The organism is Pseudomonas sp. S30 (genome assembly GCF_016518545.1).
Classification (GTDB): Bacteria; Pseudomonadota; Gammaproteobacteria; order Pseudomonadales; family Pseudomonadaceae; genus Aquipseudomonas.
Map to the genome: position 1 here is coordinate 1 of NZ_JACVTO010000027.1, position 57,002 is coordinate 57,002.

Here is a 57,002-nt window from a genome sequence, read left to right on the forward strand (position 1 = left end):
CGACCTTGCCAAGGTCGGGGTCGCGAGTTCGAGTCTCGTTTCCCGCTCCAAATCATGACTTTCGGCATTCAAGATTCGGATGTTCGTAAGTCGGCCAAAAAGGACCTCAGGGTCCTTTTTTCGTTTCAGCGAAAAGTTCCTCACCCCCCCTTTGATCCTGGATCTTTCGAGCCCGTGCCAACGGACCCTCGCCGGCTTCTGGTGAGCGATCCATGGTCGACGCCGATCGAGGCCGGCCACACGTACACGCGGGCAAACCTGCTTGCTCCCATACCCTCCACTCGACGGCTGACGTATGCTCGACTCCGTGGGGCCGGTTGCTTCCAGGCCCGGCAACTGCTGAAAGGATCCAGTCATCGACTGGCCAGCATTATCCGAAGGTATCCTTGATGCATTGATGTGAAATACAATCGATCTCATTCACGTCTTTGCAGGTGCAGATCATGCTCGAACGCGGCGATTCCGAAGCGCATGCTTTCCATCAGCTCTACCAGGGGCATCGAAGCTGGCTGGAGCAGTGGCTCAGTCGTCGCCTGGGCAGCCGGCAGGACGCCGCGGACCTCAGCCAGGACGCCTTCATGAAGGTGCTGGCCGGCTCCCAGCGCATCGCCGATCTGAAAGAGCCTCGCGCCTACCTGCTGACCATCGGCAAGCGCCTGCTGGTCAACCTGCGCAAGCGCGATAGCCTGGAGAAGGCCTATCTGGACGCCTTGGCGCAACTGCCGCCGGCCTGCGCGCCTTCGCCTGAGCACCGCTGGCAGGTGCTGCAAACCCTGCATGAACTCGACGAGCTGCTCGACGGCCTGCCTGATCGCGCTCGCCGCGCCTTCTTGCTGAGCCAGCTCGAGGGCCTGGGCTACCGCGACATCGCCGAGCGCCTGGGTGTGACCGAGCGCAGCGTCAAGCGCTACATGGCGCTGGCCTACGAGCATTGCCTGCTGGTGGAGCTGTGCTGAACCCCGCCGCGAAGGACGACGCCCGCCGAGTGGCTCGGGCGGCGGCCCGTTGGCTGGTGCGCGTGGAAGCGGGCGAGCTCAGCGAGCGCGAGCTGGCCAGTCTGCAACGCTGGCGCCAGGCGTGCGAGACCCACGAGCGCGCCTGGCACAATGCCCAGGCGCTGAGGTCGCGCTTTGCCAAGGTGCCACCGGCGCTGGCCATGGCCACCCTCGATCGCACCGGACACAGCCGGCGCCAGATGCTCAAGGGCGTGCTGGGGCTGGCCGTGGCGTTGCCGGCTGGCTGGATGGCCCTGCGCGAGATGCCCGTGGCGGCGTGGAGCGCCGACTTCTCTACCGGCACTGGCAAGCGTCGCACTCTGACACTGGCCGATGGCAGCGAACTGCAACTGAATACGGGCACCGCCGTGAACCTCGATCAGGCCGGCCGAAGGGTGAGGTTGATCCGCGGCGAAATCGCCTTGCGCCTGCACGACACCCTGCCGTTCCTGATCGACACCGCCCACGGCGTGTGCAGCTTGCGTGGCGGTGAGATCAACGTGCGCCAGGATGATAGCGCCGCCCAGTTCGCGGTGTACGCCGGCAGCGCCGACCTTACGCCGATGCGCTACAGCGCCCTGGCCTTGCGCGGTGGCCAGCAGGTGAGGGTGAGCGATCGTGGCGTGGGGCCGATCGGCCGTTTCGACCCCAGGCAGCTCGGCTGGCGCGACGGTGTGCTGGTGGCCATCGACCAGCCGCTGGGCGATGTGCTGCGCGATCTGGATCGCTACCGCCCCGGCGTGCTGCGCTGGGCGCCAGAGCTTGAAGCCCTACGGGTGACCGGCAGCTTTCGCCTCGCCGACCCCGACCAGGTTCTCGACATACTGGCGGCGACCTTGCCGGTGCAGGTGCAGTGGCGCACGCGCTACTGGGCCACGCTGATCCCTCGGCAAAAGGCTGCCTGAATTTTTTTGCAAAATTATTCGCCTGGCCTGTCCCCTTTTTCGGGTTCGCTTGTCATTGAAGGTAAACCACCTCGAAGAGAACCCGCCAATGCCTCCATCCCACCGCCAGCGAGCCCGCTCACGCGGCCGGCTGACGTCCTCGTTCTACGGCCACACCCTGTGCCTGAGCATGCTGTTCGCCACTGGCGCCTTTTCGGCATCGGCCTCGGCAGAAAGCCGCGCCTATCATGTGCCGGCGGGTGAGTTGGCCAATGCCCTGACCGGTTTCGCCAGCCAGGCAGGGGTGAGCCTGTCGGTCGACCCGGGACTGGTCAGCGGTCGGCGCAGCCCGGGGCTCGAGGGTGATTACAGCGTCGAGGGTGGGTTCGCTCAGTTGCTGGCCGGCAGCGGCCTGCAACTGCGCTCGGTCGGGGCGGGGGCCTATACCCTGGAGGTGGCGCCGGCCACCGATAGCCTGGAAATAGCCCCGGTGAACATCACCGGCACCCATACCTCGTTCGCCGATGACGAAGGCCAGGCCTACGCCGGCGGTCAGGTCGCGCGGCGCAGTTCACAAGGGCTGCTGGGTTCGCGCGATTTCATGGACACCCCGTTCAGCCTCACCACCTACACCGGCCAGGCCATCAAGAACCAGCAGGCGCGAACCCTCGGCGACATGGTTGCCAGTGACCCCGCCGTGCGCGCGACCAATCCGGCCGGCGGGCGTTTCGAGCAGTTCACGGTTCGCGGCTTCAGCCTGTTCAACACGGATGTGGCCTACAACGGTCTCTATGGCCTGCTGCCCACCTACTCGATCGACATGGAGATGGCCGACCGGGTGGACATCTTCCGCGGCCCGACCCAGTTGATCAACGGCATCTCGCCGCGCGGCAGCGTCGGCGGTGGCATCAACGTGGTACCCAAGCGCGCCACCGACAAGCCCATCACCGAATTCACCGGCAACTATGCGTCCAACAGCCAGGTGGGGGGCGCCGTGGACATCGGCCGTCGCTTCGGCCCGGATAACCAGTTCGGTCTGCGTTTCAACGGCGTCAAGCAATCGGGCGATACCGAATGGGACCACCAGAGCGTCGACCGCCAAATGGCGGTGGTGGGGCTGGATTTTCGCGGTGAGCGTCTGCGCCTGTCCACGGACATCGGCCACACCGAGCGTGACACCGATGCGCCGCAGGAGCGGGTGATCGTGGGACCCAACGCGCGGGTGCCGTCGGCCAAGGACGTGCGGCACAACTACGCCCAACCCTGGAGCAAGGCGCGCACCAAGGACACCTTCGGTGCGGTGAACGGCGAGTACGACGTCAGCGATTCGGTGATGGTCTACGGTGGGGTGGGCGCACGCAAGAGCAATCACGACTTCCTGCGCCACAACGTGACGGTCACCAACGACGCCGGCAACTTCACTGTCCAGCCGCGCGACTTCACCCGCGATGAAAACGTGCGTACCGCCACCGCTGGCGTACGCAACTGGTTCAGCACTGGCCCGGTGAGCCATGAGGTCAACCTGGCGGCCAGCTACTTCTACATGGACTACACCAACGGCGGCGGGCGCTACGCGTCGGGCAACAGCAACCTCTACGACCCGGTGGACATTCCCGACCCGACCACGCCGACGCGCCTTGACGACAAGGTGTACAACGAAAGCCGCTACACCGGTGTGGCGTTGTCCGACACCCTGGGCTTTCTCGACGACCGCCTGCTGGTCACCCTCGGCGGGCGCTGGCAGCGGGTGAAAACCAACACCTGGACCAATGGCGTCCCCGAGACCACCAACTACGACGAGGAAAAATTCTCGCCCTCCGGTGGCGTGCTCTACAAGCTCACCGACAGCCTGTCGCTGTATGCCAACTACATGGAAGGCCTGAGCCAAGGCAAGATCGCCCCGTCGACCTCCATCAACGAGGACGAGGTCTTCCCGCCGTTCATCAGCCGTCAGGTGGAGATGGGCGCCAAGTACGATTTCGGTCGCATCACGGTGACCGCGGCAGCCTTTCGCATCAAGCAGCCTGCCTATGAAACCAACACGACAACCCGAGTGTTCGGCTCCAACGGCAAGCGCGTCAACAATGGTGTGGAGCTGAGCGCCTTTGGCGAGCCGGTCGACGGTTTCCGCGTATTGGGCGGTGTGATGTTCATCGACAGCGAACTCGAAGGCACCGCGGGCGGCACCAACGATGGTAACAAGGCGCCGGCCACTCCGCGCTTGAACGCCAACCTGGGCGCCGAATGGGATGTGCCGGGCCTGCAGGGCGTGACCCTCACCGGTCGTGGCATCTATTCCAGCTCGCAGTATCTCGACCAGGCCAACACCAAGGAAATCGGCAGTTGGGAGCGCTTCGACGTGGGCGCCCGCTACGCCTTCAAGGTCGAGGGCAAGGATGTCACGCTGCGCGCCAACGTCGAGAACGTCATGAACAAACGCTTCTGGGCCTCGGCCGGTGCCTCCGACGACAGCGAAGCCGGCTTGACCCTGTCCACCCCCAGAACCTACCTGCTGTCGGCCACCGTGGGCTTCTGACCCCAGGCCCTGCGGGGCCTGCCTGATAACAAGACCCAGCGATCATGGATGACGATCAGGCACGCCCCGGCGTGCCGTGATGGCGTTGCCTCGTGCAGCGCCGCTGATGAGTGCACCACCCAAGCGAGAGAGCCCCCGACGGGCTTTCGAACAGAAAGAGGAGAGCACGATGCTAAGCGAAACCAGGGCACCGCTCGATGCGTACGAGCCGGTCGCCGCGGCCTTGAACAATGCCCATTACCTCGGGCGCCAGGGGCGCTTCGAATCCAACGTGCGCAGCTACCCGCGCAAGCTCCCGCTGGCCATCGCCAGCGCGCAGGGCGTCTGGGTGACCGACGTCGAGGGCCGGCGCTACCTGGACTGCCTGGCCGGTGCCGGCACCTTGGCACTCGGGCACAATCCACCGGCTGTGATGGAGGCGCTGACCGGGTTTCTGGCCTGCGGCGCACCGCTGCACACGCTGGACCTGACCACCCCTGCCAAGGACGCCTTCAGCGAAGCCCTGCTCGAGCTACTGCCCAATCAGGGCCGCGACTACTGCCTGCAATTCTGCGGGCCTTCCGGTGCCGACGCGGTCGAGGCCGCGCTCAAGCTGGCCAAGACCGCCACTGGGCGCAGCAACGTGGTGGCATTCAGCGGTGGATATCACGGCATGACCCACGGTGCGCTGGCCGTGACCGGCAACACCGCAGTGAAAGACGCCCTGGGCCCGCTGATGGCCGGCGTGCAGTTCATGCCCTATCCGCACCAGTATCGCTGCCCCTTCGGGCTCGGCGGTCAGGCCGGTGCCGAGGCGATGGCGCGCTATTTCAGCGACTTCATCGACGATGTCGAAAGCGGCGTGTGCCGACCCGCGGCGGTGATCCTCGAAGCGGTGCAAGGCGAGGGTGGTGCCAACCCGGCGCCCGATGCCTGGCTGCGCACGATTCGCGAGGTCACCCAGCGCCATGGCATCGTGCTGATCCTCGACGAGGTGCAGGCAGGTTTCTGCCGTACCGGACGCATGTTCGCCTACGAGCATGCCGGCATCGAGCCGGACATCATCGTGATGTCCAAGGCCGTGGGGGGCGGGCTGCCTCTGGCCGTATTGGGCCTGCGCCGCGAACTGGACGCCTGGCAACCCGGCGCCCACAGCGGCACCTTCCGTGGCAACCAGATGGCCATGGTCAGCGGCCTGGCCACGCTGCAGACGCTGCGTCGCGAACGCCTGGACGAGCAGGCCGCGCAGCGCGGTGCAGCGCTGCGACGAGACCTCCAGGCCCTGGCCAAGGACTACCCGGCCATCGGCCAGGTGCGTGGCCGTGGCCTGATGCTGGGCCTGGAAATCGTCGACGAGCGCCAGCCCGCCGATGCCTTGGGCGCGCACCCGATGGACCCTGCCCTGGCCATGCTGATCCAGAAACAGTGCTTCGAGCAGGGCCTGTTGCTCGAACGCGGGGGGCGCAATGGCAGCGTGATCCGCCTGCTGCCGCCGTTGATCATCACGCCGGCGCAGTGCGACGAGGTGGTGACGCGCTTCGAACGCGCCCTGCGGGGCGCCCTGGGTGAAGCCCGTGGCTGAGCTCGCGCGGTCGCGCACCGCCTCCCCGAACCCAGTGCCCGTGGCCGATTCCGCCGAGCCCTGCAACCGCGCCAGCGTGTCCCAGGTGGTCAGCGAGCTGGCGGCGACCCATGCCTTGCTCAACTGCCTGATCAAGGAGTTCGCCCTGCCCGAGCAGCGCCTGAGCTACGCCTGGCCGGCCCACGTGCGCGGCATGGCGCCAGGCGGCTACCTGCGGGCGCTGCGCGGTGGTGGCCTGCCGCTGGTGATCGACCTGCCCGAGGGACGCCAGCTGTTCGTACTGGTCGACCGCCAGGACCCGCTCGGCAGCCAGCGCTACCTGGGCGATGTGTACACCCGCGTGGGCGAGGGCGCGTGGGCCTGCCCGGCCTTCAGTGATCTGGCCACGCAAGTGCTCGGTGCCTGTGAACACATGGCCGGGGCGCGTAATCAGGAGCTGCACGCGCAAGTGTCGCAAAGCCAGCAGGTGACGGCGGCGATCCTCGACCACGCCCTGTCCACCCGCCATCCTGCGCCCCTGCGCGATTACCTGGCCAGTGAACAGGGACTGCATTTCGGCCACCCCAATCACCCGGCGCCCAAGGCCCGGCAATGGCCAGAGCACCTCGGCCAGCGGGCCTACGGCCCGGAGTTCGGCACCCAGGCAAGGCTGCACGCGCTGGAGGTACCTCGTGACGGCCTGGCCATCCGTGCCAACGGCCTGAGCGATGCCGAGGCCCTGAACGGCTTCGCCGACCAACGCCAGGCCGCTGCCGGTCGCGCCGTGATCTACCTGCACCCGGTGCAGGCGCAGCTGTTCCTGGCCGATGCGCGCCTGGCACCGCTGCTGGCCAGCGGGCAGGTGGTCGACCTGGGCGAGCAGGGCGCGCTGGCCAGTCCGACAGCCTCCATGCGCACCTGGTACATCGAAGGCCACCGCTACTTCCTCAAGGGTTCGTTGAACGTGCGGATCACCAATTGCGTACGCAAGAACGCCTGGTACGAGCTGGACAGCGCACTGCTGATCGATGCGTTGTTCCAGCGTCTGCAAACCGAGCAGCCCGCCAGCCTCGGGGGGGCCACATGGGTGCGCGAGCCGGCCTCCCTGAGCTGGGCCCCGGCCCAGGCCAGCGCCGAGGACGCGCTGTGGTTCCGCGAACAGACCGGTGCCATCCTGCGTGAGAACTTCTGCCTCCAGACGTCCCCGGACCGCTGCCTGATGGCCGGTACGCTGTTCGCCCGAGACCTGCAGCTGCGCCCGCTGGTGCTGGACTTCCTCCAGGGCGATACCGGCAAGCCGGTCGGTGACGCGCAGTTGCTGAGCTGGTTCGAGCGCTACCAGGCCTTGCTGCTGCGCCCGGTGCTGGCGCTGTTCTTCAACCACGGCGTGGTGATGGAGCCGCATTTGCAGAACGCGGTACTGGTGCACGAAAACGGCCAACCGGCGCAGCTGCTGCTGCGCGACTTCGAAGGCGTCAAGCTTACGGCCGAGCAAGGCGTGCACTACCTCCAGGCCGCGGTGCCGGCGCGGGTCCGCCAGTCGCTGACCTACTCGCGCGAACAAGGCTTCAAGCGCATCAGCTACTGCCTGTTCGTCAACCATCTCGCCGAGGCGGTGCTGGCCCTGAGCTGGGACCGGCCGGAACTGGCCCCGGCCATGTGGGGGTGCGTGTACCGGCAATTGGCCGAAATCCGCGACGAACTATTGCAGCCGGCGCCGGAGCTGGACGCCCTGCTGGTCGGCGGTCCGATCGCCTGCAAGACCAACCTCAAGGTGCGCCTGGCTGCCCAGGCCGACCGCCACGCGGCCTATGTTCAGTTGCCCAGTCCCTGGGCGGGGAGGGTGGTGCGATGAACCGCTTGTCTGTCGATGTGCGCCAGGCCATCGCCCAGGCCCAGGCGGCCCAGGAGGACCCGTTGGCGCTGTTCGTCTACGACCTGGATGCGCTCGCCGAGCATGCCCGCCAGGTCATGGCCGAGCTGCCGCAGGGGGTCGAGCTGTACTACGCGATCAAGGCCAACAGCGAGGCGCCGATCCTGCGCACGCTGGCACCCCTGGTGAGCGGCTTCGAGATTTCCTCGGGCGGTGAGATCGAGCGCTTGCAAGTGGCAGGAAGCCCGTTGCCCTTCGTGTTCTCCGGGCCGGGCAAGCTGGACTCCGATCTGCGCGCGGCCATCGGTCAGGGCGTGTCGGCCATCCATCTGGAGAGTCTTTCGGAAATCCCCCGCGTGCAGCTTGCCGCCGAGCAGGCCGGGCGGGTGCAGCGGGTCTTCATCCGGGTCAACCCCGAGCTGCCGGCGCAGCTGTCGAGCCGCCTGGCGATGGCCGGTACCGCGACGCCCTTCGGGCTGGACGAAAGCGAAGTGGCCGAGGCGATCAGGCGCGTGCAAGGCTGCTCTCATCTGGAGTTGCAGGGTTTTCACGTGCATGCGCTGTCCCATCAGCAGCAGGTGGAGCGCCACGAGCAGTTGCTCGATCTGTACCTGGAGCGCTGGGCGCAGTGGAAGGCCTTGGCACCCTGTGCTCAGAGCATCACCCACCTCAACGTGGGCGGCGGCATCGGCGTGGATTACCTGGGCGGCGAGCGCTTCGCCTGGGCCCGGCTGTGCCGGCACCTGGAGCGGCGCCTGGACGCGCTGGCCGACCGGCCGGTGCTGCGCTTCGAGCCGGGACGCTTCATCAGCGCCTACTGCGGCTACTACGCCATCGAGGTGCTCGACATCAAGACCAGCCATGGCAAGCGTTTCGTGGTGTGCCGCGGCGGCACGCACCAGTTCCGCCTGCCGGTGGCCCAGGGGCATGATCATCCGATCATCCACCTGCCCGCTGGCGGGCGCGAGCCCACGGGGCCGACGCAGCCCTGTACGGTGGTCGGCCAGTTGTGCACGCCCAAGGATGTGCTCAGCCGTGACTGGCCGCTGGCTGGGGTGGAGGTGGGCGATGTGCTGGTGCTGCCGATGGCAGGCGCCTACGGCTACAACATTTCTCACGCCGACTTCCTCTGCCACCCACGGCCCTTGCAGTGCTTCCTGCCGGTTCTTGGGGGGCAGGGATGAGCCCTGGGCGGGTTCCACGTGCGCTGGTGGTGGTCAACGTGCTGCTGGGTACCGTCACCGTAAGCCTGAACAACAGCTCGCTGAATCCGGCGTTGCCGGCGTTCATCGAGGCGTTCGCGATAGGCCCGGTGATGGCGACCTGGATCGTGGCGGCCTTCATGGTGAGCATGGGCATGGCCATGCCATTGACCAGCCATCTGGCCCAGCGCTGGGGACGCAAGCCGTTGTACCTGTTCGGCCTGGCCGCCTTCACCGGCGGCTCGTTGCTGGGTGCGATGGCAGGCTCCATCGAAGCGGTGATCGTGGCGCGCGCGGTACAGGGGGCGGCCAGTGGGCTGATGATTCCGTTGTCGCTGGCGATCATCTTCGCCGTTTATCCCAAGGGCGAGCGCGGCCGGGTCACCGGCCTGTGGGGGGCGGCGGTGATGCTGGCGCCAGCGCTGGGGCCACTGTGCGGCAGCCTGGTGCTGGAGGTCTTCGACTGGCACGCGCTGTTTCTGATCAACGTGCCCATCGGCGTACTGGCCATGGCCCTGGGCTGGCGCGTACTGCCGCAGAGCGACGCGGGCCAGCCCAAGCCGTTCGACACCACCGGCTACGCGCTGGTGGCGCTGGGCATCGGCGCCTTGATGCTCACCCTCGGCCAGTTGCATGGGCTGGACGCGCTGAGCGAGCCGCTGAACCTGGCGGGTCTGGCACTGGCGCTGCTGTGTCTGGCGGGCTTCGTTCGCCACGAACTGCGCCACCCGGCACCACTGCTGGAATTGCGCGTCTTCAGCCTGGAGGGCTACCGCACCAGTGTGGTGATCGCCGTGGTGCAGTCGATCGGCATGTTCCAGTGCCTGGTGCTGATTCCATTGCAGGTGCAGATGGTGATGGGGCAGAGCGCGCTGTGGACCGGTAGCGCATTGCTGCTCACAGCAGTGGCCGCCAGTGCCTTCGGGCAGTGGGGCGGGCGCCTGCTGGATCGTCACGGGCCGCGCGGCGTGGTGTCGGCGGGGCTGCTGCTCACTGGCCTGGCCACCTTCGCGCTCGGCACGCTCGGCCCCAGCGCCGGCCTGCCGCTGCTGTGCCTGCTGATGGTGATACGCGGCGCAGGCCTTGGCCTTTCTTACATGCCGGTGACCACCGCCGGACTGGACGTGCTGCCCGAACACCTGGTTACCCAGGGTGCGGCGATGAACAACATCTCCCGGCGCGTGCTGTCGTCGCTGGCCATCGTGCTGGGCTCGTTGTGGCTGCAAGCCCGCGCCGGCAGCGGTTTCGACGCTGGCCAGGGGGCCCTGGCCAGCGCCGTCGGCGAGGTGTTCAACGCCACCGGCATGCTCATTCTGCTGACCCTTCCCCTGGCTTGGCGCTTTCCGCTCACGCCCAGCCCCGACACGGCCGCCCCCGACGCGGCGGCCGCTGAACATCGTACTTGAGGGACTGAAATGACACACTTGACCCCTATCGAACAGATCACCCCTGCGACGCAGGTCGATGCCGAACTCTATGGCCGGGTGGCCGAGCGCGTGCTCGGCCAACTGCTGCAAACGCTGCTCTACGAAGACGTCTTGCCCTATCGCCACACGCGGGCCGAGGACGTCGACCTGTTCACCCTGCAGGGCCAGGCCGCCGACGCGCAGCCGGTGCAGTACCGCTGCGAAGGCCTGCTCAGTGACAGCTTCCAGATCATCCGCCTGCACGCGGCGACGCTGCAGCGTGTCGACGCCCGAGGGCAGGTCAGCAGGCCAACCTTGCACCTGGCGCTGTCGGAGCTGCTCGGCGATTTCCACGAAACCCCGCACATGGCGCGGTTCGTTCAGGAGCTCGAGCACACCCTGGCCAAGGATCTGCAGGCGCGCAGCCAGGGCTACCGTCCGCCCGTGCCGGCCCAGCAGTTGGGTGCCGACGCATTGGAACGCCACTTCATGGATGCCCACAGCTATCACCCGTGCTACAAATCGCGCATCGGCTTTTCACTGGCGGACAATCGCCAGTACGGCCCGGAGTTCGCAGCACCGCTGGCGCTGGTGTGGCTGGGCGTCGAGCGCGAGCTGGCCAGCAGTGGGCTGTCGCGACAGCTCGATGAGGCCACCTTCTGGCAGCAGGTGGTGGGCGAACAACGCTGGACCGAGTTCAGCGCCGTGCTGGCCGAGCAGGACCGCGCACTGGCCGATTACCAGCTGATACCGGTACACACCTGGCAATGGGAGCAGGTGATCCAGCCGAGCTTTCAACAGGAGCTGGCCGAGGGGCGCGTGCTGTACCTGGGCGCGTCCGCGCCGGCCTATCGCGCGCAGCAGTCGATCCGTACGCTGGCCAACGTCGATCACCCCACGGCGCCCTACGTGAAACTGGCACTGAGCATCACCAACACCTCCAGCACGCGCATCCTGGCGCGGCACACCGTGCTCAACGGGCCGCTGATCGCCGACTGGCTGCAAGGCCTGATCGCCACCGACGCCACCGCCCGCGACCTGGGGTTCGTGATCCTCGGGGAGATCGCCGGCGCCAGCTTCGACTACGCACGGCTGCCGGCCACACGCCAGGCGCAGGTGTATGGCACCCTCGGCGCGATCTGGCGGGAAAACCTGAATGTGTATCTGCAGCCAGGCGAGGAGGGCGTGCCGTTCAATGGCCTGAGCGCGCTGGAGAACCGCTACGGCGGCGGGGTGGTCAGCCCCTTCATCGCGCCGTGGATCGAACGCCATGGCCTGCACGCCTGGACCGCGCAACTGCTGCGGGTGAGTATCGCGCCCATCGTGCACATGCTGTACGCCGAGGGCATCGGCATGGAATCGCACGGCCAGAACATCGTGCTGATCCACCGTGACGGCTGGCCCGAGCGCATCGCACTGAAGGACTTCCACGACGGCGTGCGCTACAGCCCCGCCCACCTGGCGCGCCCCGAACGGGCACCGCAGCTGATGCCGTTGCCGGAGAGCCACGCGCGGATCAACCGCAACTCGTTCATCCTCACCGATGACCTGGGGGCGGTGCGCGACTTCTCCTGCGATGCTTTCTTCTTCGTCTGCCTGGGCGAAATGGCGATCTTTCTGCGCCAGCAGTACGGCCTGGACGAGGGGGCGTTCTGGGCGATGGCCGCGCAGGTGGTGCTCGACTACCAGGCCGCGCACCCGCAACACGCCGCGCGCTTCGCGGCATTCGATGTGTTCGCGCCCAGTTACGAGGTGGAAGCGCTGACCCAGCGGCGCCTGCTGGGCGACGGTGAGCGGCGATTCAAGACGGTGCCCAACCCACTCCACCCACACAGGCCTACCCCATGCTGAGGACCAATCGCCTGAAGGCGGCGCTCGCGGCAGGGCAGCCGGTGCATGGGCTGATCGCCTCGATCCCAAGCCCGGTCGCCATCGAGCTGATCGCCGAAGCCGGCTACGATTTCGCGATCATCGACCTGGAACATGTGCTGATCAATCCAGAGACCGTGGAGAACATGATCCGCACGGCCGAGAGCTACGGGCTCACACCGCTGGTGCGGGTGCCGGACCTGTGCCCCAAGCGCATGCTGCGGCTGCTGGACGGCGGTGCCCAGGGCATCGTGCTACCGCGCGTGGAACAGGTCGGCGAGCTCGAGGCGGCGGTCCGCGCCTGCAAGTACCACCCGCATGGCGAGCGCAGTCTCAACGCCGGGCGGCCCGGCTCGTTCGGCAAGCCGCGGCTTGCCGACTACGTGGACCAGGCCAACGCCCAGGTGATGGTGATCGCCATGATCGAAAGCGCCGAGGGCGTGCGCCAGGCCGAGCGCCTGGCCGCGGTAGCGGGGCTGGACATGATCCTGGAAGGCGCTGCCGACCTCTCGCAATCGCTGGGCATGCCCTGGCGAATCGACCAGCCTGCGGTGCAACAAGCGCTGCTCGACACCTGGCGCGCGGCGACGGCCGCCGGCGTGCCCTACTGCGCCATCCCGCGCGCCCCGGGCGACCATGCCCGCTGGCGTGAGCGTGGCGTGAATGCATTCGTACTGGGCGACGAACGCGGTATCGCGTTCCGCGCCCTCCAGGCCAGACTGGCCACGACCTCAGACCGAGGAACCGATTGAGATGAAACTCGACCCTACTTCCACCGGCGCCATGCTGGTGATGCAAGACTTGTTCGACTGCCTGGTGGCCGAAGACTTCTTCGGCGCGCTGGAGCCCCACCTGATCGACGCCACCCAGTGGCACAGCCGCTACCCCCAGGCGACGCTGACCCCCGACGCCTCGCAGCACCGCATCTGGCACTGGAACTACGACGCCCGCGAACAGCGCGGCCTTGCCGTGGCGGTGCGACCCGGCATCACCCAGGACTGGGAAAAAGTGCCTGGCACGCCGGTCTGGGCCACCCAGGGCGACAGTGTGCAGAGCCTCACGCCGGAAGATTTCATGACCCTGGCCGTGCAGGGCATGGCCCAGGACCCGGCGGGTCAGGAGGAGGGCGTGAAGCTGTTCCTCAAGGTGCTGGGCATCAGCGTGCGGCAGACCGAACTGTCGCTGGGGCATCGGGTACAGCCGCAGGCGGCGCTGGCCCAGCGTGGCGCAGCGTTCTTTCTGGCGATGGAGCAATGGGCATCGCTGCGCGACCGGCCATTCCATCCCCTGGCCAAGGCCAAGCAGGGGCTGGATGACGCGCAGTACCAGGCCTACCAGGCCGAGTTCGGCGAGCCGGTGGCGCTCAACTGGGTGGCGGTCGCCAAGCACAGCCTGGCGTTCGGCCAGGGCCTGGCCAGCCTTGCCAGTGACCAGCCAGCCGACTACCTGCTGACCCCAGCCGAGCGTGCGGCCTTGCACGCCGAGCTCGAGCAGGCCGGCCTTGCCGACACGCACCTGGCGCTGCCGGTTCACCCGTGGCAACTGCAGCACCGGCTGCCCGAGCTGCTCGGCGATGCCTTCGAGCAGGGGGTATGCCGGGTGCTGGCGTTCGAGCAGGGCCGTTTCCATCCCACCTCTTCGCTGCGCTCGCTCGCCTGCGGCGCCAGTGCGTCCGACCAGATCAAGCTGCCCATGGCGGTGTACTCGCTGGGTGCGTCGCGGTATCTGCCGGCGGTCAAGATGATCAATGCCGACAAGAGCGAGGCGCTGCTGCGCCAAGGCCGTGAGCGTGACGTGCAGCTGCGCGAGAGCCTGCACCTGTGCGAGGAAGGCCGCTGGTGGGCGTACATGCCGGCCGGTGCCAGCCTGTTCGACGAGGCGCCGCGGCACCTCTCGGCGCTGGTGCGGCGCTATCCACCCGCACTGCTCGAAGGCGACTACCGCCTGCTGCCGATGGCCGCGCTGGCCACGCCCTTGCCTGGTCAGGAGGGGCATTTCTTCGATCACTGGATGCATGTGCGTGGGCTGCCGGCATCGCCGGAATCAGTGCTGAAACTGTTCGGCGAGCTGTGTGAGCGCTTCTTCGACGTGAACCTGCGCATGTTCCGTTTGGGCATGCTCGGCGAGGTGCACGGGCAGAACGCCGTGCTGGTATGGCGCGACGGTCAGGCCGAGGGGCTGCTGCTGCGCGACCACGATTCGCTGCGCCTGTACGTGCCGTGGCTGGAGCGCAACGGCCTGCTCGACCCGCAGTACCGGATCAAGAAAGGCCATGCCCAGACCCTTTACCACGACCGGCCCGAAGACTTGCTGTTCTGGCTGCAGACCCTGGGTATCCAGGTGAACCTGCGGGCGATCATCGAGACCCTGGCGGCGGTCTATCGGCTGCCAGCCGTCGAGGGCTGGCGGGTGCTCAGCCAGGTGCTGCGCGCGCGCATCGAGGCGATCGGCTTCGAGGATCAAGCCCGGGCCATGCTCGTGCACGAACTGTTCGAAGTGCCGGCCTGGCCGCAGAAACTGCTGTTGCGGCCGATGATCGAGCGCGGTGGCGGCCCGGGCAGCATGCCCTTCGGCAAGGGACAGGTGGCCAATCCGCTGCGCAGGCTGGATCTTGACCGCTGAGGGGCCGCAGGGCCTGCCCAGGCGGCGGGTGTTGGGTTTTGCGCTGGGCCTGGCCGGGGCGACCTGCCTGTCGTCCCACGCCTGGGGGCAGGGGCCGGCTCGGGTGGTGACTCTGTTCCAGGGCGCCACCGACACCGCGGTCGCCCTTGGCGTGCGACCGTGCGGGGTAGTGGACTCGTGGAGCGAAAAGCCCATGTACCGCTACCTGCGCCCTGCGCTGGCCGGCGTGCCCCACGTGGGCCTGGAGACCCAACCCAGCCTGGAAGACATCGCCCTGCTGCAACCCGACCTGATCGTCGCCTCGCGATTTCGCCACGAACGCGTGGCCGGTCTGCTGTCGCGGCTGTGCCCCACGGTGATGCTCGAGGAGGTGTTCGACTTCCAGAAAACCCTGGCCGTGATGGGTCAGGCCTTGCAGCACGAGGCTCAGGCCGCCGCGCTGCAAGGCGCCTGGAACGCCCGGGTCGCGCGCCTGCGCGAGCGCTTGCAGGCGCGTTTTGGCGCGCACTGGCCGCCGACCGTTTCAGTGCTGGATATCCGTGACGATCACCTGCGTGCCTATCTGCCGACGAGCTTTGCCGGCATGGTGCTGTCGCAGCTGGGCTTCGTGTGGAACCGCTACAGTCAGACCGCCAGTGGCGTGTCGCTCAAGATCAGCAACCGTGAAAGCCTGCCGGCCGTGGACGCCGATGTGTTCTTCGTGTTCGGCCATGGCGACGGGCCGGCGGTTCAGCGCCAGTACCGCAGCGTCAGCGGGCATCCGCTGTGGCAGCATCTGGCCGCGCCGCGTGACGGTCAGGTGTGGTGGGTCGATGGCGTGGCGTGGATCCTGTCAGGCGGCATCCTCGGCGCGCAGCGGGTCCTGGACGAGGTGGAGCAAGCCTTGCTGGGAGGGCCTGGCCAATGAGAGCGGGCAGTCGATTTCTCATCGGCCTGGCGGTGTTGCTGGGCTGTGCTGCGTTGAGCCTGTCCAGCGGGCCGCGCTGGATCGCCCCGGGCACCGTGTGGGCGGCCCTGAGCGGCGCCGACCCGCTGCAATTGCAGCAGGTGCTGGTGCTCTCCACTCGCTTGCCGCGCACACTGATCGCCATGGCGGTGGGCGCGGGGCTGGCGGTAGCGGGGGCGCTGATGCAGGCGATGACGCGCAACCCCCTGGCTTCGCCGGGACTGTTCGGCATCAATGCCGGGGCGACGTGCGCGATCATTCTGAGCCTGTCGGTATTCTCCTTGAACTCGCCGCAGCATTGGCTCTGGGCGGCCTTCATCGGTGCGGCCGTGGCCGGCACGCTGGTGTGGGGCGTGGGCACCCTGGGTCGGGGGGCGTTGAGCCCGTTGCGCATGGTGCTGGCGGGCGCGGCCATCACCGCGCTGTTCAGTGCCTTCAGCCAGGCCATGCTGGTGGTCGATCAGCAGGGGCTCGACACGGTGCTGTTCTGGCTGGCGGGGGCCCTGAGCGAGCGCAGCCTGGCGAACGCGGCGCCGATGCTGGGCTGCATGGCTGTCGCCCTGGTGATCGCCGGGCTGCGTGCGGCGCAGGTGAACGTGCTCAGCGCCGGCAGCGAAATCGCCACCGGGCTGGGCCAGCGCACCGGCTGGATACGCCTGCAACTGGCGCTGCTGGTGATCGTGCTGGCAGGCAGCGCGGTCGCCTTGGCGGGGAGCATCGGTTTCGTCGGGCTGATCGTGCCGCACTTGGCCAGACGCCTGTTCGGCATCGACCATCGGGTGATGCTACCGGGCTGCGCGTTGCTGGGCGCGTGCCTGCTGTTGCTGGCGGATGTGCTGGCACGGGTGCTGATCCTGCCGCAGGAGGTGCCGGTGGGCGTGATGATGGCATTCATTGGTGGGCCGTTCTTCATCCTGCTGGCGCGTCGAGGAGTACGCAATGGATAACCTGGTGGTAGGGCGCCTCGGGGCGTTTTCCCGACGCGTGGCGCCGCTGACCGTGCGTCGCCTGGGTCTGGCGCTGCTGCTGACGCTGGCGCTGATGCTGCTCACGCTGTCGCTCGGCAAGGTGGCGTTGTCGCCCTCGGCGTTGTGGGAGGGCCTGGGCGGCCCAGGCGACACGGGCATCGGCTTCATCGTGCAGCAACTGCGCTTGCCGCGTCTGCTGCTGGGAGGGCTGATCGGTGCGGCGCTGGCCGTGAGCGGCTTGATCCTGCAAGCGCTGATCCGCAATCCGCTGGCCTCGCCCGACCTGCTGGGCCTGTCGAGCGGTGCAAGCACGGCGGCCGTGCTGTACCTGAGCACGCTGGCTGGCAGTTGGGGCCTGGGTGGCTTGCCCGCCGCAGCCATGCTCGGCGCGGGCGGGGCGGTGCTGGCGATCTACCTGCTGGCCTGGCAGCAGGGGGTCTCGCCGCTGCGGCTGGTGCTGATCGGCGTGGGCGTCTCGGCGATGCTGGCGGCGGCCACCACCTTCATGCTGGTGTTCAGCCCACAGACCACCACGCTCTCGGCCTATGTATGGCTTACCGGAAGCGTGTACGGTGCCGACTGGAGCGCCGTGGGCAGCCTGGCGCTGTGCCTGGTCGGCCTGTGGCTGCTGCTGGTACCGCTGGCGCGGCAGGTCATGGTGCAGCAGTTGGACGAGGCCCTGGCCACGGGCCTGGGAGTGCGCGTTCAGCTGATGCGTGCGGCGTTGCTGGCGGTCAGTGCGGCGTTGGCCGGTGCGGCGATCGCCTGGGGCGGCGCCATGGCCTTCGTCGGGCTGATCGCCCCGCACATCGCCCGTCGCCTGGTGCCGCCGGGCTTCGTGGGCCAGGCGATCATGGCCGCGCTGGTAGGTGCGAACCTGGTGATGCTGGGGGATCTGGCCGGGCGCGCCCTGTTGCCGCCGCTGGATTTGCCGGCGGGGATCTTCGTCGCAGCGTTCGGCGCCCCGTACTTTCTTTACCTGCTGATCAAGCAGCGACATTGAGGTGGTTGAAATGAATTCCCTTGCCAGCGAAAGCCTGTACCTGGGCTATGCCGGCCGCGCCATCATCGAGGGGTTGGACCTGACCCTGCCACGTGGGCAGGTCAGCGTGCTGATCGGCAGCAACGGCTGCGGCAAGAGCACTCTGCTCAAGAGCTTCGCGCGGCTGCTCAGGCCCACTGCCGGCAAGGTGCTGCTCAACGGCCAGGACATCCAGCGCAAGCCCACCGCCCAGGTGGCACGGGAGCTGGCGATCCTGCCACAGATGCCGGTAGCGCCGGAGGGCATCAGCGTACGCCAGTTGGTGAGCCTGGGCCGCTACCCCTACCAGAGCTGGATGCGCCAGTGGTCGGCCGATGACGAGGCTGCCGTGGCCCGCGCCCTGCAGCGTACCGATCTGCAGGCACTGGCGGCACGCCCCGTGGACGAGCTTTCCGGCGGCCAGCGCCAGCGTGCCTGGATCGCCATGGCCCTGGCTCAGGAGACCGAACTGCTGCTGCTCGACGAACCAACCACCTTTCTCGACCTGGCGCACCAGATCGAAGTGCTCGACCTGTTGCGCGAGCTCAACCGCCGCGAGGGCAAGACCGTGGTGATGGTGCTGCATGACCTCAACCTGGCCAGCCGCTACGCCGACCACATGGTCGCGGTACACGATCGTCGCGTGTGCGCCCAGGGCAGGCCGGCGCAGATTCTCGATCAGGCACTGGTCAAGCAGGTGTTCGGGCTGGAATGCCGGATCATCGCCGATCCGTTCTTCGGCACGCCGCTGTGCATTCCCTTCGGCCGTGACATCGCGCCATGAAGGGGGGCGAGACGTTCAGCACCTGCGAGTGGGACGCCTTGGCGGGCCCGCTGCGCTTGTGCAAGGCTGCTGACGCTGCCTCGGGCCTGCCGGCCGCGCACTGGCTGGAGGAAACGCGGTGTGCCCAGTGGCTGGATGGGTTGGGCCCGGTGATCGGCTCACCTACGCGGCGTATCACTGCCTCCTTGCTGGGCAAGCGCCTGTCATTCCTCATGACCGGCGCCTGTCTCTACGCGATGTCCGCCTATGACAAAGGCTTGGCGCTGACGCTGGACAATACCTTGGTCGACGCCCGCCACGATGGTCGGGTGTGGATCTCTTCACTGCCTCTGCGCGACCTGCGCACCACCACACCCGCAAGCGACCAGCGCGATGCCTGGCGTCTGGAGGTGACGACCGCACTGTTTGCGGGGCTGTTGCAGCCGCTGTGGGAGGTGTTCCATCGAGTGAGTGGCGTACCCAGGCGCATTCTCTGGGAGAACACGGCCGTGCGCGTGTACTCGCTTTACGAGCGGCGGTTGGCCACGCACGAAAGCCCTGAAGTGCGCGAGCGGGCCCAGGCCGATCTGCACTGGCTGCTGGCCGAGGCCTCGAACGAGGTGTTTGGCCTGGCCTACAACCCACTGGCGCACTTCGACCGACCGCCTACCCCCTTGCCGGGCACCGACCGCAGTGTGCGAGTGCGCCGCACCTGCTGCTTCTACTACCAGGCCAGCGACCCTGTCGAATATTGCTCCACCTGTCCTTTGACCTGCCCGAGGCCCTCCCGATGACTACCTTGCCGACTTGCTCCCCCTGCCTGGTGGAGGCTTATCGCAGCATCAGCAGCTCGACCATCGGCCATTTCGGCAGGGACGGTCATCTGGCCGGGCTGATGCCGTTGGCGCCTGATGTCCACCTGGCAGGGCCAGCCTTCTGTGTCGAAGTGCAGGCCCCCGATGGTGCGATCCTGCGCGAGGCCCTGATTGCCTGCCCGCCTGGAGCGGTGCTGGTGGTGGCCTGCAGGGGCGACCTGCAGTGCGCCTGCTGGGGTGAGCTGCGAAGCCTGGCAGCACTGGTCAAGGGCGTGGCCGGGGTAGTGATCGACGGGCCGGTGACTGATGTGCGGGCGGTGCGGCAGTTGCCGCTACCGGTGTTCTGCACCGGAGTCAGTGCCTACACCACGCGCTCGATCGGCGAGCACGGCAGCGTGGGCCAGCCCGTGCAGGTTGCAGGGGTATGGGTGCGCCCAGGCGACCTGATCGTGGGTGACGATGACGGCGTTCATGCCCTGGGACAGGCGCGAGCCGGGGAAATGCTGGCAGCGTTCGAGCACAAGCAGCGACAGGATGCCGAACGTCGTGACGGGTTGTTTCGGCGCTGGCAGCAGGGCCTTTAGCGAGTGCTGCCAGCCCGGAGGATCAGGTAGCCAGCCATGCCGGTCGCGCCAGCTTGCAGCATGGGTGAACGACCGTCCAACGGCGAGTCTTCGCCTCGATACGCAAGGCTGCTGGCGAGTCCATGAGTCAGCCGTTCGATACTGGCCAGCCCGTGCTGACGGACGTAGCGAGCTGTCAGTGCCGCTCACCTTTGTCGGGTGCGCTCAGCAACTGCTTTTCCAGGTGCCAGTCGAAGGGTTCATCGTGCTGTTCGGCTTCGTAGCGGCGCTCTTCCAGTGCCTGGTACAGGTCGAGTTCGTCGTCGGGCATGTAGTGCAGGCAATCGCCCCCGAAGAACCACAGCAGGTCTCGCGGCACCAGGTGCGCGATCTGCGGGTAGCGGGTGATGACCTGGCACATCAGGTCCTGGCCCAGGTACTGGCTTTCCAGAGGATTTTGCGGCAGCAGGCTCAGCAGTTCATCGAAGCGTTCGAGGAACAGCAGATGATTCTCTTCCGGCACCTGCTCGGCCTCGCCCAGAGCCACCAGAATGGTGCGCAAGTGTTGGAGCAGTTGCAGGTGATACTCCAGGTGGGAGTTGGCCATGGAAGGTCCTCGGTAGCTGAAACGGGGGCAGGAGTATACGCAGGTTTCGTCCGCCAGGGCAGGGCAGAGGTCGCCGCGTGCGATCGCCAACCCGTTGCGGTTGGCGATCGACTGTTCTCACCGCCTCAGCGAACCTTGCCTTCGGCAGGCCGCAGTTGGTCCTTGTCGAACGCGTCCACGTCGATCACGCGCCGACGCGCCGATTCCGCCGCGCGAAGCCGTTCACCGTCAGCGGTTTGCAACACGCCAGCCTGCACGGCAGCGTCGATCAGCGACTGGCCTGGAGCAGGTTGCAGCTTGCCCTCCTTGACGGCCTGATGCAGTGCCTTGTGCAGCGGTTCGGCCTGCTCCAGCAGATCGCTGGCCTGCTGCAGCGCTGCCACCGGGTCACCGTCGGCCTGAGGCCGGTAGCAGCCGGCGAGCAATTCCTCAAGCGCCGGATCGCCTTTGTGTCGCCCGATCAAAGCAGCTACCTCGGCATCCAGTTCGTCGCTGGGGCCGGTATGACGGCGACCGAAGGGGAACACCAGTACGCGCAGGGCGCCACCGAGCAGGCGATTGGGGAAGTTGTCGAGCAATTGGTCCAGCGCCGTTTCCGCCTGCCCCGAGCTTTCCTCCAGGGCCCAGCGCAGCAGGGGCTGCATGTGCTCGGGTGAGCCGAGGTCGTGGTAGCGCTTGAGTGCGGCAGAGGATAGGTACAGGTAGCTGAGCACGTCGCCCAGGCGTGCGCTGAGCCGTTCCCGGCGCTTGAGGGCGCCCCCGAGCAGCATCATGGACAGGTCGGCCAGCAGCGCGAAAGCTGCCGCCTGGCGGTTCAGCGCGCGGAAGTAGCCCTGGCTGAGGTCGTCACCGGGCATTTTCTCGAAGCGCCCGAAGCCCAGTCCCAGCACGAAGGTGCTGGCAGCGTTGCCGATGGCGAAGCCGATGTGCTTCATCAGCAGGCCGTCGAATTCCTTGAGGGCCTCGTCCCGATCTTCACGGCCCGCCACGGCCATTTCCTTCAATACGAAAGGATGGCACCGAATCGCACCCTGGCCGAAGATCATCAGGTTGCGCGACAGGATGTTGGCGCCCTCGACGGTGATGAAGATGGGCGCGCCCTGCCAGTTGCGGCCCAGGTAGTTGTTCGGGCCCATGATGATGCCTTTGCCGCCGTGTACGTCCATAGCATGCTGGATGCATTCGCGGCCACGCTCGGTCAGGTGGTACTTGAGAATGGCTGAAAGCACCGAGGGTTTCTCGCCCAGGTCCACCGCCTTGGCGGTGAGCAGGCGTGCGCTGTCCATCAGCCAGGCGTTGCCGCCGATCCGCGCCAGTGATTCCTGGATGCCCTCGAATGCCGAAAGAGGCACATTGAACTGCTCACGGATGCGTGCGTACTGCCCGGTCACCAGGCTGGTGTACTTGGCCGCGCCGGTGCCGACGGCAGGCAGCGAGATGGAACGCCCGACCGACAGGCAGTTCATCAGCATCATCCAGCCTTTGCCGAGCATCTCCTGACCGCCGATGAGGAAGTCCAGCGGCACGAATACATCCTTGCCGCTGTTGGGGCCGTTCATGAACGCAGCGCCCAGCGGCAGGTGTCTCTTGCCGATTTCCACGCCCGGCGTGTCGGTGGGGATCAGTGCCAGGCTGATGCCGAGCGATTCTTCGTCCCCCAGCAGGTGCTCGGGGTCGTAGGCCTTGAACGCCAGGCCGAGCAGGGTGGCGACCGGGCCAAGGGTGATGTAACGCTTCTCCCAGTTCAGGCGCAGGCCGATGACTTCTTCGCCATTCCACTGGCCCTTGCAGACAATGCCGGTGTCCGGCATGGCGCCTGCATCGGAGCCTGCCAGTGGACCGGTGAGGGCGAAGCAGGGGATGTCGTCGCCACGCGCCAGGCGCGGGAGGTAGTGGTTGCGTTGCTCATCCGTACCGTAGTGCAGCAGCAGCTCGGCCGGGCCGAGGGAGTTGGGCACCATCACCGTGGAAGCCAGGTCACCGCTGCGCGTTGCCAGCTTCATCGCCACCTGTGAATGGGCATAGGCCGAGAAGCCTTTGCCGCCATATTCCTTGGGAATGATCAGGGCGAAGAAGCCGTGCGTCTTGATATGGTCCCAGGCCGCCGGCGGCAGGTCCATGTCCTGGCCGATCTGCCAATCGCTGACCATGGCGCAGAGCGTCTCGGTCGGCCCATCGATGAAGGCCTGTTCCTCGGCGGTCAGTTCCGGCGCGGGATAGGCCAGCAGGGTGTTCCAGTCGGGCTGACCACTGAACAACTGGCCGTCCCACCACACGGTACCGGCGTCGATCGCCTCGCGCTCGGTCTGCGACATGGGCGGAAGGGTACGCTGGAACCAGCTGAAGACCGGCGCGCTGAACGCGCGGCGGCGCCAGTCGTGGAGCAGCAGTACCGCCGCGGTTGCCGCCATGACCAGCCACAGCACGGCCAGCAGCCAGCCAGGCGCATGGCTGAAGATGCCCATCAACAGCACATACCCGGCCGCTATCGCAATGATGTGCAGCGGCGCCAGGCGCCGATGGATGAGATACGCGGTACCGATCACCAGCAGCACCAACCACAACAGCAACATAGACCTTCCTCCTTGGACGCTAGGGCTCGAACCCTCTGCGCAAGGATAGACGGGCTGCACGCAGTGGCTCGCTCTGAACAGTGACAGGGTGTGGCGCCAGGAGTTTCAAAGGCCGCCAGCGGTACAGCGGTGAATACAAGGAGTAGACTGTGCAGCTCTGTCTTGCCGAGGACGCAGTGATGATCAGGATCTGGGGCCGCAAAAATTCCAGCAATGTGCGCAAGGCGCTGTGGATCGCTCACGAGTTGGGCCTAGCGTTCGAGTCGATCGATGCTGGTGGCGCGTTCGGTGTGGTCGATGAGCCTGACTATCGCGCGCGCAATCCCAACGGCCTGGTCCCGATGCTCGAGGATGGCGAGCTGGTGCTGTGGGAGTCCAACGCCATCGTGCGCTATCTGTGCGCCGAATACGGCGCCGAGCAGGGGTGGTATCAGGCAGCGCCACGCCAGCGCGCCCTTGCGGACAAATGGATGGATTGGACCACCTCGTCCCTGGCCGGACCGTTCAAACCGCTGTTCTGGGGCCTGTTGCGCACGCCCGAGGCGCAGCGCGACTGGGTGGCGATCGAGGCTGCCCGGCAGCAGTGCGCGCGACTGCTGTCGATCGCCGATCAGGCGCTGGCGCAGCAACCGTACCTGTCGGGCGAGCGCATCGGCATGGGCGACATCCCATTGGGATGCTTCGCCTACGCCTGGTTCGAAATGCCCATCGAACGCCCCGATCTGGCCCATCTCCAGGCCTGGTACGAGCGGCTCAAGGTACGTCCGGCCTATCAGGCCGGGGTCATGACAGCGCTGACCTGATCGAACACCGCGAGCCTTTCGATAGTCACTATCGATACGCATGACTGTACTTGTGCAGCCCGGCCTTGCACCATGATCACCTCTTCGACGGCGTCAGCGTCCTGCGCTGGCGCGTTTCCGACCCTTCTTTTCGGTACGTGACCTGTATGAGTTCTGCCCTGTCCATTCGACAGCTGACCAAGACCTACGGCAACGGCTTCCAGGCCCTTCAGGGTATCGACCTGGACGTTGCCGAAGGCGACTTTTTCGCCTTGCTCGGCCCCAACGGCGCCGGTAAATCCACCACCATCGGCATTCTTTCGACCCTGGTGAACAAGAGCAGTGGCTCCGTCAATGTCTTCGGCCACGACCTGGATCGCCAACCCGCCGCGCTCAAGCGCAGCCTCGGCGTGGTGCCCCAGGAGTTCAATTTCAACCAGTTCGAAAAGACCTTCGACATCGTCGTCACCCAGGCCGGCTACTACGGCATCCCACCAAAGCTGGCCAAGGACCGCGCGGAGCAGTACCTCACGCAGTTGGGTCTGTGGGACAAGCGTGACGTGCCGTCGCGCTCGCTCTCCGGCGGCATGAAGCGCCGGCTGATGATCGCCCGGGCGCTGATCCACGAGCCACGCCTGCTGATCCTGGACGAACCGACCGCTGGGGTGGACATCGAGTTGCGCCGTTCGATGTGGAGCTTCCTGACCGAGCTGAACCAGAAAGGCATCACCATCATCCTCACGACGCACTACCTGGAAGAAGCCGAACAGCTGTGCCGCAACATCGGCATCATCGACCACGGCACCATCGTCGAGAACACCAGCATGCGCCAACTGCTGGGCAAGCTGCATGTCGAGACCTTCGTCCTCGATCTGCGTCAGGACCTGGCTGCCGCCCCTGTGCTGCAAGGCTATCCGTGCCGCCTGATCACCCCGCATACGCTGGAAGTGCAAGTGGACAAGGACATTGGCATCACCGCGCTGTTCGGCCAGTTGGCCTTGCAGAACATCGAAGTGCAGAGCCTGCGCAACAAGACCAACCGTCTCGAGGAGCTGTTCGTGTCTCTGGTGGAAAAGAATCTGTCCAAGGTGGCGGTATGAGTATCGAACTGCGCACGAACTGGGTCGCCCTCAACACCATCGTCTATCGGGAAGTGCGACGCTTCCTGCGCATCTGGCCGCAGACCCTGCTGCCGCCGGCGATCACCATGGTCCTGTACTTCGTGATCTTCGGTAACCTGATCGGCCGGCAGATCGGCGACATGGGCGGCTTCACCTACATGGAATACATCGTGCCGGGGCTGATCATGATGTCGGTGATCACCAACTCCTATGGCAACGTGGTTTCGAGCTTCTTCGGCAGCAAGTTCCAGCGCTCGATCGAAGAGCTGATGGTTTCGCCGGTGTCGCCACACATCATCCTGGTGGGGTATGCCCTGGGCGGCGTGCTGAGGGGCCTGGCGGTGGGGGTGATCGTCACCCTCCTGTCGATGTTCTTCACCCACCTGCAAGTGCACCACCTGGGCGTGACCATCGTCGTGGTGCTGCTGACCGCCACGATCTTCTCCCTGCTGGGCTTCGTCAATGCGGTGTTCGCGCGCAATTTCGACGACATCTCGATCATTCCGACCTTCGTGCTGACGCCGCTCACCTACCTGGGTGGCGTGTTCTACTCGATCAACCTGCTGCCGCCGTTCTGGCAGACGGTGTCGCTGGCCAACCCGGTCCTGCACATGGTCAATTCGTTCCGCTACGGCATCCTAGGGGTGTCGGACATCAGCATCGGCACGGCCATCACCTTCATGCTGGTGGCCACCGCAGTGCTCTACGCCCTCTGTGTGCGCTTGCTGGTCAGCGGCCGCGGCATGCGTACCTGATCGACCGAACCGGCGTCGGCGCCACTGCCGCGCGACCCACCAGCGCCAGTAGAGCAGGGTGGTGAAATAGGCGGCGATGCCCAGCAGCACGCCGCACACCACCGAGCCGAGCAGGAATGGCTGCCACACCGTGGACAACTGGTCGGTGATCCACTGGAAGGTCAACTCGTCCGGCAGAGTGCGTGGCGGCACCTGCAGCAGCCAGGCGCCGGTCATGTAGGTGACGAAGAACACCGGCGGCATGGTCAGCGGATTGGTCAGCCAGACCAGGCTGACGGCAATCGGCAGATTGCCCCGCACAGGAATCGCCAGCGCAGCGGCCAGCAGCATCTGCAGGGGAATGGGAATCAGCGCTGCGAACAATCCCACGCCCATTGCCCTGGCCACCGAATGACGATTCAGGTGCCAGAGGTTGGGATCGTGCAGCAGGCGTCCGAAGAAGCGTAAGGATTTGTGTTCCCGGATGCTGGTCGGATCGGGCATGTAGCGTTTGAAAAGACGGCGCGGCATGTAGGCCCCCGGGGCTGGAATAGGGCGAGTATGCCGGGATTTCACCGCAGTCTCGTTCAGAGTTTGTGACAATTATTAAGCGAACGCTGCGCGCACCGCTGCCTAGGCTGGTCGGGTGTCGGAAATCGCGGAGCTTCGATAAATGCGCACAGGGATGTTGGCGCTGGTGCTCGGGCTATTGAGCCTGAGGTTTTTACCTGTATTGCCCTCGCTGGGAGGGCTCTTGCTCCTGTCATTGCTGGCGCTGCTGTGCTTGCGCAGCCGTGCGTGGCCCGCTGGTTGGTGGCTGCTGGGACTGTGCTGGGGATGCTGGTCGGCCCAGCAGGCGCTGGATGACCGTCTGGCGCCTGCATTGGATGGGCGAACGGTGTGGCTGGAGGCCAAGGTGGTGGGCCTGCCGTCCAACACGGGCAGCAGCGTGCGTTTCGACCTTGAAGAGGCTCGATCCCGACGTGGACAGTTGCCCAGCCGGCTCCAGGTGAGCTGGTCTGGCGGGCCCAAGGTCAGGGCTGGCGAGCGGTGGCGGCTGGCGGTCACCCTCCAGCAGCCTGGCGGTCTGCTCAATCCCCATGGGCCCGATCGCGAAGCCACCTTGCTGGCACGGCGCATCGGCGCCACGGGGACCGTCAAGGCGGGCGAAAGGCTCGAAACCGTGCAGGGCGGCTGGCGTGATCGCTTGCGGCAAAGGTTGCTCATGGTGGATGCCCACGGGCGCGAAGCGGTGCTGGCCGCGCTGGTACTAGGCGATGGTTCGGGCTTGGCCCGCGAGGACTGGCAGGCACTCCAGGCCACTGGGACCGTGCACCTGCTGGTGATATCCGGTCAGCACATCGGGCTGCTGGCCGGTCTGGTCTACGGCCTGGTCGCCGGCCTGGCGCGTTTGGGCTTCTGGCCCGGGCGCTGGCCCTGGCTGCCGTGGGCCTGTGGCCTGGCGATGGCCGCGGCCCTGGGTTACGGAGCCCTGGCGGGCTTTCAGGTGCCGGTGCAGCGGGCCTGTCTGATGCTCGCCACGGTGCTGTTGTGGCGCTTGCGCTTTCGGCACCTCGGCGCCTTTTTCCCACTGTTGCTGGCGCTGGCCGGTGTGCTGCTGATCGAACCGCTCGCCAGCCTGCTGCCTGGGTTCTGGCTGTCGTTCACGGCCGTGGCCACCTTGATCTACTGCTTCAGTGCACGTCTGGGAGGCTGGCGTGCGTGGCAGGCCTGGAGCCGCGCGCAATGGGTGATCGCAGTCGGGTTGCTGCCCGTGCTGCTCGCGCTGGGACTTCCGGTCAGCCTCAGCGCGCCGCTGGTCAATCTGCTGGCCGTACCCTGGATCAGCCTGGCGGTGTTGCCTTTGGCCCTGCTTGGTACTGCTCTGCTGCCATTACCGGGAGTCGGCGATTGGCTACTATGGAGCGCCGGCGGTCTGATCGACATCCTGTTTCGCCTTCTGGGCCAACTTGCCGAGTGGCAACCCGCCTGGATGCCCGAGCCCCTGCCGTTGTGGAGCTGGCTGTTGGTGTGTAGCGGCGCCGTATTGCTCCTGTCCCCGCACGGTCTGGCGCTGCGCGGACTGGGCGCGGTACTGCTGTTGGCGCTCTGGGCGCCGCGCGAACAGGTTCCGCTGGGGCAGGTGCAGGTGTGGCAGTTGGATGTCGGCCAGGGGTTGGCCGTGGTGTTGCGCACGCGTCATCACACGCTGCTGTACGACGCAGGTCCGGCCACGCGCTTCAGCGACCTGGGGGAAAGCGTGGTGCTGCCGACCTTGCGCCAGTTGGGTGTGGCGCATGTGGACCTGATGCTCATCAGCCATGCCCATGCCGATCACGCGGGCGGTGCGGCAGCGATTCACCGGGGCCTGCCGGTCACGCGGGTGCTGGCCGGCGAGCCCCTCCAGCTGCCGTCGGCCCTGCAGGCACGGGCGTGCGTCAGTGGCGAGCAATGGGAGTGGGATGGCGTGGTGTTTTCACTCTGGCATTGGCCACAGGGTCAGCACAGCAATGACCGCTCGTGCGTGCTGCTGGTGGCGGCACAAGGGGAACGCTTGCTGCTGGCTGGCGACATGGAGCAGGCGGCCGAGCGCGCTTGGCTGGCCGACAATCCGGGACTGACCATCGACTGGCTCCAGTCGCCGCACCATGGCAGCCGCACGTCATCGACCGAGCCCTTCATCCGCGCCACGGCGCCGCGCGCGGCGATGATCTCGCGCGCTCGGCACAACGTCTTCGGCCATCCTCACCGGCAGGTACTGGAACGCTATGCGCGTCACGGCGTGGCTGTCCACGACACAGCGGTGGGCGGTGCCCTGCGTCTGCAACTGGGCACCGGCAAGGGCGTCGAGGGACTGCGCGAGCAACGGCGGTTCTGGCGTGAGCCGCCCTCCTGATCCGCCGTCCACAGGGTAGGCGGGCGAGCCGCAGCGACTGCACGAGCGTCTTGATCTTCGGCAGATGAGCACCCGGCGTGCCTATGATAGAGTGGCGACCATTTTCAAGGGGAATGCTTACTGTGTGGGAATTGGTCAAGTCTGGCGGCTGGATGATGCTGCCGATCATTCTGAGCTCCATCGCGGCCATGGCCATCGTCGTGGAGCGTCTATGGACCCTGCGCGCCAGCCGGGTCGCGCCCTCGCACCTGCTCGGTCAGGTGTGGATGTGGATCAAGGACAAGCAACTGACCAGCGACAAGCTCAAGGCCCTGCGCGCCGACTCGCCACTGGGCGAGATCCTCGCTGCCGGTCTGGCCAATTCCCGTCATGGCCGCGAGATCATGAAAGAATGCATCGAAGAGGCCGCCTCCAGAGTCATCCATGAGATGGAGCGCTACATCGGCACCCTCGGAACCATCGCCGCCATGGCGCCGCTGCTCGGCCTGCTCGGCACCGTGCTGGGCATGATCGATATCTTCAGCGCCTTCATGGGCTCGCAGACGACCGCCAACGCGGCGGTGCTCGCCGGGGGCATTTCCAAGGCATTGGTGACTACGGCCGCGGGCCTGATGGTGGGCATCCCTGCGGTGTTCTTCCATCGTTTCCTGTTGCGCCGTATCGATGAGCTGGTGGTCGGCATGGAGCAGGAGGCCATCAAGCTGGTCGAGGTGCTTCAGGGCGACCGCGAGGTCGAGGTAGCCGGAGAGAAGGCGTGAAGTTCCGACGCAACCGCCAGCGGGAAAACGTCGATATCAACCTCGCCTCGTTGATCGACGTGGTGTTCGTGCTGCTGCTGTTCTTCGTGGTCACCACCACGTTCACCCGCGAGACCCAGTTGCGAGTGGAACTGCCCGAGGCGTCCAGCGGCGCCCCCGCGACGCCGGACGATGCCAAGCTGGTCGAGGTGACCATCAGCGCGGACGGCGTGTACTCGGTCAACAACCACTTGCTGCCCAAGAGCGACTTGACCGCGCTGACCGAGGCGCTGCAGCGCGAGTCCGGCGGTGACAGCACCTTGCCCCTGGCCATCAGTGCCGATGGCAAGACTCCGCACCAGGCTGTGGTCACGGCCATGGATGCAGCCGGCAAGCTCGGCTTCAGCCATCTGCGCATGACCACCGTCGAGGCGGCCCAAGGTACACCTTGATGAGTCTTGCCGATCGCCTGCTCAGCGCCTGGTACCGAGGTCACCCGGCCCTTGGGCTGTTGCGTCCGCTCGAGGCGCTCTATCGGCGCGTGGTGATGCGCAAGCGTGCGCGCTTCCTCAGTGGCGCGGACCCCAGCTACCGTGCCCCGGTCCCGGTGGTCGTGGTCGGCAACGTCACCATCGGTGGCACCGGCAAGACCCCGATGATCCTCTGGCTGATCGAGCATTGCCGGCGCCGTGGCCTGAAGGTCGGGGTGGTCAGCCGCGGCTACGGTGCCAGGCCGCCCAGCCTGCCCTGGAGAGTGGCGGCGGACCAGCCTGCGAGCCAGGCCGGCGACGAACCCCTGCTGATCGTGCAACGCACGGGCGTGCCGCTGATGATCGACCCGGATCGATCGCGAGCGGTGCAGGCGCTGTCGGCCAGTGAGCCGCTGGACCTTGTCCTGTGTGACGACGGCCTGCAGCACTACCGACTGGCGCGCGATCTGGAGCTGGTACTCATCGATGCTGCGCGTGGCCTGGGCAACCGCCGCTGCCTGCCCGCCGGCCCCCTGCGCGAGCCTGCCGAACGTTTGCAACAGGTCGACGCGGTGTTGTACAACGGCGCAATCGCCGATCCGCAGGACGGTTTCGCCTTCACCTTGCGCCCCAGCGCGCTGATCAACCTGCGTACCGGCGAGCGCCGCGCCCTGGACCACTTCGTTCGCGGCCAGGCCGTGCACGCAGTGGCCGGCATCGGTAACCCGCAACGTTTCTTCGATACCCTGATGGCGCTAGACTGGCAGCCAGTGCCGCACCCCTTCGCCGATCATGCCGAGTTCAACGTCCAGAATCTGACGTTCACGCCGGCATTGCCCTTGGTGATGACCGAGAAGGATGCGGTGAAGTGCCGTGACTTCGCCGGCGAAGACTGGTGGTACCTGGCTGTCGATGCGCAGCCTTCGCCAGCCTTCGTCGACTGGTTCGACCGGCAACTCGCCCACCTGCTGCCCTGAGCGGCATTCACGCTTTTTCCATTCCGGCCTCCGGCCTCAAGGACCTCTCGATGGACACCAAATTGCTCGATATCCTGGCCTGCCCGATCACCAAGAGCCCACTCAAGCTCAGCGCCGACAAGACCGAACTGATCAGCAAGGCTGCCGGCCTGGCTTATCCCATCCGCGACGGCATCCCGGTCATGCTGGAGAGCGAAGCGCGCACCCTGACTGACGATGAGCGCCTGGATAAATGAGCGTCGCGTTCACCGTCGTCATCCCCGCGCGGATGCATTCCACACGCCTGCCGGGCAAGCCCCTGCTGCCGATCGCCGGCAAACCCATGGTCCAGCATGTCTGGGAGCAGGCTCGCAAGAGTGCTGCCAGTCGGGTGGTCATCGCCACCGACGATCCGGCCATCGTCCAGGCCTGCGAGGCGTTCGGCGCCGAGGTGCTGCTCACCCGCGCCGACCATGAATCGGGCACCGATCGCCTGGCCGAGGTGGCCCAGCGCCTGTCGCTGCCCGCCGATGCCATCGTGGTCAATGTCCAGGGCGACGAGCCGCTCATTCCGCCGGTCATCATCGACCAGGTCGCCCTCAACCTGGCGGCACATGCCGAGGCCGGCATCGCCACCCTCGCCGAGCCGATCCACGCGCCGCACGCGGTCTTCAACCCCAATGCCGTGAAGGTGGTCAGCGACAAGCACGGCCTGGCGTTGACCTTCAGTCGGGCGCCGCTGCCCTGGGCCCGCGACGCGTTCGCCCGCGACCAGGCGCAGCTCCCAGAGGGCGTACCGTACCGCCGCCACATCGGCCTGTACGCGTATCGGGTCAACTTCCTCCAGGACTTCGTCAGCTGGGGGCCTTGCTGGCTGGAGCAGACCGAATCGCTGGAGCAACTGCGTGCACTCTGGCACGGCGTGCGTATCCACGTCGCCGACGCCCTGGAGGCGCCGGCCGTCGGCGTCGATACCCCTGACGATCTCGAGCGCGTGCGGCGCTTGCTGGAGGCCTGATGCGCGTTCTGTTCGTTTGCCTGGGCAACATCTGCCGTTCGCCCACTGCCGAGGGGGTACTGCGTCATCAACTGCGGTCCGCAGGCTTGCAAGACCGTGTGCAAGTGGCCTCGGCGGGCACGGGTGACTGGCATGTAGGCGAGCCGCCCGACCGGCGCACCTGCCAGGCGGCACTGGCCCGTGGCTACGACCTCAGCGCGCAGCGTGCGCAGCAGGTCACGCCAGCGCATTTCGAGCAGTACGACCTGATCCTGGCGATGGACAAGAGCAACCTGCGCAACTTGCAGGCTTTGCGTCCAGCCGGCGCGAGCGCCGAGCTCGACTTGTTCCTGCCGCGCTTCGGTGCAGCACTGGACGAAGTGCCAGATCCCTACTATGGCGGCAAAGAGGGCTTCGAACAGGTGCTGGACCTGATCGAGGCGGCCTGTCGCGAGCTGGTCACGCAAATCAAGGGGCGGGCATGAGCATCCAGTGGCAGGAGCAGGTATCGCTCAAGCCGTTCAATACCTTCGGTATCGATGTACGCGCCCGGTGGTTCACTCAGGCCCACGACGACGCGCAGATACGTTCGGCCCTACAGGCCGCTGCACAGCGACAGGTTCCTGTACTGGTGATCGGCGGTGGCAGCAACCTGCTTCTCACCCATGACGTGGACGCCCTGGCATTGGTGGTGGCCAGTCGCGGTCGCCGGATCTGCAGTGACGAGGGTGGACATGTCGTGGTCGAGGCCGAGGCGGGTGAGCCTTGGCATCCCTTCGTGCAGTGGACCTTGGCGCAGGGCCTGTGCGGTCTGGAGAACCTCAGTCTGATTCCTGGCACGGTGGGCGCTGCACCGATGCAGAACGTCGGCGCCTACGGCGTGGAAATCAAGGACGTCTTCGCCGGTTTGACCGCGCTGGACAGGGAAACGGGCACGCTGTGTGAGTTCAGCCTCGAGCAATGCGGCTTCGGCTATCGCGACAGCGTGTTCAAGCGCAACCCGGGACGCTGGCTGATCCTGCGGGTACGCTTCGCGCTGACCCGTACGCTGCACGCTCATCTGGACTACGGGCCCGTGCGTCAGCGGCTGCGTGAACACGGTGTCGAGCAGGTGACCGCCCAGGCCATCAGCGATGCCATCAGCAGCATCCGCCGGGAAAAGCTGCCCGATCCTTCGGTGTTGGGCAATGCTGGAAGTTTTTTCAAGAATCCTGTGGTACCCGGTGCTCTGGCCGAGCAGCTTCGTGAGCGCCATCCCAATCTCGTGGCCTACCCGCAGGCCGATGGGCAGGTCAAGCTGGCGGCTGGCTGGTTGATCGAGCAAGCCGGTTGGAAAGGCCATCGTGACGCCGATGCTGGTGTGCACAGCCTGCAATCGCTGGTGCTGGTCAACCATGGTGACGCCAGTGGTGAGCAGATCCATGCGCTGGCTCGGCGTATCCAGGCCGATATCCTGAAGCGTTTCGGTGTGGAGCTGGAAATGGAGCCCAACGTCTACTGAAGCCTGCCTGGCACTTGTCTGCGTCAAGGCCAGACAAGGCGCAGCAGGGTGTAGAGGCGCCGAGCCCTGGAGTACCTGAGCATTCGCACCCGGTTAAACTGCCGTCCGGGCAAAGCTCAGGAACAGTCCGGGGCAGCCTGTACAGGGAGCAGCCCCGCGTCGAATCACTTTCCCGAGCGCAGCACAATGAAAAGGCCCCGCCAGTTCGCACTGGCGGGGCCTTTTCATTCAGCCGGTCGAATCAACCGTGATGAGGCTTGTGCTCATCCTCGGTGGTCTGCACCGCAGAGGCGGCTGCCTGTGCGGCGGCTGCCGCAGCGGCCTCGGCCTCGCGTCTGCGACGACGCACTTCACGTGGATCGTTCGGTGCACGGCCGTTGGGCAGCATGACGGTAGAGGCATCCACCGCAGCAGCGTCTTCGGCTTCAGCCGGTGCCGGTTCGACCTGGGCAGCTACAGGCGCCTGCTCAGGCGCTGCGGCTTGGGCCTGAACTTCAGGCTCCACCACGGCGGGCTCCACGACGGCGGGCTCTGCCTGGACGGGCGCCGGGGCGGGCTCTGGCGTTGGCGCTGCAACCTCGGCGGCGGGCGCCTGCTCGGCTTCGACCACTTGCACCACAGGCGCCTGGTTGACGGGCGCCTCGACGACGGCCTGCGGCTCGGGTGCTGCGACCTCGGCGGCCGGCTGAGGAACCACCTCGACCACAGGCTCGATGCTCGGCTCGACCACTGCGGGCTCGCTGGCGGGCAACTCGACCACAGGAGCGATTGCGTGCGCTTGAGCGCTAGCCTCTTGCTCATCCTGCTGCGGTTTGGCCTGCACTTGCTCCGCTCGCACCTGCTCCACGGCATCGGCCGGCTCTGCAGGCGTGCTCGGGGCGACGGTCGCCGTGGCGCGTTCGGCCTGCTGGTGGGCCTGAGCCTCGGCGTTGGCACTCACTTGAGTGCTGGCCACGGCGGCGGTCACCGCCAGGCCGGCAGCCAGTTCGGCACCCTGCTCGGTAGCCTTGTGCTGCTGAGGCTGTTGTTCCTCGCTGCCTTCGTCTTCGCCGCCTTCGATCAGCTCACCGTTGGCATTGCGTTGACGTTCGCGACGATTGCTGCGCCGGCGCTGGCCGCGCGAGCGACGACGTGGACGTTCGCCATCGGCTCCTTCCTGCTCATCCTGCAGCTGCTCTTCGTTCTGCAGTTGCTCCTCGCCTGGCTCGACGGCCTGCTCGGCAGCGCGTGGCTGGCGCTCTTCGCGTGGTTGACGGGGTTGGCGTTCCTCGCGCGGCGCTCGCTCTTCGCGGGCTACCGGCTCTTCCTGCGCTGGGCGTTCATCGCTAACGGACGGCTCGGCCTGTTGCTCCTCGCGCGGTGCACGTTCCTCACGAAGCACGCGTTCCTCACGGGGCGCGCGATCTTCGCGCGGAGCACGTTCTTCACGAGGCGCGCGCTCTTCACGCGGAGCACGTTCTTCACGTGGTGCACGCTCTTCACGAGGCGCGCGTTCTTCACGTGGTGCACGCTCTTCACGAGGGGTGCGCTCTTCGCGGGGCGCTCGTTCTTCACGGGCGACGCGCTCTTCGCGTGGAGCACGCTCCGCACGGGCCGCTGGTGCGGCATCCAGAGGCTCGCGCAATTCACGTACGCGTTCTTCGCGATTGCCGCGGCGGTCTTCACGAGGCTGGCGCGACTGACGTTCTTCACGCGGTGCGCGCTCTTCACGAGGCGCACGTTCCTCACGTGGTTGACGCTCCTCACGGGACGAACGCTCGTTGCGCTCCTCGCGCGGCTTGCGTTCCTCGTCACGACGACCGTTGCGGTTGCGGCTCTGCTGGCGGCTGTTGCGACGCTCCTCATTGCGCTGAGTGCGCTCGGCAGCGGGCTTCTGGGGCGTGGTGGCCGGGGCGACCACGGCTTCTTCCTTGCCGGCGAACAGGCTGACCAGCGACTTCACCAGGCCTTTGAACAGGCTCGGTTCGTGCGCGGCAGGAGCGGCGACGGGGGCGGTTGCCGGAGCGCTCTGCGGTTCTTCGCTGGCGACCGGGGTGGGCGCGTTGGTACGTGCCGGTGCGGTCTTGACCGCCGCTTCCTGGCGAACCAGGGTGCGGGTCGCGGTCGGTTGCAGCGCTTCCTCGGCTTCGCTGGTGGCGATTTCGTAGCTGGACTGGCTGGTCAGCACGTCCGGATTGTCATCGCGCAGGCGCTGGACTTCGAAGTGCGGGGTTTCCAGGTGATCGTTCGGCAGGATGATGATGCGTGCGCGAGTACGCAGTTCGATCTTGGTGATCGAGTTGCGTTTCTCGTTGAGCAGGAATGCCGCGACCGGGATCGGCACCTGGGCGCGCACTTCGGCAGTGCGGTCCTTCAGCGCCTCTTCTTCGATCAGGCGCAGGATGGCCAGCGACAGGGATTCCACGTCGCGGATGATGCCGGTGCCCGAGCAGCGCGGGCAGACGATGCCGCTGCTTTCGCCCAGGGAAGGGCGCAGACGCTGGCGGGACATCTCCAGCAGGCCGAAGCGCGAGATGCGACCCACCTGAACACGGGCACGGTCGGCTTCGAGGCACTCACGCACGCGCTCTTCGACCGCGCGCTGGTTCTTGGCCGGGGTCATGTCGATGAAGTCGATGACGATCAGGCCGCCGATGTCGCGCAGACGCAGTTGGCGGGCGATCTCCTCGGCCGCCTCCAGGTTGGTCTGCAGGGCGGTTTCCTCGATGTCGCTGCCTTTGGTGGCGCGCGCCGAGTTGATGTCGATGGAGACCAGTGCCTCGGTCGGGTCGATGACGATGGAGCCGCCGGACGGCAGGTCGACGACGCGCTGGAAGGCGGTCTCGATCTGGCTTTCGATCTGGAAACGGTTGAACAGCGGAACGCTGTCTTCGTACAGCTTGACCTTGCTGGCGTACTGCGGCATGACCTGGCGGATGAAGGTCAGGGCTTCTTCCTGGGCGTCGATGCTGTCGATCAGGACTTCACCGATGTCCTGGCGCAGGTAGTCGCGGATGGCGCGGATGATGACGTTGCTTTCCTGGTAGATCAGGAAGGGTGCGGCGCGATCCAGGGACGCTTCCTTGATGGCGGTCCACAGTTGCAGCAGGTAGTCCAGGTCCCACTGCATTTCCTCGCTGCTGCGACCCAGGCCGGCGGTACGCACGATCAGGCCCATGTCACCCGGTACGGTCAGGCCGTTGAGGGCCTCGCGCAGTTCGTTGCGTTCCTCGCCCTCGATGCGGCGAGAGATGCCGCCGGCGCGGGGGTTGTTGGGCATCAGCACCAGGTAGCGGCCGGCGAGACTGATGAAGGTGGTCAGGGCGGCGCCCTTGTTGCCACGCTCTTCCTTCTCGACCTGGACGATGACTTCCTGGCCTTCGCTCAGCACTTCCTTGATGTTGACCCGACCTTCGGGGGTCTTCTTGAAGTACTCGCGGGAAATTTCTTTGAGCGGCAGGAAGCCGTGACGTTCGGAGCCGAAGTCGACGAAGGCGGCTTCGAGGCTGGGTTCGATGCGGGTGATCTTGCCCTTGTAGATGTTGGCCTTCTTCTGCTCTCGCGCACCGGACTCGATGTCCAGGTCGTAGAGGCGTTGGCCATCCACCAGGGCTACACGCAACTCTTCGGGTTGAGTTGCGTTAATCAGCATTCTTTTCATGTTGTACCGTCGGTTTCCGGGCTGCCGGAAACGGCGTTCGGCACACACGACTTCTCATGGTCGGTGCCAAGGTGCGCAGAGGGTGGCACGCCACCCCCGTGTCCAGCGACGTTCGGCACCAGCCGGTTGCCCAGCCTGCCGTTGTCGCGACGACGCGTCCTGTTTTGCGGTGCCTATCGCACTCAGTCAGGAGGAGGAATCAGCCGAGGGCCGTGGACGCCTCAGGGGCATCTGCAAACACCGGTTCCGCTCGCCGGACCCTGATGATGGGCCGGTGCCGGCCGTGCCTCACGGTCCGGGCTGTACATCTCCACCCTGCACGTATCCCTGATAATTCGGGTGCTGCCGCGCGCTGAATCCGCAACGGGTTGCATTTTTCGCCAGCGCCGAATCTGCGCTGACGCCATTCATGTCCAAGGCAGCTGTTTCCGAAGCATTCGCCAGGCGCTGCGTGGAAGCGACGAGGCGGGCAGGGGCATGCGAAAAAGAACAGGAGGGAAATGGAACACCGCACTTGTCGTTTTTTTCGTTCTTCTCTGCTCGGCGCTGGTGGCGATTCCAGGCAATTCGGTAAACTGGCGAACACCCCGTCGGACGGCCTCGCGTCCTCGAGAATTGCGTTGGTCAGAGCCGGTTGAACACCGTGCATTACTGGCCTACCGCTTATGGCGGCGTTCGCGACTATAGCAGCAATGATTAAGTGCTTCAATTCCATAAAAATTGTTATGATTCTGCGATGACGACCAATAATCCCCCGACTTCCGGCGTTCAGCTGATCGAAGTCGCGCCGGAACTTGCCGGCCAGCGTATCGACAACTTCCTCATCACCGCCCTCAAGGGTGTGCCCAAGACCCTGGTCTACCGCATCCTGCGCAAAGGCGAGGTGCGCGTGAACAAGGGCCGCATCAAGCCCGAGTACAAGCTGCAGGCCGGCGATATCGTCCGCGTGCCGCCCGTGCGCCTGCCCGAGCGCGACGAGCCGGCGCCTGTCGCCCAGGGTCTGCTGCAGCGCCTGGAGGCGGCGATCGTCTATGAGGACAAGTCCCTTATCGTGATGAACAAGCCGGCCGGCATTGCCGTGCACGGCGGCAGCGGCCTGAGCTTCGGCGTGATCGAGGCGCTGCGCCAGTTGCGTCCCGATGCCAAGGAGCTGGAGCTGGTGCATCGCCTGGACCGGGACACCTCCGGCCTGCTGATGATCGCCAAGAAGCGCAGCATGTTGCGCCACCTGCATGCCGCCTTGCGTGGCGATGGCGTCGACAAGCGCTACATGGCACTGGTGCGCGGCCACTGGCCCACGGCGAAGAAGCAGGTCAACGCGGCGTTGCAGAAAAGCAACCTGCGCTCCGGCGAGCGCATGGTCGAAGTCGACGAACAGGGCAAGGACGCCTTGACCCTGTTCAAGGTGCTGCGCCGTTTCGGCGAATTCGCCACCCTGGTGGAGGCCAGGCCGATCACCGGCCGCACCCACCAGATTCGCGTGCACACCCTGCATGCCGGCCACATGATCGCGGGCGACAGCAAGTACGGGGACGAGGATTTCAGCCGCGAGATCCGCGATCTGGGCGGCAAGCGCCTGTTCCTGCATGCCTATGCGCTGACCGTGCCGCTGCCCGACGGTGGTGAGCTCAAGCTCGAGGCGCCGGTCGACGACATGTGGGCCAAGACCATCCAACGCCTGGCTACGGACTGAACCGACATGCGCACACCCTACGAGCTGCTGATATTCGACTGGGACGGCACGCTGGCCGATTCCATCGGGCGTATCGTCGAGTCGGTGAATGTGGCCGCCAAGCGCGCCGGGCATGCGCCCAGCGCAGAGGCGGCGGTCAAGGGCATCATCGGCCTGGCCCTGGATGAGGCGATTTCGGTGCTGTACCCGCAGTTGGACGCGCGCGCGGTTCAAGCCTTTCGTCAGCATTACGCCGATGTCTACACGGCCCTGGACCAGCAGCCGTCGCCGCTGTTCGAGGGGGTCAGGGAATCGCTGGAGGCCTTCCGGGCGCAGGGCTATCGGCTGGCGGTGGCCACCGGCAAGGCTCGCCGCGGCCTGGATCGGGTGCTCAAGGCCAATGGCTGGGAGCGCTACTTCGACATCACTCGCGCCGCCGACGAAACCCGCGGCAAGCCGCATCCCTTGATGCTCCAGGAAATCCTCGCTCACTGTCAGGTCGAACCGGCTGCGGCGCTGATGGTCGGAGACTCGACGTTCGATCTGCAGATGGCCAGCAATGCCGGCATGCATTCGGTTGCCGTGGGTTATGGCGCGATGCCATTGCAGGCGCTTGCCGAGTTCGGCCCCCAGGTGTGCATCGAACACTTTTCACAATTGCGCGAGTGGCTTGCAGGCGCCGCGCAGTCCCACTCCAAGGTAGGTGAGCATGGCTGACGAATGGAAGGCACCCGACGCCGAGCAGGCGAGCGAAAGCAAGGAAGAGGGCAAAAGCTGGAGGCTGCTGGAGAAAACCCTGCTGGCCAGCGTGCAGGAGCAGCGCCGTGCCCGCCGTTGGGGCATCTTCTTCAAGCTGCTGACCTTCATCTATTTGTTCGGCCTGCTGTTCCTGTTCTCGCCCTTCATGGATGGGGACGGCACGGCGTCGCGCAGCGCCAGCCATACCGCGTTGGTGGAGGTGCGCGGCGTGATCGCCGACCAGGAAGCTGCCAGCGCCGACAACATCATCAAAAGTTTGCGCGAGGCCTTCAAGGACGCCAAGACCAAGGCCGTGGTAATGCGCATCAACAGCCCGGGCGGCAGTCCCGTGCAGGCCGGCTACGTCTATGACGAGATCCGGCGTCTGCGTGGCGAGTACCCGGCGATCAAGCTCTACGCGGTCATTACCGATCTTGGGGCTTCCGGCGCTTACTACATCGCCAGTGCGGCCGATGAGATCTATGCCGACAAGGCCAGCCTGGTCGGCTCGATCGGGGTAACGGCGGCGGGCTACGGTTTCGTCGGGGCCATGGAGAAGCTGGGTGTCGAGCGTCGTGCCTACACCTCGGGCGAACACAAGGCCTTCCTCGACCCGTTCTCGCCGCAGAAGCCCGACGAGACGGCGTTCTGGCAGGGTGTGCTGGATACCACGCACAACCAGTTCATCGCCATGGTCAAGCAGGGTCGCGGTGATCGCCTGAAGGACAAGGAGCACCCCGAGCTGTTCAGCGGCCTGATCTGGTCTGGCGAGCAGGCCAAGGCGCTGGGATTGGTCGATGGCCTGGGCAGCGCCAGCTATGTGGCGCGCGACATCGTGGGCGAGAAGGATCTGGTGGACTTCACTGTGCAGGAATCGCCATTCGACCGCTTCTCCAAGCGCATCGGTGCCAGCGTGGCCGAGCACCTGTCGCTGTACATGGGCCTGCAAGGGCCGTCCCTGCGTTGAGGGGGTGGGGCCGTCATCCGGCCCCTCGGTCTCAGGGTAGCGGCACGCCCTCTTCGAGCAGCATGTCCACCAGGCGAATCAGCGGCAGGCCTATCAGGCTGGTCGCGTCGCTGCCCTCGGTGCTCTGGAACAGCGTGATGCCCAGGCCTTCGGCCTTGAAGCTGCCAGCGCAGTCCAGCGGCTGTTCGGCCTGTACGTAGCGCTCTACCCGTTCACGCTCCAGCTCGCGAAAGGTCACGGTGAACGGGATGCAGTCCACCTGGCAGCGCCCGGTGGCGCTGTCGAGCAGTGCCAGGCCAGTGAGGAAGGTTACCGAGCGTCCACTGGCGGCCAGCAATTGTTCGCAGGCGCGCTCGGGGGTGTGGGGCTTGCCCAGTATCCGGTCGTCGAGCACCGCGACCTGATCCGAGCCGATGATCAGGTGGTGCGGATGGGTGGCCGCCAGGGCCTGGGCTTTGGCCAGGGCCAGTCGGCGGACCAGCTCCGTGGCAGGCTCGCCAGCCCGGGGCGACTCGTCGATGTCGGGGCTGGCGCAGGTGAATGGCAGGCGCAGGCGCTGGAGCAATTCGCGCCGGTAAGGGGAGCTTGAGGCGAGCAGCAAAGAGCGCATGGTGGACTCCTGGACAATTGGCGGATTCTAACACGCGCGTTGGGCCTAATTTCCTTTGACAGCGGCAGGGGGCATCCCTAGAATGCTGCGCCTATGTTGAATGACCCGATTCCATCTCACGTTGACCCGCGCAAATTGGCCGATCGTGGCGTAACCCTTGAAGGTTCGCTGTCGCTCGCCGATTTGGAAAGACTCTGCGACCCGCTTTCCGACACTGTCGGTACGGTGCAGGCGAAGTTCGATTTTGAACGAGACGAGCAGCACGTCGTGGTGATCCACAGCGACCTGAACGTCGAGGTCAAAATGGTTTGCCAGCGTTGTCTTGAGCTGGTCACCCTGCCGATCCACAGCGAATGCACTTACGCCGTGGTGAAGGAGGGTGCGAATACCCAGTCGTTGCCGAAAGGCTATGACGTGCTGGAACTGGGCGAAGATCCTTTGGATCTGCAGGCGCTGATCGAAGAGGAGCTTTTGCTCGCGCTTCCCATCGTGCCTGCTCACCATCCGGAAGAATGCCAGCAGCCGGCGGGCGCAGACGAGCCCGAATCGAGCAAGGACGAGGTATCGCGGTCCAACCCGTTCAGTGTCTTGGCGCAGTTAAAGCGTGACCCAAACGTTTAGGAGTTAATCAATTATGGCTGTTCAGCAGAACAAAAAATCCCGCTCTGCCCGTGACATGCGCCGTTCGCACGACGCCCTGTCGGAAAACGCACTGTCGGTAGAGAAAAGCACCGGTGAAGTTCACCTGCGCCACCACGTTTCGCCTGAAGGCGTATACCGTGGTCGCAAAGTGATCGACAAGGGCGCTGACGAGTAATCCTTGTCCGCTCAGATCATCGCGATCGACGCAATGGGCGGGGACTTCGGTCCCCGCAGCATTGTTCAGGCCAGTATCGCCTGCCTCACGGCCACTCCCTCGCTGCACCTGACCCTCGTCGGTCAACCCTCTCTCCTCGAACCCCTCGTCAGCGACTTAGCCCTCGCCGATCGCGCGCGCCTGCACATCGTCGCTGCCAGCGAAGTGGTGCAGATGGACGAGCGGCCGTCGCAGGCGCTGCGCGGCAAACCCGACTCGTCGATGCGCATCGCCCTGGAGCTGGTGCGTGACGGCAAGGCGCATGCCTGTGTCAGTGCCGGCAACACCGGCGCGCTGATGGCACTCTCGCGATTCCTGCTCAAGACGCTGCCAGGCGTGGATCGGCCGGCCATGGTGGCGGCGATTCCAACGCGCAGCGGTCATTGCCAGTTGCTCGACCTGGGCGCCAACGTCGATTGCACCGCCGAGCAGCTGTATCAGTTCGCGGTGATGGGTTCGGTGGCCGCCCAGGCGCTGGGCGTGCAGCGCCCGCGGGTGGCCCTGCTCAACGTCGGCACCGAGGACATCAAGGGCAACCAGCAGGTGAAGCTGGCCGCCAACCTTCTGCAAGGCGCTCGCGACCTGAACTATGTCGGCTTCATCGAGGGTGACGGTCTGTACCGTGGCCAGGCCGATGTCGCGGTCTGCGACGGTTTCGTCGGCAACGTGCTGCTCAAGTCCAGCGAGGGGCTGGCGAGCATGATCGGCGAGCGCATGGAGGCCTTGTTCAAAGGCGGGCTGCTCGCTCGCGCCGCTGGCGCCTTGGCCATGCCGCTGCTCAGGCGCCTGCAGGCGGACCTCGCCCCGGCGCGCCACAATGGCGCCAGTTTCCTCGGGCTGCAAGGCATCGTCATAAAAAGCCACGGTTCTGCCGGTGTGCAGGGCCTGGAGAGCGCCATCCGGCGTGCTTCAGTCGAGATTCAGGAAAACCTGCCGCAACAGCTGCACGGTCGACTCGAAGACCTGCTGCTGTGAGTCGCTCAGCCATGACAAGGTTAAATGTGACCGTTCGGTCTGCGTTTCCATCCAAGTTTTCAGATTCCGTGCCCGGCCATCGCCAGGGCGCACCTCATCCGATGACAAGATCATAGGGGCTTGTTCAATGTCTGCATCCCTCGCATTCGTCTTTCCTGGTCAGGGCTCCCAATCGCTGGGCATGCTCGCCGAGCTCGGCGCCGAGCAGCCGCTGGTCATCGAGACCTTCAAGGAGGCCTCGCAGGCTCTGGGCTACGACCTGTGGAAACTGGTCCAGGAAGGCCCTGAGGATCAACTCAATCAAACCGACAAGACGCAGCCCGCCATCCTGACCGCCTCGATCGCCCTCTGGCGTCTGTGGCTGGAGCAGGGCGGTGAGCGTCCGGCCTATGTGGCCGGCCACAGCCTGGGCGAATACAGCGCCCTGGTCGCAGCCGGTAGCCTGTCACTCAAGGATGCGGTGCGTCTGGTCGAACGCCGTGGCCAGCTGATGCAGGAAGCCGTGCCGGCCGGTCATGGCGCCATGGCGGCCATCCTGGGTCTGGATGACGCCGTGGTGGTGGATATCTGCAGCGAAGCTGCAGAGGACGAAGTGGTCAGCGCGGTCAATTTCAACTCGCCTGGCCAGGTCGTCATCGCGGGTAACAAGGCGGCGGTCGATCGAGCCATCGAGCTGTGCAAGGCCAAGGGTGCCAAGCGTGCGTTGCCGCTGTCGGTGAGCGTGCCATCGCACTGCGCACTGATGAAGCCTGCGGCCGAGCGCTTCGCCGAGGCGGTCAATGCCATTGAGTGGCAGGCTGCGCAGATCCCGCTGGTACAGAATGTCAGCGCGGCGGTGCCGGCCGACCTGGACGCGCTCAAGCGTGACCTGCTGGCGCAGCTGTACCAGCCCGTGCGCTGGGTCGAGTGCGTGCAGACCCTGGCTGCCCACGGTGCAGTGCAACTGGTGGAGTGCGGCCCAGGCAAGGTCCTGGCCGGCCTGAACAAGCGTTGCGCCGATGGCGTGACCACCTACAACCTCAATACCCCCGACGCCATCGCCGCCACCCGTGCGGCGCTGGCCTGATATCTGGAGAAACTTGCATGAGCCTGCAAGGTAAAGTTGCACTGGTCACCGGCGCCAGCCGTGGCATCGGCCAGGCCATCGCCCTCGAACTGGGTCGCCAGGGCGCCATCGTGATCGGTACCGCCACGTCCGCCTCCGGTGCCGAGCGCATCGCCGAGACGCTCAAGAGCCATGGCGTGGCCGGTACCGGCCTGGAGCTGAACGTCACCAGCCTGGATTCGGTGAACGCGGTGCTGAGCACCATTCAGGAGCAGTTCGGTGCGCCGACGATCCTGGTCAACAACGCCGGTATCACCCGTGACAACCTGATGCTGCGCATGAAAGACGATGAGTGGTTCGATGTGATCGATACCAACCTCAACAGCCTGTACCGTCTGTCCAAGGGTGTGCTGCGCGGCATGACCAAGGCTCGGTGGGGTCGTATCATCAGCATCGGCTCGGTGGTCGGCGCGATGGGCAATGCCGGGCAGGCCAATTACGCCGCAGCCAAGGCCGGTCTGGAAGGCTTCAGTCGCGCTCTGGCGCGTGAAGTCGGCTCTCGTGGTATCACCGTCAACTCGGTCACTCCAGGCTTCATCGACACCGACATGACCCGCGAGCTTCCTGAGGCGCAGCGCGAAGCGTTGCAGACGCAAATTCCGCTGGGGCGCCTGGGTCAGGCCGAGGAAATCGCCAAGGTGGTGTCCTTCCTGGCTTCCGATGGCGCAGCCTACGTGACCGGTGCCACGGTACCGGTCAACGGCGGGATGTACATGTAACCTTGGCAACCCAATGTGACGGATCGCTTCAGAAAACAGTCATACTGGGTGTCTAAAATCCGTTATAAAGCTGCAATCAGATTCCAGGCGGCAGGTCGTCAGACCCAGGAGAAGGCGCGTGATGCTTGAAAACCGGGCGCCTTCCTATAAACTTGGGCACCGGCCAGCTGCCTGACATATATCCACTAGGAGTGAAATCTAGTTATGAGCACCATCGAAGAACGCGTCAAGAAAATCGTTGCCGAGCAACTGGGCGTGAAGGAAGAAGAAGTCACCAATGAGAAGTCCTTCGTTGACGATCTGGGTGCCGACTCCCTTGACACCGTCGAGCTGGTAATGGCTCTGGAAGAGGAATTCGAGACCGAAATCCCTGACGAAGAAGCCGAAAAGATCACCACCGTTCAAGCCGCCATCGACTACGTCAACAACCAAAAAGGTTAAGACGCTGTAGTCGACGCTGCTTGTCGGGAAAAACCGCACTGCCAATTGGCGTGCGGTTTTTTCTTTGCGAGTCGGGCGTTTGTCAACCGGGAGCCTGTCGCCATTTCATTCCACGCGAATGAGTGCAATGGCAAGAGACTCTGTCAACAGAAAAGGAGAGTGCTGTGTCGCGTAGACGCGTCGTGGTCACCGGAATGGGTATGCTGTCGCCACTGGGTACCGATGTACCGAGCACCTGGCAGGGCATTCTGGCAGGCCGCAGTGGCATCGGTCCGATCGAGCATACGGACCTGAGTGCCTACTCCACCCGTTTCGGCGGCTCGGTAAAGGGCTTCGAGGTCGAGCAGTACCTGTCGGCCAAGGAAGCGCGCAAGCTCGACCTGTTCATTCAGTATGGCCTGGCGGCGGGCTTCCAGGCCGTGCGAAACGCGGGCCTGGAAGTGACCGACGCCAACCGCGAGCGTGTCGGCGTGGCCATGGGCTCGGGGATCGGTGGCCTGACCAACATCGAAGACACCAGCCGGACCTTGCACGAGCAAGGCCCACGGCGGATTTCACCCTTCTTCGTGCCGGGTTCGATCATCAACATGATCTCTGGTTTCCTGTCGATCCATCTGGGTCTGCAGGGGCCCAACTACGCCATTTCCACGGCCTGCACCACCGGCACTCACTGCATCGGCATGGCCGCGCGCAACATCGCCTATGGCGAAGCGGACGTGATGATCGCCGGTGGCGCGGAGATGGCCGCCTGCGGTCTGGGCATGGGTGGCTTCGGCGCCTCGCGCGCCCTGTCGACACGCAACGACGAGCCGGCGCGGGCCAGCCGTCCATGGGACAAGGGCCGGGATGGCTTCGTGCTGTCGGACGGCGCGGGTGCCCTGGTGCTCGAGGAGCTCGAACACGCCAAGGCCCGTGGTGCGACCATCTACGCGGAACTGGTGGGCTTCGGCATGAGCGGTGACGCCTTCCACATGACCTCGCCGCCGGATACCGGTGACGGCGCGGCGCGTTGCATGATCAATGCCCTGCGTGATGCCGGTGTGGCCCCCCATGAGGTCAGCTACATCAATGCCCACGGTACGTCCACGCCGGCCGGCGACATCGCCGAGGTGGCCGCGATCAAGCGGGTGTTCGGCGAGCATGCCTACTCGCTGGCGGTCAGCTCCACCAAGTCGATGACCGGCCACCTGCTGGGCGCGGCTGGCGCGGTGGAGGCGATCTTCAGCGTGCTGGCGATCAACAGCCAGATGGCCCCGCCGACCATCAACCTGGATGAGCCCGATGACGGCTGCGATCTGGACTTCGTGCCGCACCAGGCGCGCAGCATGCCGATCGACGTGGTGCTGTCCAACTCGTTCGGCTTCGGTGGGACCAACGGCTCCCTGGTGTTCCGTCGGTTCGCCGACTGATGCTCAGCTGGATCGACGGCCAGCCTGCGGCTGCGCTCGACTTGCGTAATCGTGGGCTGGCCTACGGCGATGGTCTGTTCGAGACCCTTGCCGTGCGCGGCGGCAAGCCTGCGCTGCTGCAGCGCCACCTCGATCGTCTGGCGCTGGGCTGCCAGCGCCTGGCCATCGAGCTTGACCTGGCGTTGGTGCAGCGGGAGTTGCAGGCCTATGCCAGCCAGTTGGGCGAGGGCGTGGTCAAGCTGATCGTGACCCGGGGCGATAGCCAGCGCGGCTATGCGCCCGCCGTCGGGGCCATGCCTCGACGAATCCTGCAGAACAGCCCGCCACCCGCCTATCCGGCAGCTCACGCCGAGCAAGGCGTGCTGCTGTTCGACTGTCAGACGCGTCTGGCCCGGCAGCCCTTGCTGGCCGGTCTGAAACATCTCAATCGCCTGGAGCAGGTGATGGCGCGTGCCGAGTGGCAAGATCCGGCCTTCGCCGAGGGCTTGATGCGCGATACCCAGGGCGCCGTCGTCGAAGGTGTCTACAGCAACCTGTTCCTGGTACTCGACGGTAGCCTGTACACCGCTGACCTGAGCCAGTGCGGCGTCGCCGGTGTCATGCGTGCCGAGTTGCTGGAGCAGGCGGCGGGTCTGGGGCTGCAGGTGCGGGTCGGCGAGCTTTCCCTGGCACAGTTGCGCCAGGCCAGCGAAGTGTTCGTCTGTAACAGCGTTTATGGTATCTGGCCGGTGCTGGGCGTGCCTGCGCTCAAGCTCGACTGGTCGGCGGGGCCGCTCACCCGTAAACTGCAGGCCGTTGCCCGGACGTTACTGGATACCTGATTCGTGAGACGTAAATTCCTGCTGCTGCTGGAAATGGGCCTGGTCCTCGCCGGTCTGGCGGTCGGCTGGTCGGCCTGGAAAGTGCATTCCTCCCTGCAGCAGCCCTTGCGGGTGACCGAAGAGCGCCTGCTGGACGTGCCGACCGGCACCAACCCCAACCGCATGTTCTACCGCATGCAGAACGAAGGCCTGCTCGACGATGCGCTGTGGTTGCGCCTGTATTGGCGGTTCAATCAGGCCGGTACCGCCCTGCACACCGGTGAGTACCGCATCACGCCGGGCATGACGGTCCAGGCGCTGATCGATGCCTGGCGCCGCGGCGATGTCGTGCAGTACAACCTGACCCTCGTCGAAGGTTGGACCTTCCGCCAGTTGCGCGCGGCGCTGGCCAGGCACGACAAGATCAGGCACAGCCTCGAGGGCTTGTCCGACAGCGAGGTGATGGACAAGCTGGGACATCCTGGCGTCTTCCCGGAGGGGCGCTTTTTCCCCGATACCTATCGCTTCGTGCGGGGCATGAGCGATGTCGAGCTGCTGCAGCAGGCGTACGAGCGTCTGGAAGACGTGCTGGCCAGGGAATGGGCGCAGCGCGCCGCCGACCTGCCGTACCGCGACCCTTATCAGGCATTGATCATGGCCTCCCTGGTGGAGAAGGAAACCGGTATCGCTCAGGAGCGTGGGCAAATCGCCGGTGTGTTCGTGCGCCGCCTGCGCCTGGGCATGATGCTGCAGACCGACCCTACCGTGATCTACGGCATGGGCGAGCGCTACAATGGCAAGATCACCCGTGCCGACCTGCGCGCGCCGACGCCCTACAACACCTACACCAATACCGGCTTGCCGCCCACGCCCATCGCCATGGTCGGGCGCGAAGCGATCCATGCCGCCCTGAACCCGAGCGATGGCACGAGCCTGTATTTCGTGGCGCGCGGTGACGGCAGCCATGTGTTCTCCGACGATCTGGACGATCACAATTCGGCTGTCCGCCAATACCAGCTCAAGCGCCGTGCCGACTACCGTTCCAGCCCGGCCACCCAGGCACCCGCCGGGCAAGCATCGGAGCCGGAGCCTGCCCAGGGCAGTGGGTCGTCACCCGTGGAGTCACCCGCCAGCGAACCGGCCACCGGCGCCGAGCCTTCCAAACAGGACGAAACGCCGTCCGCCCCTGAAGCACACTGAGGAGTATCCGTGAGCGGTCTGTTCATCACCCTAGAGGGCCCCGAAGGTGCGGGCAAGAGCACCAACCGCGAGTACCTGGCGGCGCGCCTGCGCGAGCAGGGCGTGAACGTGGTGATGACTCGGGAGCCTGGGGGCACGCCCCTGGCCGAACGCATCCGCGAACTGTTGCTCGACCCCAGTGACGAAGCGATGGCGGTCGATACCGAGCTGCTGCTGATGTTCGCCGCCCGTGCCCAGCACCTGGCCCAGGTAATTCGGCCAGCGTTGGCGGCGGGCGCCGTGGTGCTGTGCGACCGTTTCACCGACGCCACCTACGCTTACCAGGGTGGTGGTCGCGGCCTGCCGCTGGAGCGCATCGCCCTGCTGGAAACCTTCGTGCAGGGTGAGCTGCGCCCCGATCTGACGCTGGTGTTCGACCTTCCAGTGGAGGTCGGCCTGGCGCGCGCGGCGGCGCGGGGTCGTCTGGATCGCTTCGAGCAGGAAGGGCAGGGCTTCTTCGAAGCTGTCCGCCAGGCGTACCTGCGCCGTGCCGCGGCTGCCCCCGAGCGCTACCGGTTGCTGGACGCGGCCCAGCCCTTGGCGGCTGTGCAGCAGGCCATCGATGCGCTGGTGCCTGCCATCCTGGAGCGCGGTCGTGGCTGAATCCTTCGCTTGGCAGCAGGCGCTCTGGGAGCAACTGGCCGGACGCCGCCAGCATGCCCATGCCTATCTGCTGCACGGGCCGCAAGGGATCGGCAAACGCGCATTGGCCGAACGGCTGATGGCGTTGCTGCTCTGTCAGCGGCCAAGCGATCGGCAGGCCTGCGGCCAGTGCAAATCCTGTCTGCTGCTCAAGGCCGGTAGCCATCCGGACAACTTCGTGCTGGAGCCTGAAGAGGCCGACAAGCCGATCAAGGTCGACCAGGTGCGTGAGCTGGTCGCGTTCGTGGTGCAGACGGCCCAGCAGGGTGGGCGCAAGGTGGTGTTGATCGAGCCGGTCGAGGCGATGAACGTCAATGCGGCGAATGCGTTGCTCAAGAGTCTCGAAGAACCGTCTGGCGACACGGTGCTGCTGCTGGTCAGCCATCAACCCAGTCGCCTGCTGCCGACCATCAGAAGCCGGTGCCAGCAAATCGCCTGTACGCAACCCACGCCGGCCCAGAGCGAGGCCTGGCTGGCTGCCGCGCTGCCCGATGCCGAGCCGGGCGAACGTCAGGAACTGCTGGTGCTGGGCGCAGGCTCACCGTTGACGGCCCTCAGCCTTCATGCCCGCGGCGTGCGCGAACAGCGGGCGCTGGTCACCGAGGGCATCAAGAAGCTGCTCAAGCAGCAGCAGTCGCCCACGCAGTTGGCCGAAGCCTGGAACGCTGTGCCACTGTTGCTGTTGTTCGACTGGTTCTGTGCCTGGGCGCACCTGATCCTGCGCTATCAGCTTACCCAGGACGAGGAAGGGCTTGGCTTGCCCGACATGCGCAAGGTACTGCAATACCTGGCGCAGAAGAGCCCACAGGGCCAGGTGCTGGAATTGCAGGACTGGCTGCTCGAACAGCGTCAGAAAGTCATGGGCAAGGCCAATCTCAATCGGGTGCTTCTACTCGAGGCCGTGTTGGCGCGCTGGCAACAGTTGCCGGGCACACGCTGAAACTTCCCTTTCATCATTTCGCTCCCAGGTTGACTCCATGCTCGTAGATTCCCATTGCCACCTCGATCGTCTCGACCTGAGCGCTCACGCAGGATCACTCGATGCCGCGCTGCAGGCGGCCCGCGAGCGCGGCGTCGGGCATTTCCTGTGCATCGGCGTCAGTGCCGAGAATGCCGGCGCGGTCAAGGCGTTGAGCGAGCGCTACGCCGATGTCGATTGCTCGGTGGGCGTGCACCCCCTGGATCTGGCACCAGGTGAAACGCCCGCACTGGCATGGTTGCTGCGCGAGCTGGCTCACCCGCATGTGGTCGCGATCGGCGAGACCGGCCTGGATTATCACTACGAGCCCGAGGCCGCGGCGTTGCAGCAGGCGTCCTTCCGCCTGCACCTGCAAGCGTCGCGCGAGACCGGCAAGCCCGTGATCGTGCACACCCGCGCCGCGCGGGCGGACACCCTGGCACTGTTGCGCGAAGCTGCGCTGCCGCAGGCCGGTGTACTGCATTGTTTCACCGAAGACTGGGACATGGCGCGGGCGGCACTGGACCTGGGCTACTACATCTCGCTATCGGGTATCGTCACTTTCCGCAATGCCGAGGCATTGCGCGAGGTGGCGCGCCAGGTGCCGCACGACCGGCTGCTGGTGGAAACCGATTCACCGTACCTGGCCCCGATTCCTCATCGAGGCAAGCCGAACCTGCCGCAGTACGTGCGCGAAGTGGCCGAATATGTCGCCTCGGTAAGAGGCGTGGCGTACGAGCAATTGGCTGAGCAGACCACTGCCAATTTCAAGCGCCTGTTTCCATTGGCTCGGGTGGCCTGACGTACGCCAGCGACCTCAGGGCGCAGCCTTCAGGGCTTAAAAAAACCCGGACTCTGGGGGAGGAATCCGGGTCAAGACCATTAGGAGTAAAGCCAAGGCACGCGGTCCGTAGGTGCCTTCATCGATGTATCGCAAGGGGGTGAGCGCTGCATCGACAGTTCAAGTATTGGCCAGCTTGCACCTTGCGCCAGGGCCGATCGTACATTTTTTAAACAGATTTGGAATACCGTGGCCTTCCCAGCGCACGCCCACGCATTAGGCGATGGCAGAACCCCCTTTTCCAATGACCAGCCGATCTGTAATCATCACGAAACATTCGTTTGAGCGGAAGATCCGTGCAATTTGTCAGGACTTGGGCATAATATTCCGCTTCGATTGTCATCCCAGTCCTTCCTATGCAGAAAGAACCTCGTAAGGTCCGTGAGTTTCGTCGTCGCGAACAAGAGATCCTCGACACAGCGCTGAAACTGTTCCTGGAACAGGGTGAGGACAGCGTCACCGTCGAAATGATCGCCGACACGGTCGGCATCGGCAAAGGCACTATCTACAAACACTTCAAATCCAAGGCGGAGATCTACCTGCGCCTGATGCTCGACTACGAGCGGGATTTGAACGAACTGTTGCAGTCCAGTGATGTGGATCGCGATCAGGAAGCGCTGTCGCGCGCCTATTTCGAGTTCCGCATGCGCGATCCCCAGCGCTACCGCCTGTTCGACCGTCTCGAAGAGAAGGTGGTCAAGGGCAATCAGGTGCCGGAGATGGTCGAACAGTTGCACAGCATTCGCGCGTCCAACTTCGAGAGGCTCACCCAGTTGATCAAGGGTCGGATCAGCGAAGGCAAGCTCGAAGATGTTCCTCCCTATTTCCACTACTGCGCGGCCTGGGCGCTGGTGCATGGCGCCGTGGCGCTGTACCACTCGCCGTTCTGGAGCAACGTGCTCGAAGACCAGGAAGGCTTCTTCCAGTTCCTGATGGACATCGGCGTGCGCATGGGCAACAAGCGCAAGCGCGACCCGGAACCCGCCTCCTGACATCTGGGCCCTGGAGTCCCTTGCAGGGCCTGGAAGCGGCTCTTCGCCCAATCCCTCGCCGAACTGGCGCAAAAGCTGCATTAGGCGGCTATTCGCCGGTTTTTCGTCACCGGTCACTGGAGGGATGATGCGTAGTCTGGTCTTGCTGTTGACGCTCCTGGCGTTGGGCGGCTGCATGAAAGTCAGTGACATGGGGGAGGGCGTGCGCTATCAGCTGAGCGATGCCGGCCTGCTGGATCATAGCGATACCACCCGTACCCTGTCGGTCCGTCTGCAACCGGACTCGTTCATCTTCATCGGGCAGGGGGCGTTCGTGCCGCCCGGCAAAGGGCCAGTACCCCGGCAGAACGCGGTCGCCGAGGAGGCGTTCAAGAGCTTCGTCGAGTACTTCCCGTTGGTGCGCCGCGCCAAGGCGCCCCTTGGGCTGGAAGAGGCCATCGCCGAAGCACGCTCGGTCGGTGCCCACTATGTGCTCTATACGCGTTTCGCCCGAACCGATGACCGTATAGGCAATGGCGACGAGTGGTATGACGAGCAGGCGGTGGATCGACTCGGTTGGGACACCGGTGTGGTGCAGATGATGCTCATCGAGACCAGTACCCGCTATCTGATCGATACCGCGCGGATCAAGAGTCGTGGCGGTTTGTTGACGTTCCACGACAACACCCCGCAGGATTTGCTCGCCGAACCCATGCGCGAGTACGCTCGTAGCCTGTTGGGCATGAGCCGATAAGGGAAGGGTGATGAGCGCTGAAGGCAGGGTCGATGACATTCTGAAACAGGTTCCTACGGAAAAGGCATTGCCCCCCGTGCATCTCTGGAACCCGCCGTTCTGCGGCCACATCGACATGCGCATCGCCCGTGACGGCACTTGGTATTACCTGGGCACCCCTATCGGTCGACAGCCGATGGTTCGGCTGTTTTCCAGCATCCTGCGGCGTGATGGCGACGACTATTTCCTGGTGACTCCGGTCGAAAAGGTCGGCATTCGCGTGGACGATGCCCCGTTCGTGGCCGTTCTGGTGGAGGTTCACGGGAAAGGCGAAGATCAAGTGTTGCGCTTCACCAGCAACGTACAAGACCAGGTCGAGGCCGGCCCTGAGCATCCCTTGCGGGTTCAGACCGATCCCGCCACCGGCGAGCCGGCGCCTTACCTGCTGATGCGCGACAACCTCGAAGCGCTGATTCACCGCAATGTGTTCTACCAACTAGTCGAGTTGGCTGTGCCCCGAACCTTGGAGGGCGAGCAGTGGCTGGGTGTGTGGAGCGGTGGCCAGTACCATGTGCTGGGGCGGGCCGATTGAACCCCTGAGAGGCCGAAACGAAAAAACCTCCAGTGCTTGCGCATCTGGAGGTTTTCATCGATTGGCTCCGCGACCTGGACTCGAACCAGGGACCCAATGATTAACAGTCATTTGCTCTACCGACTGAGCTATCGCGGAATCTTTCGGTATCTTAATCAATGCCGGAGGGAAGTCAAGCCGCCCCCTTGGCAAATCAATCGCTTACAGCACTTCGACGATGGCCTTGGTCACCACGTGGATGTTGCTCTGGTTCAAGGCGGCCACTGCGATGCGACCGGTGTCCAGGGCATAGATGCCGAAATCGTTCTTCAGGCGGGTTACCTGTTCCACGGTGAGTCCCGAGTAGGAGAACATCCCCACCTGGCGTCCGACGAAGCTGAAATCACGGTTGGCGCCATAGTGCGCCAGCAATTCGACCATCTGCTTGCGCATGCCATGGATGCGTTCGCGCATCTCGCTGAGTTCGCTTTCCCACATCTGGCGCAAGGCCGCATCGTTCAGCACGGTGGCCACGATGGTTGCACCGTGGGTCGGCGGGTTGGAGTAGGTGGTGCGGATCACCCGCTTGACCTGGGACAGCACGCGGCTGCTCTGATCCTTGGAGCCGGTGACGATCGACAGGGCGCCGACGCGCTCGCCGTACAGCGAGAACGACTTGGAGAAGGAGCTGGAGACGAAGAAATCCAGGCCCGACTCGGCGAACAGGCGAACCGCGAAGGCATCCTGGTCGATGCCGTCGCCGAAGCCCTGGTAGGCCATGTCGAGGAACGGTACATGCCCCTTGGCCTTGATCACTTCCAGGGCGTTTTTCCAGTCGTCCAGTGCGAGGTCCACGCCGGTGGGGTTATGGCAGCAGGCGTGCAGCACGACGATCGATCCCGAAGGCAGGCCGTTCAGGTCCTCGAGCATGCCGGAGCGGTTCACGTCGTTGCTGTGCGCATCGTAGTAGCGGTAGCTCTGTACCGGGAAACCGGCCGATTCGAACAGGGCCCTGTGGTTTTCCCAGCTGGGATCGCTGATGGCGACGATGGCGTCCGGTGTCAGGCGCTTGAGGAAGTCGGCACCGATCTTCAGCGCGCCGGTGCCCCCCACCGCCTGCACCGTGACCACGCGACCCTCGGCCAGCAGGGGCGAATCGGCACCGAACAGCAGTTTCTGTACGGCTTGGTCATAGCTGGGAATCCCATCGATCGGCAGGTAACCGCGGGAGGCGTGCTGAGCCACACGCTGGGTCTCGGCCTGAATCACCGCACGCAGCAGCGGGATGCGGCCCTCCTCGTTGCAGTACACACCCACGCCCAGGTTGACCTTGTCGGTACGGGGATCGGCATTGAAAGCTTCGTTGAGGCCCAGGATGGGGTCGCGGGGTGCCAGCTCGACAGCGGAAAACAGGCTCATTGTTACCTTGGCTCTGAATGGAGAGTGATAGGAATCGCACCCTCCAGCCCAATGCACTGAAGCGGTGCAAACGGGGAGTCAGTATAGAGATACCCGTCGGACACTGCGACAGTCTGGCGCAGCTTTTGCGGCCATGCAGGCAAATTTTTTCGACTCTTGGCCCTTTCGTCCGGTCCACTGCAATGAACCTATACACAAGGCTTTACCGAGACTGTGCTCCAAGGCTTTTTTGCGTATAGACTACTGGCTAAATTTACAGTGCAGCGATATTTGCGAGGTCCTTCATGTCCGAGTTCCAGCTCGTCACGCGCTTCCAGCCAGCGGGTGACCAGCCCGAGGCGATCCGTCAGTTGGTGGAGGGTCTGGAGGCCGGCCTGGCCCACCAGACGCTGCTGGGCGTGACCGGCTCGGGCAAGACCTTCAGCATCGCCAACGTCATTCAGCAGGTGCAGCGGCCGACCATGGTGCTGGCGCCGAACAAGACGCTGGCCGCGCAGTTGTATGGCGAATTCAAGGCATTCTTCCCGAACAACGCCGTGGAATACTTCGTTTCCTATTACGACTACTATCAGCCCGAAGCCTATGTGCCGTCGTCGGACACCTTCATCGAGAAGGACGCCTCCATCAACGACCATATCGAGCAGATGCGCCTGTCTGCGACCAAGGCCCTGCTCGAACGCCGCGACGCGATCATCGTCACCACCGTGTCCTGCATCTACGGCCTGGGCAGCCCGGAAACCTACCTGAAAATGGTCCTTCATGTGGACCGGGGCGACAAGTTCGATCAACGCGCACTGCTGCGGCGCCTCGCCGACCTGCAGTACACCCGTAACGAAATGGACTTCGCCCGGGCCACGTTCAGGGTGCGCGGTGACGTCATCGACATCTTCCCCGCCGAGTCCGACCTCGAGGCCATTCGCATCGAGTTGTTCGATGACGAAGTCGAGAACATCGCTGCCTTCGATCCGCTCACCGGCGAGGTGATTCGCAAGTTGCCGCGCTTCACGTTCTACCCCAAGAGCCACTACGTGACGCCCCGCGAGACCTTGCTGGGGGCTGTGGAGGGCATCAAGGAGGAGCTCGGCGAGCGGCTGGAATTCCTCAACAAGGCGAACAAGCTGGTGGAGTCCCAGCGCCTGGAGCAGCGTACCCGTTTCGACCTGGAGATGATTCTCGAACTGGGCTATTGCAACGGCATCGAGAACTACTCGCGGTACCTCTCCGGTCGCCCCTCGGGCGCGCCTCCGCCCACCCTCTACGACTACCTCCCGGCCGACGCGTTGTTGGTGATCGACGAGTCCCATGTCAGCGTGCCCCAGGTGGGCGCCATGTACAAAGGCGACCGCTCGCGCAAGGAAACCCTGGTGGAGTATGGCTTCCGACTGCCATCGGCGCTGGACAACCGGCCCATGCGCTTCGACGAATGGGAGGCGGTCAGCCCGCAGACCATTTTCGTCTCGGCCACGCCAGGCCCCTACGAGGAGGAACATGCCGGGCGAGTGGTGGAGCAGGTGGTACGTCCCACCGGCCTGGTGGACCCGATCGTCGAAGTGCGCCCGGCGCTCACCCAGGTAGACGACCTGCTGTCGGAGATCGGCAAACGGGTGGCGGCCGGCGAACGCGTGCTGGCGACCACACTGACCAAGCGCATGGCCGAGGACCTGACCGATTATCTGGCCGACCATGACGTGCGCGTGCGTTACCTGCACTCGGACATCGACACCGTCGAGCGGGTCGAGATCATTCGCGATCTGCGCCTGGGCACGTTCGACGTGCTGGTGGGGATCAACCTGCTGCGCGAAGGGCTGGACATGCCCGAGGTCTCGCTGGTCGCCATCCTCGACGCCGACAAGGAAGGCTTCCTGCGCTCCGAGCGTTCGCTGATCCAGACCATCGGCCGCGCGGCCCGCAACCTGAATGGCAAGGCAATCCTGTACGGCGACCAGATCACCGGCTCCATGCAGCGGGCCATCGATGAAACCGAGCGACGCCGTGACAAGCAGATGGCGTTCAACGAGGCCAATGGCATCGTGCCCAAGGGCGTGGTCAAGGACATCACCGATATCCTCGAGGGCGCCACCGTGCCCGGTGCTCGCAGCAAGAAACGCAAGGGTATGGCCAAGGCGGCGGAAGAAGCCGCTCGGTACGAGGCCGAGCTCAAGACGCCGGGTGAAATCACCAAGCGCATCAAGGTGCTCGAGGAGAAGATGTTCCAGATGGCCCGGGATCTCGAGTTCGAAGGCGCGGCGCAGTTGCGCGACGAAATCGGTCAGCTTCGTGCGCGGCTGATTACCAGCTAGGGATTGTCGCGACTCTGCC

At 65.3% G+C, this 57,002-nt stretch carries 52 protein-coding genes and 1 tRNA gene; 46 read left to right on the plus strand and 7 right to left on the minus strand.

All coding sequences use genetic code 11. The features are described 5' to 3' along the window. Positions 1-443: 443 nt before the first annotated feature. The 16 genes from IAE34_RS22260 (at position 444) to IAE34_RS22335 (ending at position 20,024) form a co-directional block, all read left to right on the plus strand. Entirely contained in the window at positions 444-956 is a 513-nt protein-coding gene (locus tag IAE34_RS22260; protein ID WP_200141119.1) for a sigma-70 family RNA polymerase sigma factor, read from the plus strand. After that, positions 950-1,900, plus strand: a complete 951-nt coding sequence (locus IAE34_RS22265) for a FecR domain-containing protein (RefSeq protein WP_325101008.1) — start codon at positions 950-952, stop codon at positions 1,898-1,900. The genes IAE34_RS22260 and IAE34_RS22265 overlap by 7 nt, the downstream gene beginning before the upstream one ends. A gap of 88 nt (positions 1,901-1,988) precedes the next feature. After that, positions 1,989-4,415, plus strand: coding sequence for a TonB-dependent receptor (locus IAE34_RS22270; protein ID WP_200141120.1), 2,427 nt, complete (start codon positions 1,989-1,991; stop codon positions 4,413-4,415). A 169-nt stretch (positions 4,416-4,584) separates the two neighbouring features. Beyond that, on the plus strand, positions 4,585-5,976 hold the full coding sequence (locus IAE34_RS22275) for a diaminobutyrate--2-oxoglutarate transaminase (protein ID WP_200141121.1): 1,392 nt from the start codon (positions 4,585-4,587) through the stop codon (positions 5,974-5,976). Positions 5,977-6,016: 40 nt separating this feature from the next. After that, the gene (locus IAE34_RS22280) at positions 6,017-7,810 is read left to right on the plus strand and encodes an IucA/IucC family protein (protein WP_325101009.1); all 1,794 of its coding nucleotides are present in this window, start codon (positions 6,017-6,019) and stop codon (positions 7,808-7,810) included. Further along, the gene (locus tag IAE34_RS22285) at positions 7,807-9,012 is read left to right on the plus strand and encodes a type III PLP-dependent enzyme (RefSeq protein WP_200141122.1); all 1,206 of its coding nucleotides are present in this window, start codon (positions 7,807-7,809) and stop codon (positions 9,010-9,012) included. The genes IAE34_RS22280 and IAE34_RS22285 overlap by 4 nt, the downstream gene beginning before the upstream one ends. Further along, a complete protein-coding gene (locus IAE34_RS22290) occupies positions 9,009-10,436 on the plus strand; it encodes a DHA2 family efflux MFS transporter permease subunit (protein ID WP_200141123.1) in 1,428 nt (475 codons plus the stop codon). Before IAE34_RS22285 ends, IAE34_RS22290 begins: the two co-directional genes overlap by 4 nt. Positions 10,437-10,445: 9 nt before the next feature. Continuing rightward, positions 10,446-12,287: an IucA/IucC family protein gene (locus tag IAE34_RS22295; protein WP_200141124.1), complete on the plus strand. Its 1,842-nt coding sequence runs from the start codon at positions 10,446-10,448 to the stop codon at positions 12,285-12,287. Continuing rightward, positions 12,281-13,057, plus strand: a complete 777-nt coding sequence (locus IAE34_RS22300; RefSeq protein WP_200141125.1) for an HpcH/HpaI aldolase family protein — start codon at positions 12,281-12,283, stop codon at positions 13,055-13,057. Before IAE34_RS22295 ends, IAE34_RS22300 begins: the two co-directional genes overlap by 7 nt. A 1-nt stretch (position 13,058) precedes the next feature. Next, entirely contained in the window at positions 13,059-14,927 is a 1,869-nt protein-coding gene (locus IAE34_RS22305) for an IucA/IucC family protein (RefSeq protein ID WP_200141126.1), read from the plus strand. Between the two features lie 31 nt (positions 14,928-14,958). Then, positions 14,959-15,834: an ABC transporter substrate-binding protein gene (locus IAE34_RS22310; protein ID WP_442793242.1), complete on the plus strand. Its 876-nt coding sequence runs from the start codon at positions 14,959-14,961 to the stop codon at positions 15,832-15,834. Further along, entirely contained in the window at positions 15,831-16,820 is a 990-nt protein-coding gene (locus tag IAE34_RS22315; protein WP_200141127.1) for a FecCD family ABC transporter permease, read from the plus strand. Before IAE34_RS22310 ends, IAE34_RS22315 begins: the two co-directional genes overlap by 4 nt. Further along, positions 16,813-17,844, plus strand: coding sequence for a FecCD family ABC transporter permease (locus tag IAE34_RS22320; protein WP_200141128.1), 1,032 nt, complete (start codon positions 16,813-16,815; stop codon positions 17,842-17,844). Before IAE34_RS22315 ends, IAE34_RS22320 begins: the two co-directional genes overlap by 8 nt. 10 nt (positions 17,845-17,854) lie before the next feature. Next, positions 17,855-18,646, plus strand: a complete 792-nt coding sequence (locus IAE34_RS22325) for an ABC transporter ATP-binding protein (RefSeq protein ID WP_200141129.1) — start codon at positions 17,855-17,857, stop codon at positions 18,644-18,646. After that, positions 18,643-19,419, plus strand: a complete 777-nt coding sequence (locus IAE34_RS22330) for an IucA/IucC family C-terminal-domain containing protein (protein ID WP_200141130.1) — start codon at positions 18,643-18,645, stop codon at positions 19,417-19,419. Before IAE34_RS22325 ends, IAE34_RS22330 begins: the two co-directional genes overlap by 4 nt. Continuing rightward, on the plus strand, positions 19,416-20,024 hold the full coding sequence (locus IAE34_RS22335; protein WP_200141131.1) for an RraA family protein: 609 nt from the start codon (positions 19,416-19,418) through the stop codon (positions 20,022-20,024). Before IAE34_RS22330 ends, IAE34_RS22335 begins: the two co-directional genes overlap by 4 nt. A 175-nt stretch (positions 20,025-20,199) precedes the next feature. On the opposite strand, the gene IAE34_RS22340 is transcribed toward IAE34_RS22335, so the two are convergent. Then, positions 20,200-20,610 carry a PA2817 family protein gene (locus tag IAE34_RS22340; protein WP_200141132.1) on the minus strand — a complete coding sequence of 137 codons (411 nt, stop codon included), beginning with the start codon at positions 20,608-20,610 and terminating at the stop codon, positions 20,200-20,202. 125 nt (positions 20,611-20,735) lie between these two features. Next, on the minus strand, positions 20,736-23,183 hold the full coding sequence (locus IAE34_RS22345; protein ID WP_200141133.1) for an acyl-CoA dehydrogenase: 2,448 nt from the start codon (positions 23,181-23,183) through the stop codon (positions 20,736-20,738). A gap of 179 nt (positions 23,184-23,362) precedes the next feature. Here IAE34_RS22345 and IAE34_RS22350 point away from each other — a divergent pair, with 179 nt between their 5' ends. The 3 genes from IAE34_RS22350 (at position 23,363) to IAE34_RS22360 (ending at position 25,841) form a co-directional block, all read left to right on the plus strand. Further along, positions 23,363-23,986: a glutathione S-transferase gene (locus tag IAE34_RS22350; protein WP_200141134.1), complete on the plus strand. Its 624-nt coding sequence runs from the start codon at positions 23,363-23,365 to the stop codon at positions 23,984-23,986. A 146-nt stretch (positions 23,987-24,132) separates the two neighbouring features. Beyond that, positions 24,133-25,065: an ABC transporter ATP-binding protein gene (locus IAE34_RS22355; protein WP_200141135.1), complete on the plus strand. Its 933-nt coding sequence runs from the start codon at positions 24,133-24,135 to the stop codon at positions 25,063-25,065. Further along, positions 25,062-25,841, plus strand: a complete 780-nt coding sequence (locus IAE34_RS22360; protein WP_200141136.1) for an ABC transporter permease — start codon at positions 25,062-25,064, stop codon at positions 25,839-25,841. Before IAE34_RS22355 ends, IAE34_RS22360 begins: the two co-directional genes overlap by 4 nt. Here the strand turns inward: IAE34_RS22360 and IAE34_RS22365 are convergent. Continuing rightward, on the minus strand, positions 25,725-26,351 hold the full coding sequence (locus IAE34_RS22365; RefSeq protein WP_200141137.1) for a DUF2062 domain-containing protein: 627 nt from the start codon (positions 26,349-26,351) through the stop codon (positions 25,725-25,727). The two genes, IAE34_RS22360 and IAE34_RS22365, sit on opposite strands and share 117 nt — an antisense overlap. A 142-nt stretch (positions 26,352-26,493) precedes the next feature. On the opposite strand from IAE34_RS22365, the gene IAE34_RS22370 reads away from it, so the two are divergent. The 8 genes from IAE34_RS22370 (at position 26,494) to murB (ending at position 33,377) form a co-directional block, all read left to right on the plus strand. Beyond that, positions 26,494-28,716 (plus strand): DNA internalization-related competence protein ComEC/Rec2, encoded by a 2,223-nt coding sequence (locus IAE34_RS22370; protein ID WP_200141138.1) that lies wholly within the window; start codon positions 26,494-26,496, stop codon positions 28,714-28,716. A gap of 122 nt (positions 28,717-28,838) precedes the next feature. Beyond that, a complete protein-coding gene (locus tag IAE34_RS22375; protein WP_200141139.1) occupies positions 28,839-29,474 on the plus strand; it encodes a MotA/TolQ/ExbB proton channel family protein in 636 nt (211 codons plus the stop codon). Then, entirely contained in the window at positions 29,471-29,905 is a 435-nt protein-coding gene (locus IAE34_RS22380; RefSeq protein WP_200141140.1) for an ExbD/TolR family protein, read from the plus strand. The genes IAE34_RS22375 and IAE34_RS22380 overlap by 4 nt, the downstream gene beginning before the upstream one ends. Further along, entirely contained in the window at positions 29,905-30,900 is a 996-nt protein-coding gene (lpxK, locus tag IAE34_RS22385) for a tetraacyldisaccharide 4'-kinase (RefSeq protein WP_200141141.1), read from the plus strand. The genes IAE34_RS22380 and lpxK overlap by 1 nt, the downstream gene beginning before the upstream one ends. A gap of 50 nt (positions 30,901-30,950) precedes the next feature. Beyond that, a complete protein-coding gene (locus IAE34_RS22390; RefSeq protein WP_196180351.1) occupies positions 30,951-31,136 on the plus strand; it encodes a Trm112 family protein in 186 nt (61 codons plus the stop codon). Further along, complete coding sequence (kdsB, locus tag IAE34_RS22395) at positions 31,133-31,897, plus strand: 3-deoxy-manno-octulosonate cytidylyltransferase (protein WP_200141142.1); 765 nt, start codon at positions 31,133-31,135, stop codon at positions 31,895-31,897. The genes IAE34_RS22390 and kdsB overlap by 4 nt, the downstream gene beginning before the upstream one ends. Further along, a complete protein-coding gene (locus IAE34_RS22400; protein WP_200141143.1) occupies positions 31,897-32,361 on the plus strand; it encodes a low molecular weight protein-tyrosine-phosphatase in 465 nt (154 codons plus the stop codon). The genes kdsB and IAE34_RS22400 overlap by 1 nt, the downstream gene beginning before the upstream one ends. Beyond that, complete coding sequence (gene murB / locus IAE34_RS22405) at positions 32,358-33,377, plus strand: UDP-N-acetylmuramate dehydrogenase (protein ID WP_200141144.1); 1,020 nt, start codon at positions 32,358-32,360, stop codon at positions 33,375-33,377. The genes IAE34_RS22400 and murB overlap by 4 nt, the downstream gene beginning before the upstream one ends. Positions 33,378-33,618: 241 nt before the next feature. Here murB and rne read toward each other — a convergent pair whose 3' ends face one another. After that, positions 33,619-37,017, minus strand: coding sequence for a ribonuclease E (rne, locus tag IAE34_RS22410; RefSeq protein ID WP_200141145.1), 3,399 nt, complete (start codon positions 37,015-37,017; stop codon positions 33,619-33,621). 736 nt (positions 37,018-37,753) lie between these two features. Here rne and rluC point away from each other — a divergent pair. From rluC to IAE34_RS22425, 3 genes are read left to right on the plus strand one after another with little or no spacing between them, the layout of a single operon-like run. Then, positions 37,754-38,710 carry a 23S rRNA pseudouridine(955/2504/2580) synthase RluC gene (gene rluC, locus IAE34_RS22415; RefSeq protein ID WP_200141146.1) on the plus strand — a complete coding sequence of 319 codons (957 nt, stop codon included), beginning with the start codon at positions 37,754-37,756 and terminating at the stop codon, positions 38,708-38,710. 6 nt (positions 38,711-38,716) lie between these two features. Further along, on the plus strand, positions 38,717-39,406 hold the full coding sequence (locus IAE34_RS22420) for an HAD family hydrolase (RefSeq protein ID WP_200141147.1): 690 nt from the start codon (positions 38,717-38,719) through the stop codon (positions 39,404-39,406). Further along, positions 39,399-40,394, plus strand: a complete 996-nt coding sequence (locus IAE34_RS22425; RefSeq protein WP_200141148.1) for a S49 family peptidase — start codon at positions 39,399-39,401, stop codon at positions 40,392-40,394. Before IAE34_RS22420 ends, IAE34_RS22425 begins: the two co-directional genes overlap by 8 nt. 31 nt (positions 40,395-40,425) lie before the next feature. Here the strand turns inward: IAE34_RS22425 and IAE34_RS22430 are convergent, their stop codons facing one another. Continuing rightward, complete coding sequence (locus IAE34_RS22430) at positions 40,426-41,004, minus strand: Maf family protein (RefSeq protein ID WP_200141149.1); 579 nt, start codon at positions 41,002-41,004, stop codon at positions 40,426-40,428. A gap of 93 nt (positions 41,005-41,097) precedes the next feature. On the opposite strand from IAE34_RS22430, the gene IAE34_RS22435 reads away from it, so the two are divergent. From IAE34_RS22435 to IAE34_RS22505, 15 genes are all read left to right on the plus strand, one after another. Continuing rightward, on the plus strand, positions 41,098-41,625 hold the full coding sequence (locus IAE34_RS22435; protein ID WP_200141150.1) for a YceD family protein: 528 nt from the start codon (positions 41,098-41,100) through the stop codon (positions 41,623-41,625). A gap of 13 nt (positions 41,626-41,638) precedes the next feature. After that, positions 41,639-41,821, plus strand: coding sequence for a 50S ribosomal protein L32 (gene rpmF, locus IAE34_RS22440; protein WP_008096416.1), 183 nt, complete (start codon positions 41,639-41,641; stop codon positions 41,819-41,821). A 3-nt stretch (positions 41,822-41,824) separates the two neighbouring features. Then, on the plus strand, positions 41,825-42,835 hold the full coding sequence (gene plsX, locus IAE34_RS22445; protein ID WP_200141151.1) for a phosphate acyltransferase PlsX: 1,011 nt from the start codon (positions 41,825-41,827) through the stop codon (positions 42,833-42,835). A 127-nt stretch (positions 42,836-42,962) separates the two neighbouring features. After that, on the plus strand, positions 42,963-43,901 hold the full coding sequence (gene fabD, locus IAE34_RS22450; protein ID WP_200141152.1) for an ACP S-malonyltransferase: 939 nt from the start codon (positions 42,963-42,965) through the stop codon (positions 43,899-43,901). Between the two features lie 17 nt (positions 43,902-43,918). After that, complete coding sequence (gene fabG / locus IAE34_RS22455; protein WP_200141153.1) at positions 43,919-44,659, plus strand: 3-oxoacyl-ACP reductase FabG; 741 nt, start codon at positions 43,919-43,921, stop codon at positions 44,657-44,659. Positions 44,660-44,863: 204 nt separating this feature from the next. Continuing rightward, positions 44,864-45,100 (plus strand): acyl carrier protein, encoded by a 237-nt coding sequence (gene acpP / locus IAE34_RS22460; protein ID WP_200141154.1) that lies wholly within the window; start codon positions 44,864-44,866, stop codon positions 45,098-45,100. Between the two features lie 164 nt (positions 45,101-45,264). Beyond that, entirely contained in the window at positions 45,265-46,509 is a 1,245-nt protein-coding gene (gene fabF, locus IAE34_RS22465) for a beta-ketoacyl-ACP synthase II (RefSeq protein ID WP_200141155.1), read from the plus strand. Next, entirely contained in the window at positions 46,509-47,330 is an 822-nt protein-coding gene (gene pabC / locus IAE34_RS22470; RefSeq protein ID WP_200141156.1) for an aminodeoxychorismate lyase, read from the plus strand. Before fabF ends, pabC begins: the two co-directional genes overlap by 1 nt. A 3-nt stretch (positions 47,331-47,333) precedes the next feature. After that, entirely contained in the window at positions 47,334-48,509 is a 1,176-nt protein-coding gene (mltG, locus tag IAE34_RS22475) for an endolytic transglycosylase MltG (RefSeq protein WP_200141157.1), read from the plus strand. A 9-nt stretch (positions 48,510-48,518) separates the two neighbouring features. Then, a complete protein-coding gene (tmk, locus tag IAE34_RS22480) occupies positions 48,519-49,151 on the plus strand; it encodes a dTMP kinase (RefSeq protein WP_200141158.1) in 633 nt (210 codons plus the stop codon). Next, entirely contained in the window at positions 49,144-50,130 is a 987-nt protein-coding gene (locus IAE34_RS22485) for a DNA polymerase III subunit delta' (RefSeq protein ID WP_200141159.1), read from the plus strand. The genes tmk and IAE34_RS22485 overlap by 8 nt, the downstream gene beginning before the upstream one ends. A gap of 37 nt (positions 50,131-50,167) precedes the next feature. After that, a complete protein-coding gene (locus tag IAE34_RS22490) occupies positions 50,168-50,950 on the plus strand; it encodes a TatD family hydrolase (RefSeq protein WP_200141160.1) in 783 nt (260 codons plus the stop codon). 395 nt (positions 50,951-51,345) lie between these two features. After that, a complete protein-coding gene (locus IAE34_RS22495) occupies positions 51,346-51,981 on the plus strand; it encodes a TetR/AcrR family transcriptional regulator (RefSeq protein WP_200141161.1) in 636 nt (211 codons plus the stop codon). Positions 51,982-52,108: 127 nt separating this feature from the next. Then, the gene (locus IAE34_RS22500) at positions 52,109-52,714 is read left to right on the plus strand and encodes a DUF4823 domain-containing protein (RefSeq protein ID WP_200141162.1); all 606 of its coding nucleotides are present in this window, start codon (positions 52,109-52,111) and stop codon (positions 52,712-52,714) included. Between the two features lie 10 nt (positions 52,715-52,724). Further along, positions 52,725-53,285, plus strand: coding sequence for a DUF1285 domain-containing protein (locus IAE34_RS22505; protein WP_200141163.1), 561 nt, complete (start codon positions 52,725-52,727; stop codon positions 53,283-53,285). A 62-nt stretch (positions 53,286-53,347) separates the two neighbouring features. On the opposite strand, the gene IAE34_RS22510 is transcribed toward IAE34_RS22505, so the two are convergent. Beyond that, positions 53,348-53,423: transfer RNA gene (locus tag IAE34_RS22510), tRNA-Asn, on the minus strand. A 63-nt stretch (positions 53,424-53,486) separates the two neighbouring features. Further along, entirely contained in the window at positions 53,487-54,683 is a 1,197-nt protein-coding gene (locus tag IAE34_RS22515; protein WP_200141164.1) for an amino acid aminotransferase, read from the minus strand. A gap of 284 nt (positions 54,684-54,967) precedes the next feature. On the opposite strand from IAE34_RS22515, the gene uvrB reads away from it, so the two are divergent. Then, positions 54,968-56,983: an excinuclease ABC subunit UvrB gene (gene uvrB, locus IAE34_RS22520; protein WP_200141165.1), complete on the plus strand. Its 2,016-nt coding sequence runs from the start codon at positions 54,968-54,970 to the stop codon at positions 56,981-56,983. The last annotated feature ends 19 nt before the right edge of the window (positions 56,984-57,002 follow it).

Bases quoted from the DNA above. Each gene is read 5' to 3' on its own strand.
- IAE34_RS22260 (WP_200141119.1), top strand. From the start codon at position 444: ATGCTCGAACGCGGCGATTCCGAAGCGCATGCTTTCCATCAGCTCTAC.
- IAE34_RS22270 (WP_200141120.1), top strand. From the start codon at position 1,989: ATGCCTCCATCCCACCGCCAGCGAGCCCGCTCACGCGGCCGGCTGACG.
- IAE34_RS22275 (WP_200141121.1), top strand. From the start codon at position 4,585: ATGCTAAGCGAAACCAGGGCACCGCTCGATGCGTACGAGCCGGTCGCC.
- IAE34_RS22285 (WP_200141122.1), top strand. From the start codon at position 7,807: ATGAACCGCTTGTCTGTCGATGTGCGCCAGGCCATCGCCCAGGCCCAG.
- IAE34_RS22290 (WP_200141123.1), top strand. From the start codon at position 9,009: ATGAGCCCTGGGCGGGTTCCACGTGCGCTGGTGGTGGTCAACGTGCTG.
- IAE34_RS22295 (WP_200141124.1), top strand. From the start codon at position 10,446: ATGACACACTTGACCCCTATCGAACAGATCACCCCTGCGACGCAGGTC.
- IAE34_RS22300 (WP_200141125.1), top strand. From the start codon at position 12,281: ATGCTGAGGACCAATCGCCTGAAGGCGGCGCTCGCGGCAGGGCAGCCG.
- IAE34_RS22305 (WP_200141126.1), top strand. From the start codon at position 13,059: ATGAAACTCGACCCTACTTCCACCGGCGCCATGCTGGTGATGCAAGAC.
- IAE34_RS22315 (WP_200141127.1), top strand. From the start codon at position 15,831: ATGAGAGCGGGCAGTCGATTTCTCATCGGCCTGGCGGTGTTGCTGGGC.
- IAE34_RS22320 (WP_200141128.1), top strand. From the start codon at position 16,813: ATGGATAACCTGGTGGTAGGGCGCCTCGGGGCGTTTTCCCGACGCGTG.
- IAE34_RS22325 (WP_200141129.1), top strand. From the start codon at position 17,855: ATGAATTCCCTTGCCAGCGAAAGCCTGTACCTGGGCTATGCCGGCCGC.
- IAE34_RS22330 (WP_200141130.1), top strand. From the start codon at position 18,643: ATGAAGGGGGGCGAGACGTTCAGCACCTGCGAGTGGGACGCCTTGGCG.
- IAE34_RS22335 (WP_200141131.1), top strand. From the start codon at position 19,416: ATGACTACCTTGCCGACTTGCTCCCCCTGCCTGGTGGAGGCTTATCGC.
- IAE34_RS22340 (WP_200141132.1), bottom strand. From the start codon at position 20,610: ATGGCCAACTCCCACCTGGAGTATCACCTGCAACTGCTCCAACACTTG.
- IAE34_RS22345 (WP_200141133.1), bottom strand. From the start codon at position 23,183: ATGTTGCTGTTGTGGTTGGTGCTGCTGGTGATCGGTACCGCGTATCTC.
- IAE34_RS22350 (WP_200141134.1), top strand. From the start codon at position 23,363: ATGATCAGGATCTGGGGCCGCAAAAATTCCAGCAATGTGCGCAAGGCG.
- IAE34_RS22355 (WP_200141135.1), top strand. From the start codon at position 24,133: ATGAGTTCTGCCCTGTCCATTCGACAGCTGACCAAGACCTACGGCAAC.
- IAE34_RS22360 (WP_200141136.1), top strand. From the start codon at position 25,062: ATGAGTATCGAACTGCGCACGAACTGGGTCGCCCTCAACACCATCGTC.
- IAE34_RS22365 (WP_200141137.1), bottom strand. From the start codon at position 26,351: ATGCCGCGCCGTCTTTTCAAACGCTACATGCCCGATCCGACCAGCATC.
- IAE34_RS22370 (WP_200141138.1), top strand. From the start codon at position 26,494: ATGCGCACAGGGATGTTGGCGCTGGTGCTCGGGCTATTGAGCCTGAGG.
- lpxK (WP_200141141.1), top strand. From the start codon at position 29,905: ATGAGTCTTGCCGATCGCCTGCTCAGCGCCTGGTACCGAGGTCACCCG.
- IAE34_RS22390 (WP_196180351.1), top strand. From the start codon at position 30,951: ATGGACACCAAATTGCTCGATATCCTGGCCTGCCCGATCACCAAGAGC.
- kdsB (WP_200141142.1), top strand. From the start codon at position 31,133: ATGAGCGTCGCGTTCACCGTCGTCATCCCCGCGCGGATGCATTCCACA.
- IAE34_RS22400 (WP_200141143.1), top strand. From the start codon at position 31,897: ATGCGCGTTCTGTTCGTTTGCCTGGGCAACATCTGCCGTTCGCCCACT.
- murB (WP_200141144.1), top strand. From the start codon at position 32,358: ATGAGCATCCAGTGGCAGGAGCAGGTATCGCTCAAGCCGTTCAATACC.
- rne (WP_200141145.1), bottom strand. From the start codon at position 37,017: ATGAAAAGAATGCTGATTAACGCAACTCAACCCGAAGAGTTGCGTGTA.
- rluC (WP_200141146.1), top strand. From the start codon at position 37,754: ATGACGACCAATAATCCCCCGACTTCCGGCGTTCAGCTGATCGAAGTC.
- IAE34_RS22420 (WP_200141147.1), top strand. From the start codon at position 38,717: ATGCGCACACCCTACGAGCTGCTGATATTCGACTGGGACGGCACGCTG.
- IAE34_RS22425 (WP_200141148.1), top strand. From the start codon at position 39,399: ATGGCTGACGAATGGAAGGCACCCGACGCCGAGCAGGCGAGCGAAAGC.
- IAE34_RS22430 (WP_200141149.1), bottom strand. From the start codon at position 41,004: ATGCGCTCTTTGCTGCTCGCCTCAAGCTCCCCTTACCGGCGCGAATTG.
- IAE34_RS22435 (WP_200141150.1), top strand. From the start codon at position 41,098: ATGTTGAATGACCCGATTCCATCTCACGTTGACCCGCGCAAATTGGCC.
- rpmF (WP_008096416.1), top strand. From the start codon at position 41,639: ATGGCTGTTCAGCAGAACAAAAAATCCCGCTCTGCCCGTGACATGCGC.
- fabD (WP_200141152.1), top strand. From the start codon at position 42,963: ATGTCTGCATCCCTCGCATTCGTCTTTCCTGGTCAGGGCTCCCAATCG.
- fabG (WP_200141153.1), top strand. From the start codon at position 43,919: ATGAGCCTGCAAGGTAAAGTTGCACTGGTCACCGGCGCCAGCCGTGGC.
- acpP (WP_200141154.1), top strand. From the start codon at position 44,864: ATGAGCACCATCGAAGAACGCGTCAAGAAAATCGTTGCCGAGCAACTG.
- pabC (WP_200141156.1), top strand. From the start codon at position 46,509: ATGCTCAGCTGGATCGACGGCCAGCCTGCGGCTGCGCTCGACTTGCGT.
- IAE34_RS22490 (WP_200141160.1), top strand. From the start codon at position 50,168: ATGCTCGTAGATTCCCATTGCCACCTCGATCGTCTCGACCTGAGCGCT.
- IAE34_RS22495 (WP_200141161.1), top strand. From the start codon at position 51,346: ATGCAGAAAGAACCTCGTAAGGTCCGTGAGTTTCGTCGTCGCGAACAA.
- IAE34_RS22500 (WP_200141162.1), top strand. From the start codon at position 52,109: ATGCGTAGTCTGGTCTTGCTGTTGACGCTCCTGGCGTTGGGCGGCTGC.
- IAE34_RS22505 (WP_200141163.1), top strand. From the start codon at position 52,725: ATGAGCGCTGAAGGCAGGGTCGATGACATTCTGAAACAGGTTCCTACG.
- IAE34_RS22515 (WP_200141164.1), bottom strand. From the start codon at position 54,683: ATGAGCCTGTTTTCCGCTGTCGAGCTGGCACCCCGCGACCCCATCCTG.
- uvrB (WP_200141165.1), top strand. From the start codon at position 54,968: ATGTCCGAGTTCCAGCTCGTCACGCGCTTCCAGCCAGCGGGTGACCAG.